The following is a 57671-nucleotide window of genomic DNA, read 5'->3' as shown; positions in this document are numbered from 1 at the left end:
CGTTCAGTGAATCCGATAAGCACACCGCCGCGCGCCTAGCTGGATATGTTCCACGCGCTCGACCTTGGCCCGTAGCACCTGCTCGAACACCTGCAATTCTGCGCGGCAAAACCCTTGGCACGCGGTCGCCGCTGCGCAGATGGGGCAATGGTTCTCCACCAGGATCAGCGCGCCGTCCGGCTGCTCGCTGCACTGGGCCATATAACCTTCACGCGTGCGCAGTGCCGCAAGCTTTTCGACCCGCGCTCTAAGGCCGCGAACGCCTTGCATCTCACGTTCATACAACGCCAGGGTCTGGCGCTCGCGCACATCGATCAGACGCTCAATAGCCTCTTCACCAAAGGTCTCGCGCACGGTCTGCAACAGTTGCACGGTGAGTTCGGAATGGGTGTCGGGAAAGCGCGCGTGCCCCGCCGCCGTGAGCTGCCAGACCTGGGTCGGGCGCCCGACCCCACGCACCTCGGAGCGGGCCTCCACCAACCCACTGGCGGCCAGCTTCACCAACTGCTGGCGTGCCGCTTCACCGGTGGTGCCGAGGAACTCACCGGCATCACTGGCCAATTGTGGCCCACGGGTCTTGAGCAGGTGCAGCAAACGATCCGCCGGGGACACCGGCGAATATTCCAAGTCATTTCTTGACAAAATAAACAGCCTCGCCGCAATATTCAAAGCAATTACTTGGCAAATTAACCCAAGCCTGCCAGCGGCACAAGGAATCGTCGATGCACACCCAAGACAGCAGCTGGAGCGAGTTGCTCCGGGGCAAGAATGCCCCCCGTTCCATCGCCCTCTCCGGCGGCATTGCGCTGTATGCCACCAACACCTATATCGCCACGACCATTCTGCCGTCGGTGGTCGCCGAAATCGGCGGTCTGGCCCTGTATGCGTGGAGCACCACCCTGTACGTGGTGGCCTCGATCATCGGCTCAGCCCTCACCTCCAAGCTGCTTCAACGTACCGGACCCAGGCTGGCGTATACCCTCGCCACGCTGATCTTTATGGTTGGCGTGCTGATCTGCGCCCTGGCGCCAAACATGCCGGTGATGCTGGTCGGGCGCTTGATTCAGGGGTTGGGCGGCGGCATGTTGCTGGCCCTGTGTTACTCGATGATCCAACTGGTGTTCGAAGAGCGCCTGTGGCCGCGGGCGATGGCGCTCGTATCCGGCATGTGGGGCGTGGCGACCTTGGTCGGCCCGGCGGTCGGTGGCGTATTCGCTGAGATGGATGCCTGGCGTTTCGCCTTCGGCGCCATGGTGCCGATAAGCCTTGCCTATATGGTGCTCACCCACCGCGCACTTCCGCCACGCGACGCCACGGCGAGCACGCCAACCCGCTTGCCGGTACCGCAACTGGTGCTGTTGGCCGCCGCCGTGCTGGCCGTGTGCGCAGGCAGCGTTTCGGCGCTGCCGAGCTGGAACCTGCTGGGCATCGCAGCGTGCGCCGTGCTGGTGTATGCGCTGATCCGCCACGAATCCACCGCGACCCTACGGCTGCTGCCCAGGGACGCACTGAAGTTCGACGCCCCGCTGTGCGCGCTGTATGCAACCACTTGCCTGCTGGTGATCGGCATGAGCAGCGAGATTTTCATGCCGTATTTCCTGCAACACCTGCATGGCCAATCACCGCTGGTTGCCGGTTACATGGCGGCGCTGATGGCGGCCGGCTGGACCGTGTCGGAAATCCTCAGCTCCGGCTGGAGCGGCCGCAGCGCACAGCGCGCGATCCTAGCGGGGCCGCTGTTTATCGTCGCCGGGCTGGTGCTTCTGGCCATCACCACGCCAGTAGAAAGCCTGGGTGAATGGGCGCGGCTGGCGCCGATCTGCCTGGGGCTGTTCCTGGTCGGCTTCGGCATCGGCCTGGGCTGGCCGCACCTGCTCACGCGCATCCTGCAAGTGGCGTCGGAGCAGGACAAGGACACGGCCGCCGCGTCGATCACCACCTTGCAGCTGTTCGCCATGGCCCTGGGCGCGGCACTGGCCGGGGTAATTTCCAACGTGGCGGGTATCAACGACGCAACCGGCAATGCCGGCATCGCCAACGCGGCACTCTGGTTGTTTGCCCTGTTTACCCTGGCGCCGGTGCTGGCCTGGGTAATGGCGCGGCGGGCGACGCGGGTGAAGGTTGCGGCGGCGCAAATGACCCCGTCCTGACCACCGTCTACGCGCTACGCTTGGCGATCCAGCGGCGATACTGCCGCGTGCGCAAAGCGTTGCCCTGTTGTTGCTCGATCAAGGCGCGTAACGGTGCTACGCCGGGATCAGGCAGCCAAGCGTGGCCGTCCATCGAGTGCCCGAGCGCTTCACGAAAGCTCGGTTGCTCGACCGTCGTAGTGGGAAGTGCCAGAGTAAATCCTGAACAGGGAGTGCAACTGATTACACCCCTTCCAATGTGGCTCAGCGCGCGGTTAGGAGCTCTCTTCGAACGATCTCTGCGCCAGCACTCAGCGCATTCAACTTGCCCCTTGCGACGTGGCGAGGCAGAGGTGCCATGCCGCAATTGGTGCACGGATAAAGCTTGTCGGCATCGACAAACTGAAGGGCCTTGCGCAGGGTATCGGCCACTTCCTCGGGCGTTTCAATGGCGTGGTTGGCCACATCAATGGCGCCGACCATCACTTTTTTACCGCGAATCAACTCAATCAGTTCCATGGGGACATGGGCGTTGTGACATTCCAGTGAAATGATATCGATACTGGACTTCTGTAGCTTGGGGAAGGCTTCTTCATACTGCCGCCACTCCGACCCCAGGGTCTTTTTCCAATCGGTGTTGGCCTTGATGCCATAGCCATAACAGATATGCACCGCCGTTTCGCATTTGAGGCCTTCAATGGCCCGTTCCAGGGTGGCGACACCCCAGTCATTCACCTCGTCGAAAAACACGTTAAAGGCCGGTTCATCAAACTGGATAATGTCGACGCCCGCCGCTTCCAATTCCCGCGCTTCTTCATTGAGGATCTTGGCGAATTCCCACGCGAGTTTTTCGCGGCTTTTATAGTGGTTGTCATACAGCGTATCGATCATGGTCATGGGGCCTGGCAGCGCCCATTTGATCGGCTGGTTGGTTTGCTGGCGCAGGAACCTGGCATCTTCGACAAACACCGGCTTTTGGCGCGCAACGGCGCCCACCACCGTCGGCACGCTCGCGTCATAGCGATCACGAATCCTGACGGTTTCACGTTTCTCGAAATCCACACCACTGAGGTGTTCAATAAACGTCGTCACGAAGTGTTGGCGAGTCTGCTCACCATCACTGACGATATCAATCCCGGCGTGTTGCTGTTCCTGCAATGCCAGGCGCAAGGCATCTTGCTTGCCTTCAATTAATTCGTCACCTTGCAACTTCCAGGGTGACCACAGCGTCTCGGGCTCGGCAAGCCAGGCGGGTTTGGGCAGGCTGCCGGCGGTTGAAGTGGGCAGTAATGTTTTCATGGTAAACAACCTTGTGCTTTAAATGAGTCAAACCGCGTAGTGGGCGGACCACTGTTCAAGAACAGCGTGATAGGGCTTGATGAAGTTCTCCTCAACAAACCGGCCCTGCTCTATCGCCAGCTGATTGCGCTCTTCTCGATCATAGACAATCAGGGTTAATGAATAATCCTGATGCTTCAAACTGGGTTGATAAGCTTTACCGGCAACCGAGTTCGCATTGTAAATCTCAGGCCGGTAAATTTTTTGAAAGGTGTCCATCGTGCTGATGGTGCTGATAAGTTCCAGGTTGGTGTAATCGCTGAGTAAGTCGCCAAAGAAATAAAACGCCAACGGCGCAGCACTGTTTGCCGGCATGAAATAGCGAACGCTCAAGCCCATCTTCTTGAAGTATTCATCGGTTAACGAATGCTCATCCTGCCGGTATTCAACACCCAACACAGGGTGCAGGTTCTCAGTGCGATGATAGGTCTTGGTATTCGAAACACTCAGGCAGATAACCGGTAGCTTCTTAAAATTCTGCGTGTACGCACTCGAGCTCACGAAACATTTGAACAGCTTGCCATGCAAGTCGCCAAAATTATCGGGCGTGCTGAATTCGGCTTGGCCCTTATTATGGCCGAGCAATACCACGCTAAAGTCATAGTCGCGTACATACGAAGAAAAATTATTGCCGACGATGCCGTCAAGGCGCTCATTGGTTTTACGGTCCACAATCGTCGTTTTCAACACTTCAATCAGCGGAATGGCCTGCCCATTGCCTTCAACACCGATCTGCATTTCAGCCGAAACGATCTCGAGCTCGAGCGCATACCGATCACCCTTGGCATTGTCCCAATGCGCTAAGGCATTGAAGCGGTTATTGATCATCTTCAAGGTATTGCGCAAGTTTTCCTGGCGGCGCTCGCCCCTCGCCAAATTAGCGAAATTGGTGGTGACGCGCGTGTTTTCAGAAGGGCGATAGTGCTCATCAAAACAAGTACTTTTAATCGTAAACTCAAACGCGTTGTTCATGAGAACCTGACACCTCAAAAAGTTGAGACAGACTTGAATTCACGGGTTGCCTTATAGCGCTGACGCTCAGCTCAAGTCTTTACTGCATCTACAATGAGGTGCAGTTTATGCTGACCATAGAGGGAGAGATAATGAATTGATTTCACCAAACCTTTAGCCCTGCTCATGATGAGTGCAAGGCCTCAAACACCGCACGATCGCGCGCAAAGCCATCGTCGAAAATGTCGGGATTGCCCCTCGCACCTTTCGGCCTGCGCTTGGCCATCGAACCGGGCATTGCTGTGGTGCATCTGCTGAGTGTCGGGCCGGTACGCCCGCACAAAGATTAAGCTTTAAAGTCAATCCGGTTAAGCCTTAATTATAAAAACATGAAGTTTGTAATGCCGTATTGATTTTCGATCGTTAGCCACCTACGTTATCAATCCCGGTTTGCAGACTAATTAAGGAATGATTATGACCGCTCAATCGAAAACCGTTTCCCGCGCTAAGTTCTCTGCACTCGCTGCTAAAATCAACCGCGCTCAACCCGCTGACGCTGCTGACAGCGTCAAAGAAGTAAAAGCACTGCTGGCCACTAAAGAACTGTTCAAATCGGGCATGGTCGCCACGATGGACGGTGAACCCCGCTACATGTAATTCTCCACGCGAAAAAACCGTTACACACGACGCACAGTTTATTTGATACTTGCAAGCCGGGCCTTTCATCGCATGTTAAAAATCCACGGTGACACATTGAATATACAGCGCACAGGCAAATATCGCTGCGCACTGCCGTTTTCGCTCTATGCATTAGAGGCACAAATTCTTTTGCCCGCCGCCAACCACCCTATGACTGACAGCGGGTTACTTGAAGAGCGTCGACAACATGTACAGGCCTTTCTTGCCTGTCAGGGCGCAAGTGAATTTATTTCAAGGCTGCACGCGGTGTTCATTGGCGGCTCACTGGCAAAAGGCACGGCCGATACACTCTCCGATACCGATGTATGCCTGATCGCTTCCGAGCGCCACCTGATCGGCTGCCTGGAACACCTTGGTTTACCCTATGAACATAGGCAATACGAATATCGAATCGACACCGAGTTTCCACCTGACAACAAACTGGATGTTCGCCTGATCAGCCTGGAAAGCCTTGAGAACATGATAGAAAGCTTTCAGTCGATGACTGACCTTTCAGCCAGCCATCAGGACTGTCTTGCCAACCTGCAAGAGGGTATCTATCTTCATTCAACCCCTGAAGTAGACGAGTTGATACGGCGCATAGACCTCTCTTACGAACACGCGAGCCTCATTATTTCAGACAAACTCCGGTACCTGAAAAACTACAACCTCAGCAAATACCTTATCCGTAAAGACTTCTTTACTTACTATGAGATGCTCGGGATTTTATATGCGGCTTTTTGTCATATTTTCTTTGCTGTAAACGGGCAATTATTCAGAGGCTATCGCCACCTGCAACGTTTTTCCGTGCGCTATGAGATTTATCCAAGCGCCGTTATCTCAGCATTTTCCGAATGCTTCGAGTGCGCAACACCTGCTGCCACTGACAACCTGCTTATCCAGCTTTCAGGGTTTACCCAAGCGCTTGAAGAACACCTTTAAATGCCCTCAACGAGCCGAGAGATAACCGTGTTTGAAGAACTGTTTGGCATCAGCAAGCAGGTGTTGTTTCCCCACCGCTGGGAAACATCCCTCATCACCTCGAAAACCGCAGCCAAGCCCTTGGTCGGCAATCAAAGCGCTGACTACATTCTCTCCCTGCTGAGCAACCCTGTTGAGCATGAAGATTTGCTGATCATAAAGAATGGAACGTATTGCCAGCGTGACGCCTACACCTCAGGCGGCAGGTGCATCAAAGAAAATATCCGGGAGTTGATCACACAGGAAGGGTGCGCCGTTTACCTGCGCTGGTTGGAAAAATATGACAGTAACTTCACCACACTGGCCAATCGCTTGAATGCAGAATTGTCCCCGTTCACGTTCAGTTTCTGCCTATTTTACGCCCCCACCGCCAGCACTCTTTTTGACGAACATTTTGACGCCCATGATGCCTTCATCATCCAGCTGGAGGGGAGCAAGAAATGGCAGGTGTGGCCGGCAATCGTTGCAGACGTCGAAGCTGTTTCATCCCCGCACTTTTATACGCCTATGGTCAGAGCGCACGTGGCGGAACATGCACCGAGCTACGAAATAACCCTGCAGGCCGGTGACGTGATGTACCTGCCTCGCTGCACGATTCATCGTGCGCTGCCCACTGACGAGCACTCAAGCCACCTCAATGTGTGGATGACGCCGCGACCGCTGCACAAATTCATATGGGGTGACGTGAAGTGAAACATGCCTTACCCGAATGGCGGCCCGTACTGAAAACCGCTCTACCGTTGGTGCTGAGCAATTGCGTGAATGCCGCGCAGAACATGTTGAGTATTTTCCTGGCCGCTACTATCAGCTTGAGTGCAGCGGCGTCTGCCGGGTACATCAATAGAATCTATTTTATTTATGGCGCCATGATCATTGCCATGAACGGCGCCGGCAGCATACGGCTCAACCGATTGAATGGCGACCATCAGCGCGCGGCGTTCGACGCCATGCTCAAACGCATGGTGCGTTTTTCGGTGCTGGGCGCGGTGGCCTGCTTTGTCATATTTTTCCTCGGGGCCCACGCCATTACCCGACTGGTAGAGCCGAATGGCGACGTCGATGCGGTACCGACCTATTTGCGTTGGATGGCGATTTCTTATATTGCCGTCACCTTGGCAAGCCCCTATTACATGGCGTTGATTGCCAAGAAGCAGGGCCACGATATTTTCCGCGCCTTGCTTGTTTCACTGAGCCTTGGCGGCGCCTTTTCAGCCGTCAGTGTCCTGTATTTCAAACTTGACCTGGCGTATGTGGGCGCCGGCTGTGCAGTGGCGCAGCTCATCTATCTGGCGCTGATGATCCGCGCTTACAAACGCCTGGTTGCATGCGCCCCCGTGACAGCGCATCACGCGCCGGGCATCCAGCCCACCTTTCAAAACAGTTTTAGCGCAGATGCGTTCAACTTGTTCATGGCAATGAGTGTTTCAACGCTGGTGGACTTCCTGATTCTGTACGTGCTGGTTGAGGATGTTCAATTCGTGGCGTTAATGAGTTTTTACTTTTCAACGACGGCGATGCTTCAAGGTGTTTCGCTGGGTTTTGCAACCGCCGCCTCGGTGTTTATCGCGCAAGCCATTAATGAAAGCAGACGCACCTATAGCGTCACGGTGACTGGTTATCTGCTCTACAGCCTGCCGCTGGCACTGTTTTGCGCGGCCGTCTGTTATGTCTACCTCTACCACGCATTACAGCCAACCAGCCCGCCCTCCGGTGTCATTTTTCTAATTAGCCTGATCACACTGATCAGTTGCATCACCCTCTTCGCGCAACGGGCAGTCTTGCGTGCCAAAGGCGATACGACCTTTATCAAAAAACTGACATTTGTACTGTCCGCGCTGATCAAGCTCCCTTTAGTCTTTTACATTGCCTACGCCCAGCCGGCATCCGCTGAGCGAACCAGCCTTCTGTTCTCTGTCTTCCTGTTGTGCAGCGTGATTGGCCTTGTCGCTATCGGCTTGCGTATTTCAAAATCGTTTAAAAGTGACGAGTCTCTGCCCGCTGGCCCACCCGTGGGAAGCGCTTCCTGCGAGGGCAGCCTGAAATGATCGAGATGATTTTTGTCTGTGGTTGCCCGCGTTCGGGCAATACATTGATGGGGGAGTTGCTGGGGTCACTGGCTAACGTGAATTACTGCGGGGAGTTGGGCGTATCGTATTTCTCAACCCAAGTCAGCCAGGAGGCTTTCAGGAGAACGCCGGGGCCGTATGCCGAGGCTTATCGCGCCAACCTGATGGGCAACGCGCTGGACTTCCTTGACGACATCAGGGCAGCCAACCCGCAAAAACCGATCCTGTGCGACTCCACACCGTGGAATGCACGAATACTCACGCAACTGCAGGCGTTGCACCCCACTGCACTGTTTATTTATATGTTTCGCCACTATTCAGGGGTTATCCAGAGCCTGAGGCGCTCCTGGGATCAAGGTTACGAGTGGGCGGGGCCAAGCGACGACAACCGCGCGCAGCTCTGGAGCGACCTGAATAACCGCATCCTGCAATGCCAACACCCCGCTTCGATCGGCATCAGTTATGACGCGCTGTGTGCCGCCCCCTTGGCGACACTGGACCACTTGAACACCCAGCTTAACCACTACGGTGTGTCCGGCTCGTTTGACAGGGCAGTTCTATCCAAAAGCCATGCTAGCAGCGTCGCGCGCCCCACACTGGCTACCGTCAATGCGCAGGCGGAACTGGTCATCAACCCCTTGCGAACACGCTGTGACGCGCCCCGCCCGGACGCGCAAGCCACGCCACTGGACCGCGCCCTTAACGCCACCTACCAACAATTATTGCGCAAGTTCCCGGCGCAAACCGGATAGCGGGCGTCTGCCCTATGGCTCGAAGGCCCCCAGCAGTTTCCGTATTCAACGGCCTTGCGTAATACTGGACCGGCCCCACCACAGGGGATTCGAACGGTTCGAGTGAGCATGAATAGCACCCAAAACAGCGCTTTCGCCTATCAGACGGTCTACCGCTACCTCGTCGAGTTGATCGACGCCAGCCCGTCGCCAAGCGAGCGCAAACTGCCGTCCCTGCGCCAATTGGCCGAGCGCCTTGGCGTGTCGGTATCGACCACCAAATACGCCTATGCCTTGCTTGAGGATGAAGGGCGGATCTACGCCCGGCCCAAACAGGGCTATTTCATAAGAGCCATGATTTGCACTGCAACCTCCCCTGACACCAACTTGCTCGACCAGGTGTTCGCCAATGCCCGTCAGCCGGGAATGCTGGCCTTGAGCAGCGATGCACCGGCGGTGCTGTTGTCGCTGGAAAACCCGCTGCTGATGCTCGAACGTGAACTGACCCGCCAGCACCCACGCTCTCTCGCGCCGCTTTATTTACCCTTCGGTGAGCCCGAGTTGCGCGCCGCATTGGCCGAGCGCTACACCCAATCCGCCGACCGCTACTGGCAGGCCGACCAGGTGTATATCGGCGCGGACTTGCACAGCGTGCTGGATGCGGCACTCAATGCCCTGGACCTGTGCGGCACGGTGGCGCTGGTAGAGTCACCGTGTTCGTGGGCGATCCTGCGCCAGTTGCAGGCGGCGAAGATTCGCGTGATCGAAATGCCCCTCGACGCCCACGGGCGTTTCGACCTGGCGGCGCTGGAAGGCGTGCTGATGCGTGAACCGATTCGCCTGGCGGTGCTGTCGTCGACGGTGAATATCCCCCAGGGCGGCGTGATGCCGGCACAGGACAAGCAGCAGATCTGCGGCTGGCTGGCGGCGCGGGCTATCTGGCTGTTTGAAAACGACACCTACGGCGAGTTGTATTTCCAAGCGCAGCCGCCGCGTTATCGCGACTTCGCCGCCCCGCAGAGGCTGCTGGTGTTTTCGACCTTCGATAAAGTCATCGGCTCGGAAGCGCCGTATGGCTATGTGATGTGTCGCGGGCAGGGGCCGCAATTGCACCGGGTGTTTCTGGAGCGTGGGTTTCGCCTGTCACCGATCCGGCAAAAGGCGATCGCCAAGCTGCTCACCTCCAAGCGACTCGACGCGCATTTGAAAACGCTGCGGGCGCTGCTGCTGGAGCGCATGACCGGCATGAAAGCCTTGCTGGAGGAACATTGGCAGGTAATTGCGCCCCACGGCGGCGCCAGCTTCTGGCTGCAAGCGCCGCATGCGGTGGATATGCGCCAGGTGTTTGAGCGCCTGCTGGCCCAGCGCATCGTCATCGCCCCTGGCGAGCTGTTCAGCCAGCACGGCGCCTGGCCGCAGCACCTGCGCCTGAGCTACACCCTCGACTGGAGCAAGGATATCGCCCAGGCCGTAAAGCGATTGGCAGAGGCGATTGATCAAAGCCCGTAGCAATGCCGCGCTTCGGGGAAACGGCCATGGCGCACGTCATCGGCAAACCGCTCGCAGGCATCGCGAATCACCACCCCTACATCCGCGTACTGCTTGACGAAGCGCGGCAGGTGCTCGCCGCCCAACCCCAACAAGTCTTCGGTCACCAACACCTGGCCATCGCACGCAGGTGAGGCGCCAATGCCGATGGTGGGCATCTTCGAATCCAGGGTGATCTGCCGCGCAACACCTTCGGCCACACCTTCGAGCAACAGGCTGAAGGCGCCCGCCTCCAGATTGGCACGGGCATCCGCGGCAATCACAGCAGCAGTTTCGGCGGTAAGCCCTTGTGCCTTGAAGCCGCCCATCACGTTGACGAACTGCGGCATCAACCCCACATGGGCCATCACCGGAATGCCGCGCGCCACCAGAAACTCAACGGTGCCCGCCAGTGCCACGTTGGCCTCCAGCTTCACCGCATCGCAACCAGTGCGCGCCAGCACTTGGGCGCAGTTGCGAAACGCTTGCTCATTGGATTCCTGATAGCTGCCAAACGGCATGTCGGCAATCACGCAGGCCAGGCGCGTGCTGTCGACCACGGCGCGGGTGTGGCCGATGATTTCTTCCAGTTGCATGCTCAAGGTCGACGCCCGACCATAGCCGACCATCGCCGTGGAATCACCCACCAGAATGAAGTCGACCAGCGGGTCGATCAGCTTGGCGATGGCGCTGGAGTACGCGGTGAGGGAGACGATTTTCTGCTGGCCCTTCATGGCGACCAGTTGCGGGACGGTCAAGCGTTTGCTGCGGGTGTGGAGGCTCATCGGTGTTTTCCGTTTGTGCTGAATTCACGGCCCGATTATTGGTAAAACCCCAGGGCGTTCAATGCACAGATTGACGCTAAAAAGCGACCCAGGTTTTTAACCTGATATCATCCCGGCCCTCACCCAAAAGGCACCGAGACATGAACCGCCAGAAAAAACTCAAGCAGCTCTTCAAGGCCAAAGCCAAGAAGGCCAGCGCCAAACTGGCGCCCAAAAGCAAAGATAAATACATCAGCAAAGCCGACCGCGCCAAACTCGAGGCCGAGGCCGATCAGGCCTCAACCAGCGCTGCCGACACGCCCGCTTGAGGGCGTGCCCACCTCATACTTGTTCCAGATTCGTCGCAGGTGCCGGGCTGACCCAAAGCCTGCACGTTCGGCAACGGTTTCCATGTCCAGGCTCGACGCCATGAGCAGTTCACGGGCCACGGTGATACGCAGCGTGTGCAGGTAATCCAGCGGGCTGATGCCCACGTGTTCGTGAAACAGCCGCGCCAGGTGTCGGCTGCTGGTGCAGGCCAGTTCGGCCATGCGTGTGACGGTCCAGGCTTTACAAGGCGCCGCGGTGATGGCGTCCTGCACACGGTGCACGGCCGGGTGCAGGTGGTTGCGACCGCTGATCCAGGCTGAGAGCTGCGGGTCGGCGCCGCTGCGGCGCATGTACACCACCATGTCGCGCGCCACGCTGCAGGCCAGGCGAGGCCCGGCCAACTCGGCGAGCAGGTGCAGCATCAGGTCGATGCCCGCCGTGACACCGGCGCTGCAACTGACCGGGCCGTCCGTGACATACAGCCGGTTTTCCAGGACCCGGGCCTTGGGTGCCAGGGCCTGCAATGCCGCGCACAGCGCGTGGTGGGTGGTGCACTGGCGGCCATCGAGCAACCCGGCGCGGGCGGCACTCAATGCCCCGGCGCACACGCAGACCAACCGCTGGCCCGACGGCGCAAACACGCTTTGCAGCCATTGGGTCAGCGTGTCGCTGGCCGACTCAAACGCTTGGCGCTGCGCCTTGCTCACCTTCGACGTGGAGCCGACCAACACCACCAGCGTGCCGGGCGCCAGGCTTGGCGGCAATGGCGCCAAGCCGGCCAGCGGCAAGCCGATGGAGGTTTGCAGCGCGGGCACCGGGCTGACGTACTGCAAGTCGAAGTCAATGGCTGCCGGGTCCTCGCTTTGCGCGGCCAGGCGCAGCACCTCGGCGGGGCCGGCCAGGTCCAGCATCAGCACATTGGGCAACAGCACGAACAGCACCGGCACGCTCACGGGTTCAACTCTCCAAGGCCTGGGCGACGGTGACGATGCGCGCAAAGCGCTCTTCCAGCACCAGTTCGGTACGCTCACGAATCTCGGCGGCGCTGTACTCGCGGCCACTGCGTGCGTGGGTCATCGGGAAGGTCAGCGTTGCCTCGCTGACAAAATCCACCGCAAAACCGCTGTCCGACGCCTGCCGGGTGGTGGTTTCGCAACACTGTTCGGTGCGGATGCCACTGATGATCAGCGCGCTCACACCCATCTCCGTAAGCCGTGCAGCCAAAGGCGTGCCGGCGAAAGCACTGTGAAAGCGTTTGTGAATGATCAGGTCGGGGTTGATCGACAACTCGCTCAAGGTTTTGACATTGCCCGATGCCATCGAAAAGTGCCCTTGGTCTTCAACATGGAAGACTTGTATCACCGAGATGCCCTGTTGAACACACCCATCGATCAGCGCCTGCTGTTTTTTCAGGAACTGTGGCAGGTCATTTTCGGACCAGTAATCAGAGTGACGGAATGACTGCTGCACATCGATAACGATAAGGGCTTTGCGGCTCATGATAGGTCCTTTTGGCTTGCATCACAGTGGTTGATGCAAGCCATGGTAAGCACACCTGTCGATGAGCGACAGGCAGGTGGCGGACCACTTCAGGACCGATTCGGACATACCCGATCAGCCGCGCAAATCACCCTGAGAAGTTTGCCGCACGGTGAGCAATTACTTGGCGAACAGCTGGCTCATGTCCTTGAACGCCTTGAACTCCAGGGCGTTGCCGCACGGGTCGAACAGGAACATGGTGGCCTGCTCGCCCACCTCACCCTTGAAGCGGATGTAGGGTTCGATCACAAACCGGGTCTCACGCGCGCGCAGCCGGTCAGCCAGGGCCTCCCACTGGTCCCACTGCAGGATGATGCCGAAATGCGGCACCGGCACATCGTGGCCGTCCACGGGGTTGGAGTGCACCGATTCCTGGGATGCAGTCTTGGGGTGCTCGTGAATCACCAGTTGGTGGCCGTAGAAGTCGAAGTCGACCCATTGCGCACTGGAGCGCCCTTCCGAAAGGCCAAACACATCGCCGTAGAAGTGACGCGCGGCGGCCAGGTCGTAGACGGGAATCGCTAGATGAAAGGGAGAAAGGCTCACGGTGGCTACCTGCAGGTTCTGTTGGGTTAGAACCCGATTCTTCACCACAAAGCCCCACGGATAAAGCGGATATCCTTCGCCCTGAGCCTCAATAATTTTGATGCTCGCGCCCTACTTCGGCGCACCCAGTACTTCGATGACGCACGCCCTGAATAATTCGAAGAGTGGCAATTGGCGCTGGGTGTACTTGGTCAGCAGCACGATTTCACGGTAGAACGTGAGCGTGTCCAATCGCAAAACCCGCACGTCGCTGCCATGTTCCAGCCACAGGCCGGCCAGCGGTACCAGCGACACGCCGAGGCCACTGCGCACCATCTTGACGATGGCGTCCAGTTCGTCGAGTTCCAGCGCCTGCCGGGTCTGGAGCTTGTGTTCCTTGAGAAACTGCGTGACCTGGCGCCCGCCGAAGGAGCCACGGTCATACCGCACGAAGGGGTGTTCACGCAGAATCTGCAGCGGGTCGTCGCCCTGCACGTCCTTGGCGGTAATCAGCACAAAGGGTTCGCGGGCGATCACTTCGATATTCAGGTCTTTGGGCAGGTTGAAGGGCGGGTGAATCATGATCGCCAGGTCCAGCTCACCGGCATCCACCTGGCTGAGCAGGTTGAGCGATACGCCGGGCACCAGGCTGACCTCGATAAACGGCGCGCGGCGTTTAAGCGCGACCAGCGCCTGGGGCAGGAGGCCGGTTTGCACACTGCCGATGGCGCCGATGCGCAGCGAACCGTGAAAGTTGTTGGCGCTGTCGGGCGCGCCCATGCGCGAGAAAATATCGAGGATCTCCTCCGCCAGCGGCACCGCGCGCTGCCCGGCCGCATTGAGCGTGGCGGAGCGACCGGTGCGGTCGAACAGCTTGACGCCCAGGGCGTCCTCGAGGTGTTTGATCTGCGCACTCACAGCCGATTGCGTCAGCCCCACCTGCTGCCCGGCGGCGGCAAAGGTGCCACGGCGGGCGGCGCTTACAAAGGTTCTCAACTCTCTGATCATGGGCCTGCCCTATCGCTCGTTGGGGTTCAGCATCCGCTCAAGGCCACCTGCGGTCGTTCGCCTGCGAAGAAGAACGGCCGCAGGCGCACACCCACGCTGTTACCGATAAACGCTGCCACCAACCACACCCAGCCATGCAGGCTGCCGGAGGCGATGCCGCTGAAGTACGCGCCGATGTTGCAGCCGTAGGCCAGGCGCGAACCATAGCCCAGCATCAAACCACCGATCACGGCGGCCACCAGCGAGCGCGCCGGGATTTTCAGGCTTGGGGCAAAACGCCCGGCCAGGCCCGCAGCCAACAGCGCGCCGAGGACGATGCCGATGTCCATCACGCTGGTGATGTCTTGCCACACGGGGGCTGCCAGGGCTTTGGCGTTGCCCGGCATTTGCCAGAACGCCCAACTGGCCACGTCCACACCCAAGCCGCCGGCCACTTTGGCACCCCACAACGCGAACGCCGAGGTAATGCCCCAGGGCCGCCCGGCCAGCGCCAGGGTCGCATAGTTAAGCAGTGCCAGGCCGATTGCCCCCCACACCAACGGCCAAGGCCCGCGCAGGAAACGGCGCAGACCGATGTGCTCGCTGGTCACGCCTGGTTCAAGCTGGCCGTGACGGCCCTTCTCCAAGCGCACGGAAACCAGCGCAATGAGTGCAAACACGGCCAGGCTCAGAACCATGGCCGGCAACACGCCGAAGCTCTTTACGATGGACACCGCCGGGAACGCCGGCAACGCGAACCACCAATCCACATGGTGCGTGGCAATCAGCGAGCCACAGATAAAGAACAACAGCGTCACCAGCATGCGCGCATTGCCGCCGCCCACGGTGAACAGCGTGCCGGATGCACAACCGCCGCCCAACTGCATGCCGATACCAAAAATAAACGCCCCGAACACTACCGACACGCCAGCCGGTGCTACCAGCCCGACCACCGGCTGGCCGAACAACGTGCCCGCTCCCAGCGCCGGGAAGAACAGCAACACCGCCACTGCCAGCATGACCATCTGTGCGCGCAAGCCGGCGCCGCGCCGATCATTGATAAATACGCGCCAGGCCGACGTGAACCCGAAAGCGGCGTGGTACAGGGTCAAGCCCAACGCCGCGCCGACCACCAGTAACAGCACCTGGCGCGAGCCGACGCTGTTTTGCAGGAATACGGCGCCGGCCACCAGGATGATAAAAGCCACCAAAGGCGCGATGGGCTTGCGCGCGGGGCTCAGGGAAAGGGAGGTGCTCATGGGCTTTCTCGGATCTGATCGGGGGGGAGATTGGCGGTGAGTATAAACCCTGACAGGGTCGGCCTTTGCAGGAATTCAGACGGCGAGGCAAGGCCGCGAAGGTGGCAAAGTTTAGTTTAGCCGGGTGTATTGCTTGAACAAAAAACCTACAGTAACCTGCGCCAAGGCAGCCACCAACAGGTGGCAGGAATGGATTCTGGCCCGCTGTCCGGTGGGCTCTGACAAGGAAGTTAAAGCATGCACACGGCTATCAGTCCGACTATCTATACCCTCGGCCCCGAGGGTACCAATTGCGCCACCGCCGCGCAGTGGTGGCTTGACTCTCGTGAAGAGCGCAATGGCACGCAGCGAATTGTTCTGCATGAGACGCTTGAGCAAGCCTTTGATGAGTTGTCCGGAAAACAGGACGGTTATCTTTTAAGCTGCGCCGCCTATCCCGATTTGCATACACTGATTTTTACCCGCCTGGGCGATATGGAGTTGTGCGACAGCTTCATCATGCCGACCCACTCCATGGTGCTTGCCAGTCGTACCAGCGCCGACCAGATAAAGAGTGTGGCAACCCATCCCGCGCCCCAATCCCTGGTGGCCAGCCATTACCGCAAGGTGTTTGCCAACAGCAATGCCGATGCCGCCGTGCTGTGCAGCACCGGCAAGGCAGATGCGTGCGTGACCACCGTGGTCGCGGCAGACCTGCATGAGCTGAACATCATTGAGGATTTCGGCCAGGTGCCGATGGCCTTTCTGGTCCATTCGCTGAAGCGAGCCGACCATGCAAAAGCCTGAACCGCTGTCGACCCTGGTCAATATCGTCAATGAAGTGCGTGCCCGCCAGGAACTGGATGGCAGCATCAAGGCCCCGGACCTGGCCGACCAGGCCCGCATCAACCGCTTGATCGCCGAGCTTGACCGGCACGCCGCAATGATCGACGGGCTGTCTGCGCCGCTGCTGACGGCGACGCTGGCAGACCTGGGCAACTGGCTGAAGAATGGCCTGGATCAACGGCCTTTGTTCGATAAGACACTCGCCAGTTTCAACACCCCTGCACCCGGCGACGCCTTGTTTCTTCTGGCCCCCATGCGCGCGACCAACGGCCCAGACCCCGAAGGCTTTCGGCTGGAGTTGGTCACCGGCTACCGCAGTGAAACCCCTTACCTGGCAAAGGCCGCGCAGTACACCGAGCACTACGTGGCACCGTTTCAATGCATCAAGCTGGGAGCGGCCTCGAAGGGGTTCCTGCAAGGCAATTGCATTGTGCTGTTTCCAGAGTCCGTGGCGACGGCAGCCAAGGTCGATAAACAGACCTTCGCGTTGTTCTTCTTCAGCAAGTTTCTGCGTATCTACAACGAGCAGACACTCGTCGAGGCAGACCGCTTGTTCGGGCGCCAGAGCCCGTTCCTGTTCGGCCAACTGAGCAGCCGCCAGATGTCTGAGTCAGATATGTACGACGCGCGTTGCCTGTGGGGTTATTACCACGACTATGCGCACCACACCGGGCCACGCCCGTTGGACAAAAACCTCTACATAAAGCTGAATTGGTTTACCGGCCTGCTGGAAGAAACCAAGTGTGACCTGATTACGGTGCGCCTGGTGCTGGAACACCGTCCGGACTTTTGGCGTGAAATCGCCGAGTTCATCCTGCTCGAACGCATGTTCCGCTACCCCAAAGGCTCGGACCAGCACATGACGTTCGATGCCGGCACCGGGATTTTGCTGTTCGAGATGCTGATCAATGCCAAGGCATTGATCGAAACCGAGCACGGTCACCTCACCTTCGACAGCGAACGTCTTGGCCAAAAGCTGGTGTCGATGATCGCCGATATCGAGGCCCTCGAAGCACTCGACGACGAGGCCTATCTGGCGGGTGCCAAAGCTTATGTGCAGCAGCATCTAGGCGCACCGCAAACCCCACTGGCACGCTTCAATTTCCCGGCCACGCACTACGCACGCCGCGTGCTGGCCGAGTGCCCCCAATGAATGCATTGAAGGTCCGCCTGCTGCTGTTCACCGTGGCCATTCTCGCGTTGTTCTCGATCAGTTGGCTGCTGTCGAAAAGCCTGCTCGGTAGCCTTGCGGTGATGCATGCCGTTGGGCTCAGGCTGTGGGCCACAACGGCCGCCTTATGGCTGATCGTGGCGTTCAGCACACGGCCGCCGCAGGCTTCCAAGCCCTTGTTCGCCAGGATGCCGGGGTTTTTCATCCTGTCGATCCTGGGGTTCTCGCTCTACTTTGTCTGCAGCTTCGGCGCCTTGAAAACGCTGAAAGCCAGCGACCTGACCATGGTCCTGGCGACGATTCCGGGCATTACCTACCTGCTGGGTCTGCTGACCCGCAGCCTGGGGTTTTCCTGGCTCAAGCTGGCGGGAGTGGTGATCGTCAGTGTCGCGGCGCTGGCGTTCAATACCCACACCGGCGACGTTGGCGCAGTCAGCGCCTCAGGCATTGCGCTGGCCTTGGTCGCGGCGCTTTCCTACGCCGTTTATGGCCTGCTGTCCAAGCGTTACCTCAAGGATCTGCCACTGATCAACTCGCTGGCCTGGGTCACGCTGATCGCCGCGGCGTGCTTTGTGCCGCTGTTCATTCTCGACCCCGCGCCCTTGTTGCTCCTGAACCTTGAGGACGCGCTCAAAGTGCTGATTTTGGGGGCTGCCTGCTCGGCGCCGGTGTATGTGTTGTACCAGAAGGTTTTGGCCGAGGGCGGCGTGCTGTATGCCAATGCGATTGGCTTGCTGGCGCCGTTCGCCGTGGTCACCGGTGAGTGGTTGATCGGCTCCGGCACGACCTTGGGTGCAGTAAAAATCGTCGCGATGATTGCGGTCATGGTGGGGATCACCCTGTTATTCATGGATGCATCAGGCGCCTCGGGCTGGACGTTCAAGCGTCGCGCCCCAAACCCACCGGTTAGTGAGGAAATACAATGAAAAAGCTGGCGTTGGTTTGCCACCGCAGTGCCAAGTTGTCCTTTGTATTTGAGGCCGCAGAAGCGGCAGGTATTGAGCTGGTACTGATTTACGACACGACCGAAAGCGCCCCCGCTCAATTGCCGGCGGTCACGTCGACCTGGCAGCTGCCGGTGTTCGACGAGCCGCAGGTGGCGCTGGAAGCGTTCGCGGCCGGCGCGCAAGAGAGAGGGATTGGCGGGGTCATGACGGTTCGCGAAGAAGCGATCATCTGGACGGCGCTGGCGGCGCAAAAAATCGGTACACCTGGCATCGATCCCCATGTGGCGGCGCTGGCCCGCAACAAGTACCTGATGCGTCAGGCCTTTGCCGAGGCAGGCTTGAGGTCGCCGGGCTTTTGCTACATTGATAACCCCCACGACCTCTCCCAAACCCGCGCCCTGGGCTTGCCCCTGGTGATCAAGCCGCTCTCCGGCTGGTCGAGCACCGGTGTGATGCTGGCCAAAACGGCCGAAGAGCTTCCCGCCCTGGTCAACGCGGTCTGGGAGGTCCAGAGCAAGGACCTGGCACGTTTCTATGACCAGGACAAAGCCGCAGGCCTGATTGTTGAACAGTATTTGCCGGGTAAAGAATTCGTCGTGGAGTGCTTTGTCGACATCGAAGGGGTGCATGTCCTGGCCGTGGGCGACAAGGGCCAACCCGAAGGGCCCTGGTTTGAAGAAACGATCTACCGCCAGCGTCGAGATATCGACGACCCCTTGATCATGGCGCTGTGCGAAACCGCGCGCGCCGGGGTCAAGGCGTTGGGCATTACCATGGGCGCCGCCCATGTGGAGCTGCGCCTGGATGCCAAGCAGCAAGCCTACGTGATTGAAATCGGCGCACGCATAGGGGGCTCGGGGGTCTCGCACTTTGTGGTGGAACAGAGCACCGGCGTGTCGTTCGCCGCACTGTGCATGAAGGCTGCCCTGGGTCTGCCGACCCCGGCACTGCCCGATGTACTGCCGGCCGCCAGAGTGGCTGCAAACTACATCATTCCTCTGCGCGGCGATGGCCGTTTCAACGGTTTCAGCGGGCTGGAAAAGGTCGAGCAACACCCAGAAACCGCACGGATCGTGACCTTTTTCGAGGCCGGACACCTTTCACCACCCCCTCCCGCGTTTGGCGGCTACCCAGGGTTCATCTTCTCGGTACATGCCTCGGATGAGGCGGCGAACGCGTACCACCAATGGCTTGATGCGTCATTGAGCATCAACTGGAACCAATAAATACCACCCGTAGCCGGGTTCGGGAGTCGTGATATGGAACATCCGCAACTGGATTGGAATAACCTGGGCTTCAGCTACAGGAAAACCGACCTTCGTTACATTGCACACTGGCGTGACGGTCAGTGGCAGGAAGGTGCGCTGACCGAAGATAACCAACTGCATATCAGCGAAGGCTCAACCGCGCTGCATTATGGCCAGCAGTGTTTTGAGGGGATGAAGGCCTACCGTTGCAAGGATGGTTCGATCAACCTGTTTCGCCCCGATCAGAATGCTGCCCGTATGCAGCGCAGTTGCTCACGGCTGCTGATGCCGCCCGTCTCGACCGCGCAATTCATTGATGCGTGCAAGCAGGTGATCAAGGCCAACGAACGCTTCCTGCCGCCCTACGGAACAGGCAGCTCGCTGTATCTACGGCCTTTTGTAATCGGTGTGGGCGATAACATCGGTGTGCGTACCGCGCCGGAGTTTATCTTCTGCGTGTTTTGCATCCCGGTCGGCGCGTTGTTCAAAGGCGTGTTGCAACCGAGCAACTTCATCATTTCGGACTATGACCGCGCCGCCCCCAATGGCACGGGCGCCGCCAAGGTCGGCGGCAACTACGCGGCCAGCCTGCTACCCGGTACCGAGGCACGGCAGGCGGGTTTTGCCGACTGCATTTACCTCGACCCGCTGACCCATAAAAAAATCGAAGAAGTCGGCTCGGCCAATTTCTTTGCCATCACCCATGACAACACCTTTGTGACGCCGCGTTCACCTTCAGTATTGCCTGGCATCACCCGCGCCTCGCTGATCGAGCTTGCGCAAAGCCGTCTGGGGCTCAAGGCGGTGGAAGAAGACGTGTATATCGACAACCTCGCGGCTTACAAGGAAGCCGGTGCGTGCGGCACCGCAGCGGTGATCACACCGATCGGCGGTATCCGCTACAACGATCACCTGCATGTATTCCACAGCGAACATGAGGCCGGCCCGCTGACCCAACGTCTGTTCAATGAGCTGACCGGCATCCAGAACGGCGACGTTGAAGCGCCGGCAGGCTGGATCGAAAAAGTCTAAAGCCGTGAGACGCCCGCTGTGCCGACATCCCGTGGGCGTCAGTACAGCGGGCCCATCCAGAAAAGTGGTTATGTCCGACCCACTGACCCCGTAACCGGCAAGTTGCCGAGCAACTTGAGCCCGGTGCTTTTCACAAAGGTGTCGTAGTCCATCGGCTTCTGGATACGGGTTTCGGCGTTGGGCAGCACATAGGCCCAGGCGCGTTGGGACGAGGCGTCGTACACCAGCTTGAACAGGCGCGTCGGCACCCACACCTTGTTGTCGCCGACGGTGCTGTAGCCGGCATCAAACAACGGGCCGGTGAACACAAACACATTGCCGCCGGCGCGCACGGCGAACTTGCGCACGTCGGCCTCGACCTTGCTCCAGATCTTGCGGTTGTTGGTGGGGTCTTGCGGCACCATGTTCGACAAGGCGAAGGACTGCGCCATGGCATTTGCGCTTGGCGCATCGGCGGCCGGGGATTGATGGCCGCGGTCCACCGCCGGGTGCTGGCTGCGATAGTCGCTCAATTCCGCGCGCGCGCCTTTGGGAATGCGCGGGTCGGGATAAAACTGGTTGGTGCGCTCTTCACCCTTGGCGTCTTTCAGCTGTGCGGCATTCAAACGCTCAACCACCACCAAAGGCGTCTTGCTGGTTTGCGAGTAGAGCACCGCAAAGTGATCCGAACACAGCGCCATGGGTTTCATCGAGGCGGGTACGGTGGCCGTGTTGATCGGCTTGGCGCCGGGAAACAGGTCCGCGCAGCCGTCGAAGGAGAGCTGTTTTTCTTGACTGGAATAGAGACCGAGGGCCGCGCTTTGGCTGATGGAGCTTGAGCGCGAAGTGTGTTCATGGGCGGGTGGTTTGATCAGGTCCAGCAGGCTGCGGGCCTGTGCGCCGGGCGAGAGCAGAACAAACGCCGACAGGCCAACTGCAATAATGCGTAAGTGCATGTTTTATATCTTAAAGTGAGGAGCCTAATGGACCCTCACTTTAACCTTTAGTGCGACGCCTGACGGATCGAATTCCAGGCCGCCCGCGCCAGGATCCCCACCTCGTTAAGGCACGCCAGCGCTTCACGCAGGATGCTGCGCCTGCGGGGGAAGCCACTTGCCGAACGGGCAGGCGGCACCATGAACGTGGAGCTCGCTTAGCGCCTAGTGCCCCGCCACCGCTGGCCCATCGGCTGACCGCCGTCCCGGTTTGAAGCCATGGGCACGCGCCGTGCAGGCAATCACCAACGCCACCAGCAGCAACAGCGCCATTGCCCATGGAAAGGAGGCGGCGCCCCACGTTTTCAGCAGCACGCCACCGACTACACCGCTGGCCGCAATGGCGCTGTTCCACGCCACCACGTTCAGCGACAGCGCCACATCGGCGCCCTCTCCGGCGGCATCGGCCAATGCGGTTTGCAGCAGTGTCGCGGCGCCACCAAAACTCAGGCCCCACACGGCCACGCCAAGGTAGATCACCTGCGGCACGCTGCCGACAAAGCCGAACACCAGGGTTACCGCTGCAAACGTCACCAGGCTTGCCAGCACGGTCTTGCGCAACAGCGGTTCGACCAGTTTGGCCGTCAACCAGATCCCCAGCAGCGCGGCAATGCCGAACACCAGCAAGACTAAATCCACACGTTCAGCCAAGCCTGCACGCGCCACAAACGGGGCAATGTAGGTGTACAGAATGTTGTGTGCCAGCATCCAACTGATCACCACCGCCAGCACCGGCCGCACGCCGGGCGTGGTCAGCACTTGGCCCAGGGACAGACGCTGGTGCGCAGGCTGCGGCGGATAGTCCGGAACTTTCGCCAGCACCCACACGACCAGCAGCAGCGTCAGCGCCGACATCAGACCAAAGGTGGTACGCCAGCCCACCAGGCCGCCCAGCCACGTGCCCAGCGGCACACCCAGCGACAACGCAATCGGCGTACCCACCATGGCCAGTGCCAGCGCCCGGCCCTGTTGGTGCGGCGCAACCATGCGCCGGGCATAACCGGCCAGCAGGCTCCAGGCCAGCCCCGCCGCCACGCCGGCAAAGAACCGCGCCACCAGGGTTACGCCGTAATGGGACGACAACGCGGTGATGGAGTTAAACAGCAGAAAGCCGACGATGGTCAGCAGCAACACATTGCGCCGCCGCCAGCCACGGGTGGCAATGGTCATGGGAATCACCGCCAGCACCGAACCCAGCGCGTACGCCGTGACCATCTGCCCGGCCATCGACGGCGAAATCGCTAGGCCATCGCTGATCAACGGCAACAGCCCGGCGGGCAAGGTTTCGGTAACGATGCAGATAAAGCCGGTCATGGCCAGGGCAAGCAAAGCGCCAATGGGCAGGCGGTCGGAGGACGCGGATAAGCTGAGTGAGGGTGTCACGGGAGACTCCTTGGGACGACTTAGATACTGATCGATATAAATGTTGCGTGCGCACACCGTGCGTTGTCAACGACTTATGTATCGACTAGTATTTATCTCGCTTACCCAGAGGATTCCCCACATGGCACAAATGGGCCGCCCGCGTAATTTCGACCGAGACCAGGCCGTTGAACAGGCCATGCACCTGTTCTGGCAGCATGGTTATGACGCCACCTCCCTCGCCCAGCTCAAGGCCGGCTTGGGTGGCGGTATCTCCGCGCCAAGTTTTTACGCGGCATTCGGCTCCAAAGAAGCGCTGTTCGATGAGTGCGTGCAGCGTTATCTGGCCACCTATGCCCAGGTCACCGAATGCCTGTGGGACGAGGCTTTGCCACCTCGCACGGCTATCGAAACCGCGTTGCGCCAGTCGGCGCGCATGCAGTGTGAAGACGGGCACCCCAAGGGCTGCATGGTGGCGCTGGGCGTGATGAGCGCACCCAGCCCGGAGAATGCGCGGGTCGCGGATGCGCTGACGCAATCGCGGGTGCGTACCCGGGCGGGCATTGTGGCCTGCGTTGAGCGCGGGATACGTCTTGGGCAATTGCCAGGCACCACGCAAGCGGCGTCGATGGCGACGGTATTTGACAGTTTCCTGCAGGGCGTTTCGATCCTGGCGCGCGATAACGTGCGGTTTAAGGATATCGACGCGGCGATCAGCCAACTCCTGCTGACATGGGACATTACGGCCGCTACCGCGTCGCCCATTCGTCCCGACACGCCAGCAAAAAATCCACAAACGCCCGCACCCGATGCGGCACATGGCGCCCATGGGGATACAGCAAGGTGAAGGGCCGTGAACGCCCGCCAAACGGCTTCAGCACTTCAACCAGGCTGCCGTCGGCCAATTCACGCTCAACGATAAACTTGTAGGTCTGAAACAACCCCGCGCCGTGTTTGGCCAGGGTGACGCCGCCCAGCACGTCATGGGCAATGCTGTAACCGGCCTGCCCGGCAAACTCCTGCTCCTGGCCTTGCACCTGGAACAGCCAGGGGATGCGTCGACCGTTGCTGGGCAATTCAAATTGAATGCACTCATGCGCAGGCAAGTCGTCCAGCACCTGCGGCGTACCGGCGCGTTTCAGGTAGGCCGGTGCGGCAACGACCACCAGCTCGGCATCTTCCAGCAGCCGCGCGATCAACGACGAATCCGGCTGGGCGCGCACGCGAATGGCCAGGTCATAGCCTTCGGCAACGAAGTCGATATTACGGTTGCTGATATGGATGTCCACGGTCACTTGCGGGTACTGCGCACGGAACCTGGGCAGCAGCGGCAGCAAGCGGTGATGTGCGTAAGTGGTCGGCACACTGATGCGCAAGCGCCCGGACGGCACCGCCTGCGCGCCCATCACCTGTTGCTGGGCCTCCACCAGTTGCGTCAGCGCCTGGCGGCATTGCTCGAAAAATGTGCGGCCGCTGTCGGTAAGGCGAATGCTGCGGGTGGTGCGCACAAACAAGCGCGCGCCCAGGCGTTCTTCCAGGCGCGAGATACTGCGGCTCACGGCGGCCGGGGTAACGCCTGCGGCCTGCGCAGCTGCAGTAAAGCTGCCGGCTTCGGCAGCCAGGCAGAACAGCTCGATGCTGCCCAGCTGCAAATCTTCGAAATGGCGTTTCATGATTGATTACATCGGCTCACTATCCGACGCCATACTTACCAGCCTCTTGCCCTTTAATACAGCGCGCCGGGCGAGAAACGCCAAAGATCACTCGCCCTCAGGGCACGGTGACAAATTTGATCGTTCCCACGCTCCGCGTGGGAATGCCGCCCCGGACGCTCTGCGTCCAGCGCTTGAAGGTGTGACGCGGAGCGTCACCGGATGCATTCCCACGCAGAGCGTGGGAACGATCATGATCACAGCAGTAACCGCGAAAAATCGCAGCATTGTTGCGCCATCTGCGCCACGTCCTGGTTCAAGCCGAACTGCCGGTCCGCCCGGTGCAACGCCACGTACTGGATGCGCGGCAATTCGGGTTCGGTGACCAGCGCCCGCAGCGCGCCTTGCTCGATCAAGTGCGACAAGCACGCCCTGGGCAGGTAACTTACGCCAATCCCCGACAACGCCAACCCCACCTGCACCAACAAGTTGTGGCTCGACAGCCTACGCGGCATCTGCACGTTGTGCGCGGCCAGCCAACGCTCATAGATTAACCCGGTGCCCGACTGCGCGCCCTGGGTGAGCACGGTGTAGTTGGCCAGGGTCTCGAGGCTCACCGGGTCGGCGTCGGGGATCAGGCTGGGCGCGCAGATCCAGGCGTTTTCCACGCATTGCAGCGCGGTGCTGTGAAAGCGTGGGTCGCTGAACACGTCGGGCACGATCACCAGATCCAGTTGGTCGCTTTCGAGCTTGCGGAACAGCTCGCTGCTGAGTTCCACCGAAGGCTCGATCTGCACCTTGGGGTAAGCCTGGCGCAAGGTTTCGACGAGTGCCGGTAACCACGTCAGCGCGGTCAACTCGGTGACGCCCAGGCGAAACCTGCGCACCAGCACTTCACGGGCGCTGACCCGTTCGAGCAACTGGTCGCGGCCTTTGAGCAGGTCGCGGGCATAGTCGAGTAGCTCGCCGCCCTTTTCGGTCAGCCGCGCGTTGCGTTTGCTGCGGTCGAAAATCTCTACATCAAAGGTGTCTTCCAGCTCCTGGATGCGCTTGGAGATGGCCGACTGTGACATGTTCAACTTGTTGGCCGCCGCTTCAAAACTGCCCAGTTCAGCGATCCAGTACAGCGCGTCGATTTGCTTGAAGGTGATCACGGCAACCAACTCATTAGAAAAATCGATGCTATCACATCATAAAATATCGCTAAAACTGTCGGTTTATCACTCCTAAGATCCGGCCATAGCCCTTCGCTATCTGACGACTCTGGAGATTTGCCATGTCCTTGCCCGGTTCACGCATCCTTCCCAACGCCCCGATGGCTCCGGCCGAGCTGGTCGAAGCCTTTGCCCATGTGGTCACCCCGCATATCAGCGACAACCTCGGCCGCCATATCGGCGCCCGTGGGCTGACGCGTTATAACCGCAGCGGCAAGCTGGTGGGCACGGCGATCACGGTCAAAACCCGGCCCGGCGACAACCTGCTGATCTACAAGGCCATGAGCATGATGCAGCCCGGCCATGTGCTGGTGGTGGACGGCCAGGGCGATACCAATAACGCGGTGATCGGCGAGTTGGTCAAGCTCTACGCCCAGCAACGCGGCTGCGTGGGATTTGTGATCGACGGCGCGATTCGTGATGTCGCAAGCTTTGAGGACACGCCCTGCTACGCTCGCGCCGTCGTACACACCGGGCCTTACAAAACCGGGCCTGGCGAGGTGAATGTGCCGGTGTCCATCGGCGGCATGCTGATCAACCCCGGCGACTTGCTGGTGGGTGATGAAGACGGGCTGGTGGCTTTTTCCCAGGCTGACGCGGCTCAAGTGCTGCGCCGTGCCGGGCAACATGCCGAGCACGAAGAAGCGTTGAAGGCCGAAATCGCCACGGGCGCGGTGCGCCAAGGCTGGATCGACAAAGTGCTGGTAAACGCCGGCTTGGCGGAGTGAACATGAGCACAGCCTTTCTTTCCGAGCGTGTGCTCGGCATCGCGCCGTCGCCGAGTGTGGCCGCCAATGCCCTGGTAACTGAACTGCGCGCCCAGGGCCGCGATATCGTCAATTTCACCGTGGGCGAGCCGGACTTCGATACCCCGACGCATATTCTCCACGCCGCCCGCCTGGCGATGGAGAGCGGCGACACCCATTACACCGCCACCACCGGCACCCTCGCGCTGCGCCAGGCCATTTGCCTGAAGCTTTCCCGCGACAATGATCTGGTCTACGGCCTGGACGAAGTGGTCGCCGGCTGCGGCGGCAAGCACATCATTTATCACGCGCTGGCCGCCACGCTTAACCGCGGCGATGAGGTCATCGTGCATACGCCGTACTGGGTGTCCTACCCGGACATGACACGGCTCAATGACGCCACACCGGTGATCATCCCCGGCGATGAACACCAGGGCTTCAAATTGTCGCCCGAGGCGCTGGAACAGGCGATCACCCCGCGCACCAAATGGGTGATTCTCAACAGCCCCAACAACCCCAGCGGCGCGGTGTACAGCGAAGCCGAACTGCTGGCCCTGGCCTTGGTATTGCGTGCACATCCCCACGTGCTGGTGATGGCCGATGAGATCTACGAGCACTTTGTATATGGCAATGCCCGCCACGTGCCGCTGACGCGCCTGGCGCCGGACCTGAAACCGCGCACCCTGATCATCAACGGCGCTTCCAAGGGCTACGCGATGACCGGCTGGCGTTTGGGTTTTGGCGCGGGGCCGGCGTGGCTGATCGCGGCCATCGGCAAGTTGCTGTCGCAAACCACCACCTGCCCCAGCTCGTTGAGCCAGGCCGCTGCGGTGGCGGCCTTTGCCGGTGAGCAGGCGCCCATCACCGCCATGCGCGATGAATACGTGCGCCGCCGTGCGCTGATGTTGGAACGCTTGGCGGGCATTCCCGGCGTGAGCGTGACCCCACCGGACGGCGCGTTCTATGTGTTCGCCAATGTCAGCGGGCTGATGGGCAAGCTCACGCCACAAGGGGACCCCCTGGAGAGCGACACGCAGTTGGTGGAGTACTTGCTGCGCGAATACGGCCTGGCCACCGTCAGCGGCGCGGCGTACGGCATGTCGCCGTATGTACGCCTGTCCTTCGCAAGCGCGCCAGACGTGATCGAAGAAGGTTGCCGCCGCCTCCGGGACGCGTGCCACGACCTGCGCTGAACCCGGCGCAACACCCGGCGGCCAAGGGATGGCCGCTGTTTTGACTGCCTAGAACAACAACTTAAAAATCATTGATCGCAAATGAGGCATTCCCATGCACACGCCCCGCATCGCGCTGGTCTGGCAAATCATGATCGGCTTGCTCGCCGGTATCGCCATTGGTGCCCTGTTGCACCGTTTTCCCGAATCCCGGCCGTGGCTGGTGGACAATATTCTGCAACCGGCAGGCGACATTTTTATCAAGCTGATGAAGATGATCGTCGTGCCTATCGTGTTCTCTTGCATGGTGGTGGGCATTGCCGGGCACGGTGACGGCAAGGCCCTGGGCCGAATCGGGGTCAAAACCCTGAGCTATTTTTTCTGCATCACCACCCTGGCGATCATTGTCGGGCTGGTGTTGGGCAACCTGCTTAAACCGGGCGCCGGCACTGAACTGGCCAGCCTGCATGCGGCAACTGTCACCCTGCCTGCCAGCGGTGGCGGCGGCCACAGCCTGGGGCAGATCATCGTCGGCATCATCCCCGACAACGTGATCAGCGCCATGGCCCAGGGCAGCCTGTTGTCGGTGCTGTTTTTTGCGGTGATGTTCGGCCTTGCTGTGTCGCGCTTGCCCGCCGAACGCAAAGACCCGGTGATCGCGCTGATGCGTGGCCTCTCGGATGCGATGTTCAAACTGACCTCGATGATCATGGCCTACGCGCCCATCGGCGTGTTCGGCATGATCGCCGTCACCGTGGCCAACTTTGGTTTCAGCGCGCTGCTGCCATTGGCCAAACTGATCATGGTCAGCTATGTGTCCATCGTGTTTTTCGTGCTGGTGGTGCTCAACCTGGTTGCGCGTTTGTGCGGGATCAACCTGTTTGCCTTGATGCGGCATATCAAGGATGAACTGGTATTGGCCTTCTCCACCGCCAGCTCCGCGGCGGTGATGCCGCAATTGATGAAAAAGCTCGAAACCTATGGCGTACCGCCGTCGCTGGTGAGCTTTGTGGTGCCGGTGGGTTACTCGTTCAACCTCGACGGCGCCTCGCTGTTCCTCGGCATCGGCACGTTGTTTGTAGCGCAGTTGTATGGCATCGACCTGAGCCTGGGCGATCAGGCCTTGCTGGTGGTGACCATGGTGCTCACCTCCAAAGGTGCTGCGGGTGTGCCGGGGTTTATGTTTGTGATTCTCTCCGCCACCTTGGGCAGTGCCGGCTTGCCGCTGGAAGGCGTGGCGATTATCGCGGGGGTTTATCGCTTGATGGAGATGCCGACCACCGCGTTGAATGTGTTGGGCAATGCGTTGGCGCCGATGGTGATTGCCAAGTGGGAGCAGCGTGAGGCCAAACCGGCTTTACCGGCCGATGCCAAGGGCTTTCGCACACGTGCCTGAGCACACTCCGTTCATGTGGTGATCAGGATTGTCCTGCTCGCCACAGTGCAGGTATTCGTCCTTGACGGGTGCCCCGGCGCCGGCAAGACGCTTTGCGCCAGCGGGTCCAGGTGTTAGAGGCCGGATTGTATAAGCCTGCCACAACCGACACTTACCGCTGACGCACATCCCGCAACACCGGCTCTTTTTCACGGGCACTTCGCCAAAATTCAACGTCACGCTCTATGCCGAGCGTAGCGACACCGCGTCGCAGCGCCTCCTCCAAGCCAGCGATGCTCATCAGGGCGAGCTCGATAGCCCGACAAGCCGCGTCAGGATCAGCGAACGACGTCAAATCGCAATTGACGCTCAAGTGGTCTGTGCCTGCATCCCCTGTGGACAGGGTCAACTGCAAGGCAAATGACTGGCCACACCGGCGCCATAGGGTCTGGCAGACAGTTGAGAGGCTGAGTAAATTGCCGCAAAAATTAAAGCTCGTATCACTGCGCCCCTGCAGGATCAAAGTGCCGACCCGCTGTTGCGAGGTGGGCAGCAGCGTAGCGATGTCCCCCGTGTCATAACGGATAACCGGAACAATAGGCGCCTTCAAATCACTGAGATACAACTTGCCCTGGGCGTCGACCTCGGCCAGTACCCATTTACTCAGGAAATCATAATGACCCGGCGGGTGTGCAGGGGTTGAAACGCCCACCAGGCCCATCTCGGTATTCCCATAAAGGCCATAAAACTCGGCCTTCGGCCAAACCGTTCTTATGTAATCTTGCTTAGCGCCGGAGAACGCTTCGCCGATATAAATCACTTTTCTGATATCCAGCACTACATTGGCTTTCAACGCCATGTGAGCGGCCTGAATAATACCGCCCGGTGTCGCCAGCAAGGCGCTGACTCCCACTTCGCGGCAGATATCCAGGCACCCTTCGGGGCAGTCCTGCGCGTCCAGACGCCCGACAGGCAAAACGGTGCAGCCAATCGGCTCCAATAATCGCGAAAGCCCCTCGTACAAGCAGCCAAATCCGCCAGGCACCAGTAAGTTGGCCACGACGTCCTGACTGGAAAACACCCGCTGCCCTAAAAAGCGACGCAGCTCCACTGCGTAGGCGTCTCGCGAGACACTGGGCCAAAAATCATTGGCCACAACCAGCGCAGAGGCGGTTGTACCCGACGAACTGACCAAATAACAATGACGCAAACGGCCCTCATCACGCAGCTTCTCCACCACACCCTGAAGTGTGGTCTTTGAAGATACAGGGTACAGACGGTCAAACTGTTCATAGCTCAGCGCCCGTGGGTAACCCGAGTAACCCGCCTCACGATAGTGCTCAACCATACGGTCAAAAGACTGCGCATCAAAAAAAGAGTGATTTAGCATGCAAGCCGCCTTCCCTGCAGAACCTGGCTTAAAAATAGGCGAGGTACTCATCCTTAAGAAACCGCCAGTTCTCGGGACTCAACTGCGCCCCGTTCAGCGCTGACGCGGTCAATTGCTCAAACACCTGCACGTCTGCCCACAGAGCAGCATCGTCAGCATGGGAAAAAGCTGCATTCATCGAAGACGAAAACAGGTCACTGGTTTTCTTGAAGGGCTGCCCTTCTTCGACATTCAACTGAACCCCTATCACGCTGCTGAGCTGGCTGACCGCTGCCGGCAACCCCTCAGGCGTCCCCCCGAAAACACCGGGTGAGGTGCTGATAACGTCACTGATAATGCCAGGCTTGATCAGCCGCGCATCAGACAGCTCAGCGGCCGGCGCGAAACTGGAAAAGTACAGTTGTTCCAGTAAGTGAGGGGCGTAGCAGTGCGCGAACAGCACCGGGGTGATGGTGCCGTGCAATCGCGCGCCCACTTCGATCATCACAGGGCCATTGGGGCTGTCCAGCAACTCCATATGGATTGCTCCGTTTTCAATCCCCATGGCTGAAGCCGCGTTTTTGGCATAGTCGACCAGGGCCCGCACCGCGTCGGAGCTCGGGTCCAGCAGGAAGGTAAATTTCTTCACGAACGGGCAGCCTTCGATACCCAGTTCATCACAGCGGATATAGCGACAGACGGACGCAACAACATAGGTGCCCTGCCGCGCGACCATATCGACAACGTACTCTTTGCCGGTGACAAAGGGTTGCAGCACAAAACAGTCATTGTCCGACCATGTTGAAGAAAAGCCGCCCCAATCCGCGGCAAGAATCGCGCTCTGCAACTCAGCGCGGTTTCTGCAAAAAACCACGCCTTCACCGCCTGCCGAAGACTGCGGTTTGAGCACACAGGGGTACGCATCCCAGTGTTCCATAACCGACTGCGCAGCTGCCTTCCCTTCCAGCACGTGTGTCGATATACACGCCAGACCCGCCTCTGCCAGTGCGCGCTGCATCGCATCTTTATGGCGACGTAACCGAGAGTAAGCGGGGTCATTGCCAGGTAAGCCATGACGCTCGCTCAAGATATCGGCGATGAATACACCGTTCTCGCTGCCAGCGAGGATGATGTCGAAAGGCAGTTCATCAGGCCCCGGTACCTGTTCGGCAGAGATAAAAATCCCTTGATAGAGTTCGGCATTGAATTCGCCTTTCTTTTTCTCGCTCAAGGTCGGCATTTTGCTGACTTTATCCATCTCCATGACGGCGTAGCAGTCAACACCCTGCTCCTTCAGGTACCCCACTAATAGATTTGCATTGGAGACGGGGTTGGTGATCAGACAGCGCTTAGTCATCGTATTAATCCCTGCTGATGCCTGGCGGTAGTTGACGAAATCGTTGCGCACAAAGAACGATGTTGAAATGCGACTTCACCAGGCGAACCAGTTCGTCAATCGTTCGAACGTTGTAGCTGGAGCGACGCTTGCCCTGGACACACACCAGCGTGCCGTTTTGCAGGATGTCGCCCCCTTCTGAATGAGGGCGGGCACAAATGAAATGGCTGGCAAACAGGGAGGTGGGGGCATGGGTGTTGTAAAAGTGAGTCACGCGAAACTCTTCATAGTTGTAGTCTGCATCACGGACAACCAGCAGGCCCTGCCAACACTCGCCGCGCAGGTACTCCACCAACCAGTCACGATTGCCCAGCCGCGTGACGCGGTAGCGGTGGCACCCCTGCACTTGCGTCAGCTGATCATCACGCTCATCAAGCGAAAGCGGCCTTATGGGGCCGCGCAGACCAAACCCGACATCGCATAGCCAGCGTTTTCCCTGCGCACTGACCACCAGCGCCATGTGCGTAGACAACTCACGGCATACGCCGTGCGCGAATGTCTTGGCCAAGGTGCGCTGCACCGAGAACCCAAGGCTTTCCAGGGCCTGCGCAAAAATGCCATTCATGTGCGTACAACCACCGCCCCGTTGCCCGTACACGATTTTTTGAGCGACGAGGTTCAATGCAAACGGCACCTCTACGTCCAGAAATCCATCTGCCATATCAAATGGAATATGGGTGACGTGCGCTTCGTGCAGACGGGCCAGGCTGGCAAGATCCGGTTGGCTTGCGTCAGGGTTGCCCACGCGCTGAAGATACGCGCCCAACCATGGCGGGCTGTTCAGTTGCGCCGTGGGGCAAACCTCCAAGGGTTCATCCAACATTTTCGCCATTCCCCACACGCAGCAAACTGCCAGTGGTTGAAAGGCGCCGGGTTGCCAGCAGACACACGGCCTCGGCGACTTCTTCAGCCGTCATTACCCGCCTTGCGGGAATCGACTTGAGAATCTCCCTGACCTGATCACCGGCGAAAGCCTGAAACATGTCCGTATCCACAAAGCCCGGAGAAACGCAGTTCACTCGCACATCAAAGCGCGCCAGTTCGATCGACAGGCCCATGCTCAGGCGTTCAATCGCGGCTTTGGCGCAGCCATAGGCTGTATTACCCAACTTTATTTTTTGCGCGGCAACTGAACCGATATTAATAATATTGCCGTGGCGTGCCTTTGCCATCAGCGGGGCAAACACCTCACAAAAATTCAGCGTGCCGCCAAAATTGTTTGCCATCACTTGTTCAAACGTGGACGGCTCTTGACTCAAGAACAACCCATCGCGCGCGATGCCAGCATTGTTGACCAACACTGAAGGCAGAGGATGGTCCTGAAGTTGCGTGCAGAACTGTTCAACCTGACGCCTGTCGCTACCGTCAACGCGCGCCGTGATTGCACTCGGGCCGAACTCGCACGTGAGGCGATCTGCAGCGGCTTCATCCTTGAAATAGGTCGCGAAAACGGTAAATCCCTCCGCGATTAACTTGCCTGCAATCGCGCGGCCTATTCCACGCGTTCCTCCCGTTACAATAGCGGTCTTAGTCATACATGACGCTCCCTCGACAATGTACAGAACGTGAAGTCTTCAGGACAAAGCCGACCTCCTTGGCGCCCGGCCGGTCGAACCCTGAAAACTGTAAATCCAGACACTCCCCTGGTGTGATCGGCGCCATAAAGACCACTCGTTTTACACGCAGGGACGCACCCGGCAGCAGGTGCCGGCAACAACTCAGCACAAAACCCACCGTAAACGCACCTGGAACAATCGGATGCCCTGGAAAATGCTCATCAAAGATCGAAGCGACCGCGTCCACCTGGACCAACACCGAGTGGTTTTCGTCTATTGACTCCAGTGACGTGGTAAACACTTCATACCGCACGGTTTCTTTCTCCCTGAGCCAAATAGTAATCCGGGTATTTTTGAGTAAACACCACGGCGCACAAGATCGTGAAGTAAGACATCAATAAGTAAATCGGCCAATAGTCGTTAAACATCAGACTCAATACAGCAAGCCCAAAATTAAGGCTGAACACCGCATTCCACATCAAGGTGATATGTTTATTGATGAAAAAGAACGCCGGCGTGTGCCAGACCTCCTCCGGAGCTTCCAACTTTGCATACTGCAGCGTGAAGGGTTTGCCAATACAATAAGAGCCCCACCCGGCCACTGCCAACAAGGCGTAGATCAGCGGTTTAGTGTATGACAAGCTGAAAAATCCGGGTTCAGCATACGAAATACAAGCGACCAGAACAAAGCCGCACGCGACACTCCAATCAATAACAAACTTGTGCCTCAAGCCCTTGTAGCACAGCACAATCAAGACCACTAATGACAACAATGCCGCCTCGGTATAACTCCCCGATCGCCAAGTCAGAAAGTAAGGAAACAACAACGGAGGAATAATAAGATTGATCATGACATGCACACCCCTGGGGAGCAGAACGCAAAAGGCATCCCGGCCGATTTAATTCATGGCTGCGTGGCCATGACCGTCACCAAACAAAACACGTCATCGTATTGAGTGGGGTCGCTCGACGAGAAAACCTGCACCGTGCCGCCACGGGGCTCATGGGAGACCTGGCCAAATAAATAGCGCGCCTGGCGCAGGTCTCCCGCACTCAGATTACGCAACGACACCGGCAAAAACCGCTCGGCCACTGACACCGCACCGGCGCTCGCCCTCACACACCTCACCGCGAACTGGTGACACAGCTCAACGGTGACCAGACTGGCGTCGTAGCGAGCAATAAACATCTCCAGCACATCACGATCCAGCCGAACACGGAACAGCTCACCATGCCTTTCCAACTCAGGACACAGTTCCAGATAATTCATGAAGCCTCCCACGGCGTCTTGTCAGCCCGCTGACCGTCCCGGCACCCGGCGCCCCTCATGTCTTGTTGACACACGTGGCATCGGCAATGCCGTCTCGCGCATACCGATTCAGAATCGACAGCATCTTCCACGCGCGTCCGCACAACAGCCCGATCGTCAAACCCGACGCCACGCCGATCAAGACCACCATCGGCAATGAACTGGCGAACACTCGATCTGTCGCCTGCTCATAACCGATGTAATATTTAATGCCGAAAAAAAACATCGAGAGTATCAACAGCTTTAATGAGCCCGGCACTGAAATGGAGTGCCGGGCCTCCCCTTGGGTAATACCCTGATAGTCAAACCACAACGCTGCGATTGCCCAGCCGACTAATAACCCTGCCACCCAGGTGCCCATTGAAAGCAGTGGATGCGTGGCATAGTCCATTGCCGCCAATGACCACACCACAAAGATGACCGGGCTGAGCAAGAGGGAACGACGTGTTTCAGTACTTCTAAAACAGGCCATCACGCCGTAATAGAGAAGCATGAAAAAAACGGCATACACCCACAGTGGCGTTTCACGCAATATAACAAGCATGGGTATCCCTCAATGATGAGATCGTACGGAATAAACAGCACTGCTAATCGGGCAGCCAACATGGTGAGCCACTAACTCCAAAGCATCCTGACCCGGCAGCCCGACGGGGCGATAGATAAACTGCTTCCAGCCTTCGGTGTCACGCAACACGATCCGAAGTTGTGGCTGCCGACAGGTATCCAGAATACGTTGCACCACGCGAGACCGCGGGGACACGGTCATGGACACCACCACCACGTCATAACTGCCGTAATCAAAATCTACGCCGTCCGCCTCGACCAGGTTCAAACGTTCAGCCGGGATATCCAGGGCGCTCAGCGCGCCGTGGAGCCCTTGTCGGGCTTTCACAATCGCGCTGTGATCACTATCAATACCCGTCACCACAAAGGATGTTTTCTGCAGGTACAGTAAAATACTCAGCGGCATCGCCCCCACACCGACCTGGCACATCCGCCCCTGGCTACCGTCAAGACTCTTGAGTTCAGCGCTGACCATGCGTTGATAAATCCGGTAGAAAAAACGGCTGAGCGGGCTGCCCTCACTCAACAGGTTTGCCCACTGCTCGCTCAACGTCGACTCGAACAACTGCTCTATCTCAAGCACTTTTCGCTGGCAGTCAGCCATCCGACTGCGCTCGCTACTGTGCGCGGTCTCATCCGAAAAGTTCAGCGGGTAGTTGTTCAATACAATCAATAAATCCGAATACGCTTGAAAGAGTTCACCCTGCCAACGCTGCTCTGCGGGAATGGCCAGCAATCTGTCGATACGCATTGATAGCTCTGCGCCCATTCACGCAACTCCCACACGCTGGCGCTCATCTCGCAGGGACGGTAGCTTTTGCCGGGCGTTGAACTGAAAGTGCTCGCGGCCCACAACCGACAACTCGGCGACACCACGCCGCAAGGCTTCACTCAGTTTGGGGATCTGGCTGAGTACTGACGCAACGTGCGCCTGCAGACTTTGGCCCACCTCGCTATCGGGTAGATCCAACGCCACTTCCACGCGGTCCCGCCCCAACTCGACCGACTTGAGTGTGACCTGGCAATAGGTTGCATCCACGCCCGCGGCGGTCAGTTGCTTGCGCACAAGGTCCAATCGAATCTTGTGCCCTCCCAGGCTGAATTCTTCTTCTACTCTGTCGCCGATGCTCAAGTAATAGGCCGCGTCACCCGAGACTGAAAAGAGCTCGCCGTAGTCGCCAATGCGATAACGAATAAGCGGCACCACAGGCGCTTTGAGATCGGTGACCAATAGTTCACCTTGCTCGCTGACCTCCACGAAAAACCAGTCGGAAAGCACCAAGTGGTGGCCCGCACTCATCTGGGGAGTATTGATCGCGGCAAAGCCCAATTCCGTCGCACCGTAAATGCTATAGAAAGACGCCTGCGGCCACTGTTCACTCACGAACTTGCGCTTGGACAGGTGGAAGGCTTCGCCGACAAAAACAATCTTGCGTATGGGCAACGACACACCGGCACTCAGTGCGGCCTGAGCAACTTGCACAATCCCACTGGGTGACCCCACCAAGACGTCAGCAGAAAAACGTTCCAGCAAATCGAGCAAGAGTGCGTTATTGGACAGGGTATCCGGCCGGCCCACAGGCAGGATGGTCACCCCAATATTCTCAAGCAACCGGCACATGCCCTCGTAGCTGTTACCCAGGCCGCCAGCCGTGAGCAGGTTTGCCACAACGTCATTGGCACTGAATACGTGCTCGGCCATGGCCTGGCGTACTTGGTAGGGGTAGCTGTTTTCGGTTACTCCCTGCAGGAACTTATTCGCCAGAATCACAGGGCCGCGGGTAGTGCCCGAGGTCGAAACGACATAACAGCCCTGCATTTTGCCGGCCGCCAGCAGTTGCCGACCCGACGCTGCCAGGGCGCTTTTATCCATGACGGGGTAGGCGTCGATAAACTCCTGATAGTCCGTTACCGTTTGCAGCGAACCAGGGTAATCCTCACTGATATACCCCATCACCATTTGATTAAACTTATCGACTGGAAAAGCGGTGCGGCGCTGGATTGTTTTCATTGTGCAATCCTTATAATCAAGCATCGACTCGGCGAAAAATCATGGATGCGGCAAGCCCGCCCATGCCAAAAGAGTTCTTGAGGCAATATTCAATATGAGCGCTGCGCGTTTCGCCTATGACATTGGCTGAACACTGCGGGTCTTTCACATCAAGATTACGCGTGCCGGGAATAAAGCCTTCTCTCAACGCAATCAAGGTATTAAGCGTTTCCATGGCCCCGGCGGCAGCGATCATATGCCCATGCAGCGACTTGTTCGCGGTGACCGGCACAGCCTCGGACAACACCGAACAAATCGCGGCGGACTCATGCAAGTCGTTCAACACCGTCGACGTGCCGTGCGCATTCACCAAGCCTATTTGGCTTGCATTCAACTGGGCACTTGCCAGTGCGCGCGTCATTGAAAGTTTCATTTCCCGGCTGTCAGGGTCGGGTTTCACAATATGACTCGCATTCATGCTCGCGCCATACCCCACGACTTCCAGCAACGGCACGGCCCCTCTCTTGAGCGCGCTGGTGTATGTTTCCAACAAGAACAGTACCGCCCCTTCCGCCGGCACATAGCCTGAGCGGCGCGTATCAAAGGGGCGCGACAATCCGTCAGGCGGTAAAGCGGCATCGGTACAGATCACATCAACCGATTCCAGGCCTACATAATGTTCAGGCGTGACCTTGGCACTGGCGCCCCCCACTATTGCCGCGTCGACTCGCCCGCTCGCCACCTGTTCAAAGCCGGTGCCAATCGCTTGTAACGATGCAGAGCAAAGACCGACGTGCACCATGGTCGGGCCGTGGAACGGAACGTGCGCATGGACCTGACGTAACAACTGAGTCGGGTCCATACGGGAAAAGTCACTGATTCGATAGTGCTTTTCCATTACCGCGGCCATGTTTGTAAAGGCGTTATCCGCGTTTCGTTCCAAGTCGTAAACGAAGTCCACGGTCTGATGAATATCAGGAACAGGCTCATCCACCCCGAGAAAACAACCAATACGCTCTGGCGCGAGATGACTTAAATCCGTGCCCGGCCAGGCCAACAAACCCTTGATAGCGTTACTGACATACAGCTCATCCCATGAGCGGCTGCGCCTGGAGGCCGACGCGGGTGTATTGCCTACTTGTGGAATACCCGCGAAATGGCTCTTGAATGTCCCCGTGTCAAACTTGTGGATTTCGCGAATCCCCGACGTTCCTTCGCTGAGTGCCGCTCTTACTGAATCGTAAGTATCACCCAAGGGCGTGCAACAGCCGAGAGCGGTGATCACTACACGTTCTCTCATGATAGTTCTCCCGACAATGCTTGATCAGGAGTTAAATGCCTTAGCTTTTTGACTACCGCACAGGCACAACCAATCCCGATTCCCATCCCGTTCACCAATAGTGTGCGCCCGACCTCGATGCTTTCATCGGCCAAGGAGCACCCCAGATCCACCAGGCCGCTGGTGCTACCGGCGTAGCCTGTGTAAGGCTTGTAACGGCGAACGTCGGCCTCAGGCATGATCTTGAAGACCGCAGCGTCCTCTACCTGGCGCAAGTTGGGTGCGCCATTGTCATACATGATGACCACAGGATGCGTGTCAATAACCGCAGCCGGCAGGCATTGCAGCAAGGCCTCCCAATCCGCTTGTTTTGAATATATCTGTGCGTCAAATCGGCTATAAACCGCAACGATTTCGGCCAGTGCAACATGACCGGAATGTTGCAACAGGGTGGTATTTTCAAGCATCAACGCCACCGCCCCGTAAGTCACGCTGACTTTATCGGCAGTGGCGTCGGCGGGGTCTGTTTCGACCAGCCCCATCTTCCGAAAAGCCTCCAGGTTATCGGCTTTGGTCATATCGCCGACCGCACACAACAAGGCACCGCCCTGCTCGGCTTGTTGCAGCTTGAACAGCGCCTGTTCCAATAAAGACAGCCCGCCCAACGACATACTGCGTAAGGGATACCCGCCACCGGTAAAGCCAAAATATTTGGCAATGTGGTACAGGTTATTAGTCGGTAACTTGCGGAACAGCCTCAGTGGGTGGACAGCGCCTGCCACCCGGCCTAATTCAGCGTGTATGGATTCTGCAGACAGTTCCGGGTGTTTCATTCGGTAGTCGTAGAGAATCTCATAAAAGTCGCGGACGATTTCTGCAGTTGTATAGACATTGATCTCTGCCCGCGCCGCTTGATCAAACGCGCCACCTTGTTCTGCCATGGCGCAGGCGGCGCCTGAGACCAATAGACTGTGTATGGCCGCATCGGACAAGATCGCCCGGTCTTCGCGGGCAATATGTTTAGCTATCTGTGCAGAGAGCACCGCCGGCACCTTGGCCCGTTGCTTGGCGGCTATGGGGAGGATGTCTTGCCGCCCAATATCCGCCAGGTCGAACCCAGATTGTCGTACAGCGAGGCCGGTGATGAAGACACTAGCCATGGGCAAGCGCCTCTAGGCGCCGAGAGCAAAACTCCGGCGTCCAGAAACTACCGATCTTATCCGGCTGAATAACAGTACTGTCAGAAACCTGAAGTATTTCGCTGGCCACTTCCCAGCCCTTGGCTGTCCACTGGCGATCCACACAGAGTGCCGGATCAGCCTGCATTTTATGGAACGGCCATAAGTGTTCGGGCTCAACCTGGGGGTTGATCTGCGACTTAACTTCGAAACAGAAATCAATGAAGTCAATGGACGTAAATCCGATTTGGTCGAATGACTTATCGCTGGGTATTGCGTCGGGACCTTCGAGAAACAGAATATCTGCTGCAATTTGTTTTACTTTGATCAGATACATAGCGATCACACCCCTTCTTCCATGTTTTGTAAAAAACGAGAGCGGCATAAAAGTCAGTCGACTTTATTGTTCTTATAATTGGATCCAATAGATGCTAAACAAATAGCTATAAGCTTGTCAAAATATTTTTTACACATAAAAATCAGACACTGATGAACGGCTGGCACTATTTAATGAATGATAAAAATCGCAGCGCTTTAACCCGCACTGTACGGCCCCTCACTTGCTGTTTAGTTGAATCTACAGCCAATAAAACGGTTAGACGGGCGCCATGGCAACTTCACTTGTCACTTCCCTGTCACGTTTGGCCAGCAACGTGTAGACGCAGGGCAAAACAAATAAGGTGAATAAAGTTCCGATCGACATCCCGGTGGCAATCACCATGCCGATGTCATATCGACTCACTGCCCCAGCCCCCGTCGCAAAAATCAGCGGCACCATGCCAAATACCATGGCAGCCGTCGTCATCAACACCGGCCTCAGGCGAATCGCCGCCGCTTGCTCCACCGCCTCCCGCGGCGATAGCCCTTTGTCTCTGCGCAGCTGGTTGGCAAACTCGACGATCAGAATCCCATGCTTGCTGATCAACCCGATCAGCGTCACCAACCCTACCTGGGTATAAATGTTAAGACTCGACCACCCAAGGAACAGCGGAATCAACGCCCCGCAAATGGATAACGGCACTGTCACCAGAATCACCAGCGGATCGCGGAAGCTCTCAAACTGCGCCGCCAGTACCAGGAAAATAATCGCCAGCGCCAAGCCGAATGTCACCCATAGCGCCTTGCCTTCCTGCACGAACTGGCGCGATTCCCCGCTGTAGTCGAACGCATACCCCGGCGGCGCCTCTTCAATGGCAATCTGCTTCACCGTCTCAATGGCCTCCTCCATGCTGACCAATGGAAAACCCGAGATCAATGCAGAATTGAGCTGCTGGAACTGGTTCAACTGCCGTGGCCGCGCGCGGTCTGTAATGCTGATCAAGGTCGACAGCGGCAATAATTCACCCTGGGTATTTCTGACGTAGTAGCTGTTCAGCCATTCGGGGTTGTCACGGTAGGCACGCTCAACCTGTGCAATGACCTTATAGCTGCGCCCTTCGAGGGTGAACCGGTTTATTTCCGCCTCACCCAACAACGTCGCCAGCGTGCTGCCGAGGTCCTGCATCGACACGCCCATCTGCGATGCCTTGGCGCGATCGATCTCCACCACCACTTCCGGCTTATCAAACGCCAGGTCGATATCGACAAAACCGAACTTGCCCGATTGCATCGCGCGATTTTTTACGCGCTCGGCCACTTTCAGCAGCGACTCATAGTCCTGGGCAGTATTGATGACGAAACCAAAGGGCAGGCCTTCGCCAGTACCGGGCAGAGAAGGCAGGTTGATACCAAATATTTGCAAACCTGGGATCTGCGCCAAGTGCGCCTGCAATTCAGGCAGGATCTCCATCTGAGTGCGACTGCGCTCATTCCACGGCTTGAGCAGAAAACCGCCTATGCCTGACTGCACCCCGTTGTAGCCGTTGATCTGGAACGACGAGTAGTACTCTGGGAATGTCTTGAAGATCTTGATGAATTCATCAGTGTAGGTATTCATGTAATTCAGGTTGGTCGGCTGAGGTGCGCTGGCCATCATGAAAATGATGCCCTGGTCTTCGGAAGGCGCCAATTCCGCCTTGGTGAAGGTGAGAAACACCGGAATCAGGCACAGCACGATCAGCGCGAAGACCACCACCACCGGCCGCGTGTTCAACGTACCGTGAAGCATGCGTTGATAACGTCGTTTGAGCCGGTCAAATACCCGGTCCAACCGGCTCGCCAGCCCGGAAGCGTTTTTGTCATGGCGCAGCAGCAGGACACACATCATTGGCGAAAGTGTCAGCGCGACAACGCCGGAAATCACCACGGCACCGGCCAAGGTCAAAGCAAACTCTTTGAACAGGGCCCCGGTCAGCCCGTCGAGAAAACCAATCGGGGCATAGACCGCCGCCAAGGTGATGGTCATTGAGACAACCGGCAGGGCAATTTCCCGCGCGCCCTCCAATGCTGCGTCCAATGGGCGCTTGCCGTCCTCGATATGCCGGTGAATATTTTCGACCACCACGATCGCATCATCCACGACCAGGCCGATGGCTAGCACCATCGCCAGCAGCGTCAGCAAATTGATGGAGTAACCCATCATCTGCATGAAAAACAGCACGCCGATCATCGACAGCGGAATGGTGATCACCGGTATCACCACCGAACGAAGCGCCCCCAGAAACAAGAACACCACCACGATGACAATCAGCACGGCTTCAAACAGCGTTTTCACCACCTCGTTGATGGACGCCTGGATGAACAAGGTGGCGTCGTAGGCAATATCAACCTTGAGGCTGGGCGGCAACTGGGCCTCCAGCTCAGGCATGATTTTGCGCACTTCCTTGATCACCTCCAGTGGGTTGGCGCTCGGCGCGGCCTTGATTGCGATGTACACAGAGGGCGTGCCACCAAAGGAACTGATCGCGTTGTAGTTTTCCGCACCCATCTCCACCCGTGCTACATCGCGCAGCAGCACCCGGCTGTCACCGTCGGTTTTGAGCGTGATAGCCGCGAAGTTTTCGGCGGACTTCAGTTCGGTAGTGGCGTTGATACTGGTAACCACATACTCGCCCTTTACCTCGCCTGCGGCCGACAGATAGTTGTATCGGCGCACCGCTGCCGTGACGTCATTGGCAGTCAGGCCGAAGCCGGCAAGCTTCACCGGGTCCAGCCAGATACGCATGGCAAATACCTGACTGCCGAGGATTTCGGCTTCGGCCATGCCGGGCAGTGTGGCGAGCTTGGGTTGAATGACCCGCGAGAGGTAGTCGGTAATCTGCGAGTTATTCAATTGCTCGCTGGAGAAGCTGATATACATCAGCGCGGAGGCTTCGGCGGACTCCTTGCTCAGCACAGGGTCTTCAGCATCCGCAGGTAACTTGTTCTTGACCTCGTTGGCCTTGGCCAACAACTCGGTAAACAAACGGTCGCTGTTGGCACCAATGCGCGCGTAGATCGAAATCACCGAAAAATTCTGGCGACTGACCGACGTCATGTAGTCAATCCCCTCGGCACTTGCCAGGCTTTGCTGCAAAGGCTGAGTGATGTAGCCCTGAATCGTCTCGGCATTGGCGCCAGGGTAGGCAGTGGTGACGGTGATCAGGGCGTTTTCCATTTTCGGAAACTGGCGCAGCGCCAACTTGCTGTAGGCCTGAAACCCCAGCAGCACGATGAGCAGGCTGACCACCAGGGCCAGCACCGGCCGACGGATGAAGATGTCGGTGAACTTCATAGCGCACCTTCAACGCGAGCCTGTCGATCGGCCGGCTGGTTCTTGTCAGGGCTGATGGTGATAGGCGTTCCCGTATCCAGCTTCAGCTGGCCAGCGCTGACGACTTGCTCGCCCTGTTGCAACCCGCGGGTCACCAACACCAGGCCACCCCGCCGCTCTCCGGTTTCAACAAAGCGCCGCTCGGCAATCAGCAGCGGCTGGCCGTCTGCATCTTTCTCCACGCTGCCGTCCTCGGCCTTCTTTTGCGCGACCGCGTACACCGAATTACCGTAAAGGGTGTAGGTAATCGCGCTTTCCGGTACCACGATATGAACCGTCGGATTGGGCAGCAGCACCTGCAGATTGGCGAACATGCCCGGGAGCAGTTTGTTATCCGGGTTCGCCAGGGTAGCGCGCACCAACACATTCCGTGTGGTGGTCTCGACCTTGGGGTTGATCGCGCTGACGGTGCCAGGAAACATCTGTTTCGGATAGGCCGAGACTTCTACCTGCACGCCTTGGCCGATCGCAATCTTTGGCACCGATTGCTCAGGGATATAGAAGTCGACGTAAAGACTGCTGAGGTCCTGCAACGTGGCAATCACTGTCCCGCTGGCCAGATAATCCCCAACATCCACCTGGCGAATACCAATGACCCCGCTGAAGGGCGCAAGAATGTGCTTCTTGGCGAGGGTGGCCTTGAGCTGGTTCACCGTGGCTTTGTTTTTTTGCAACTGGGCTGAAAGGCGGTCGAACTCACCCTTGGAGATGGCGTGATCACCAACGAGTTGGCTGCCGCGCCCATAATCCAACTGTGCCAGTCCAAGATCTGACTGGGCGGTTTCCAATTGCGCCTGCTCTACCGCACTGTCCAGCCGGACCAGGGGTTGCCCGACCTGAACCTTTTGCCCCGACTCGAACTGCACGTCCTTGACCGTCCCGGCGGTCTCCAGGCTCAGGCTCACACCGCGCAACGCCTTGAACGCCCCCACGGCCGGCAAGCGCTGCTGCCAGGGCTGCTCAACCGCAGTCACCACTGCCACGCTGACGGGCGGTTGAGGCTTGGTAAAACCCTGAATCTGTTGATAGATGGCAAACGCTTTATAGGCCGCCAACATCAACACCACAACCAGAGAAACACCCAACATGATCAGCATGCGACGGCGCAACATATTCCTAATCCTTGGAAAAATTTGAACACGCGAAGATGAATCAGCGAGCACATTACTCCGAGTATCAAGATGTTTCCAAGAGAGATTTTTGACAGTTTTTCGGTCGAGGAAGGCAAATCATTGTGCTAGAGCCCTGCGCGTCATTCGAGGGCCTGGCGTTCGACGGTTTCTGTCGCGGATCGGTAAGAAAATGCCGTGGGTGGCTGGAAAAGCACCTGCGTAGGTGCCGATTGCGCACCAAATCCAAGGCAAAAAAAAGCCTGCATCGCTGCAGGCTTTTCTCTATCTGGCTCCACGACCTGGACTCGAACCAGGGACCCAATGATTAACAGTCATTTGCTCTACCAACTGAGCTATCGCGGAATGCGCCGTATGTTACTGATTAAAAAGAAGAAGTCAAGCATTGAGGTGCATTTGGACGAAATCCTGCAAATTCCGCTTGCAGCCCGCTATACCGGACTGGCCATTTCCTTGGCCAGATCCAGCCACGCGCGCGCCGCCGGTGGCAGGTGTGCGCTGGCGCGCCAGGCCAGGGCGATGTGCCAGTCGGTGTGGGGTTCGTCCAACGCAATCAAGGCGATGCCCGCGTGCTGATGTTTGACCGCGAGCATGCGTGGCAGGAAGGCGACGCCCAGCCCGGCCGCCACCAGGTCAACGATAAAATCGATCTGCCCGCTGCGTGCGGTCACTCGGGGCGTGACGCCTTTGCGTTCACAAGCGGCGAGGATCTTGGCGTTCAGGGCGAAGCCGGCTTCGAACAAAATGAACGGTGAATCGGCCAGGTCGGTGAAGTCGATGCGTGTGCGCTTGGCCAGTGGGTGGTTGATGGGCAGTACCGCCATCAGTGGTTCATTGCGCACTGGCTGGTAGTCGAAAGCCTGGTCCACCGGCAACAGCAGCGCGGCGAGGTCGACCTCCCCGGCTTCCAGGCATTCGCGCAGTTTTTTGCTGCCGTATTCGGTGAGCTCGATTTCGATCTCCGGGTAGCGGCTGCGGTACGCTGCGAACATCGCCGCGAACAGCACGCCGCAGCCTACCGGTGGCAGGCCGATGCGCAGTACGCCGCGTTTGAGGCCGCGCAGGTCGTTTATCTCGGCCACCAGGTCGTTGTGTTCGGCGAGTAACACCAGGGCGCGGCGGTAGGCGATTTCGCCGGCCGCCGTCAGCTCGTTACGGTGGCCCAGGCGGTTGAGCAGCGGCGTGCCAAGCTCGTCTTCGAGGGTCTTGACCGCCTTGCTCACCGTGGATTGGGTCAGGGCCACCACTTCAGCCGCCTGGGAGAAACCGCCCTGGCGCACCACTTCGACAAACGCCCGCACGGTTCTCAGGTTCATCGGTATTCCTATAGCGACTGGATGCTAGTAATAAAAGTTGTTTTTATCATGCCAGCTTTTTGCTTATGGTGGTGCGACCCAGCTCTGTGGAGAACCCGTTCATGATCATCTCGTCCGCCTCCGACTACCGTGCAGCCGCCAAACGCAAGCTGCCGCGCTTTCTGTTCGATTACATCGACGGCGGCGCCTACGCCGAGCACACCCTGCGCGCCAACAGTTCGGACCTGGCCGAGATCAGCCTGCGCCAGCGCATCCTGCGCAATGTCGACAACCTGAGCCTCAAGACCCGCTTGTTCGGCCAGGAACTGGCCATGCCGGTGATTCTCAGCCCCGTGGGCCTGACCGGCATGTATGCGCGACGTGGCGAAGTGCAGGCGGCCAAGGCGGCAGCCAACACGGGCATCCCGTTTTGCCTGTCCACAGTGTCGGTATGCCCGATTGAAGAAGTGGCGTCGCAAAGCCCGCAGTCGATCTGGTTCCAGCTCTATGTGCTCAAGGACCGCGGCTTTATGCGCAACGCGCTGGAGCGCGCCCAGGCGGCGGGCGTGACCACGCTGGTGTTCACCGTCGATATGCCCACACCCGGCGCGCGTTACCGTGATGCGCATTCGGGCATGTCCGGGCCCTATGCGGCGCAGCGCCGGATGCTGCAGGCCGTGTGCAAGCCGCAATGGGCCTTCGATGTGGGCTTGATGGGCCGCCCACACGACCTGGGCAATATTTCCAAATACCTTGGCAAGCCCACCCACCTGGAAGACTACATTGGCTGGCTGGCGAATAATTTCGACCCGTCGATCAGCTGGAAAGACCTGGAGTGGATCCGTGAGTTCTGGAAAGGCCCGATGATCATCAAGGGCATCCTCGACCCCCAGGACGCCAAGGACGCAGTGAGTTTCGGCGCCGACGGCATCGTGGTCTCCAACCACGGCGGACGCCAGCTCGATGGCGTATTGTCGACCGCCAAAGCCCTGCCGCCGATTGCCGAAGCCGTGGGCAATGACCTTACGGTGCTGGTGGACTCCGGCATTCGTTCCGGGCTTGACGTGGTGCGCATGCTCGCCCTGGGCGCCAAAGGCTGCCTGCTGGGGCGCTCGACGGTGTATGCGCTGGCCGCCGCCGGCCAGTCCGGGGTGGAAAACCTGCTGGATATCTTCGCCAAGGAGATGCGCGTGGCCATGACCTTGACCGGCGTGACCTCGATTGATCAGATTGACCACACCACTTTGGTTCAAAAAGCCAAATAACTGACGTCAGGGCGCAACGACTGGGGTGAGTTTTTTAAACAGTCGTTGATTTATAAGGCGTTTTTTTAAGTTAAACAAACTGGCATGAATCTCGCTCTAACCCCTTTCAAGCAGGTTAAGCGATGACAAGACGTGTGGCAGGGCCCATGGGTTATAACCCATGGCAAAGCGGTTTAAACTGTTTCCAATGTTTTACGGAACTGAAGGAACAGTAAGGCGCCTGGCATTTGCCACTCTCGTGCAGCCTGTAAGACAGTTAAGTGCTTAGAGGCCGTCAGCTTATGAAATCACCTACCCAGACCAACGCAATTGACTTCGACAGTGCCAAATTGCAACGCCTGGGGTTTGGTCAGCCGTCCCTGCTTCCACGTCGCCCCACCACACTTGCGCAACTTCGTCAGCAACTGAGCCAGCAATTGCAAACCAGCCTTGAGCCGGAACGCATTTTGGCGCTGTTCTTTCGCGAGGTTCAGCGGCTGGTGCCGTTGGACGCGCTGCAATATCGCCATGAGGCCAGCGACTTGCGCCTGGAGTTTGGCCATCGTGGGCACCACTCGGTGAGCTACACCTTGAGCCATGAAGGCGAGCACCTGGGCGAGTTGATATTCCGGCGCAACCAGCGTTTGCTGGACGACGAATTGGCGCAGCTTGAGTCGTTGCTGTCGACCCTGCTGTACCCGATGCGCAACGCCCTGCTCTACCGCGCCGCCACCCGCAGCGCCCTGCGTGACCCGCTGACCGAAACCGGCAACCGCATTGCGATGGACCAGACGCTGCAACGGGAAATCGACATGGCCCGGCGGCACCTGAGCCCACTGTCCTTGCTGATGCTGGACATTGACCATTTCAAGAAAATCAACGACACCCACGGCCATGCGGCGGGCGACATCGTATTGCGCGCGGTCGCCGACTCGATCAAAAGCCAGTTGCGCAATGTGGACATGGTGTTTCGGTTTGGCGGGGAAGAGTTTTTGATTTTGCTGTCGAACACCGGCCGGGATGCGGCAGGTTTGGTCGGCGAACGCCTGCGTCGGGCGGCAGAGGCCAAGGACTATTGGGCCGATGGCAAGCGGATTGAACTGACGGTGAGCCTGGGTTGCTCGACACTGTTGGCGGCCGAGTCGGCAGAAAGCCTGTTGCGGCGGGCCGATAACGCCCTGTACGTGGCCAAGCGCGAAGGTCGCAACCGCTTGGCAATGGCGGGGTAAACCCCCGCCATCACGCTTACATCACGCCTCGCTGGCGACGCGAACCTGACGCTCGCGAACGGCTGCTGGCGCCTTTGCTTTTTCGTTCTCCAACCGCATGCAACTTTCCAAAAACAGGTACATGTAGTCGTAGCTCTTGCACACCGCCTGGCGCAGTTCTACCTGCAAGGCTTTGCTCGGGTTCATCCCCGCCAATGTGCAGATGATTTCCAGCGCTTCCCAAGGGTGGGCGTCGTCGTATTGCGCGTGCATCTTCAACCACTTCATGGCGCGCTTGCGGTCTTCTTCAGGGAAGGCGGCCGCATACACACCGGTCGAGCACACCACGGCAGACCACTCCCCGGTCGCCCCCTCGATCGCGTAGTTGGTCGCTGCAATCGCCACGATCAATGAATCAGCCGAACTGGTGTGCCAGCACCAGTGACTCAGTGCATGCAACTCCGGGGGTACGTTCTGCGCTTGCAACTCTTCCAGGCTTACACCGTGGGCGCGCGCCCAGTGCACCCAATAGTCGGCGTGGTTGAGTTCCACGCGAATATTGCGCATCAGCCACCGGCGCGCCATATCCTCTCCAGGATGACGGGCAAACTTGGTCTTGGTGAGGTTCTGTGCCATGTACAAGGCAAACTGTTCAACCACTGGCCAGCCACCGATCAGGTAGTGGCGCATGGTTTTGGCGCTGAGCGTGTTGTCACGCATGCGCTGGTACAGTTCGTGTTCGACAACCCGGCGCTTGCTCTCACTACAGTCCTGGATCAGTTGTTGCGCCCAGGCCGGGTAACTCGAGGCTTCCATAAGCGGGCCGGTTCGGTTGAAGGTGTCGATCACTGTAGGGCTCCTTTTCTAGTGTGATTGTACAGACCGTCGAATGCTTCAGCGGAATGTGCCGGGCGCCTTTAGCAACAGTGGCTGCGGCCGCACAGGTCGGCATTGCAGACTATCAAAGGTAAACAATTGCGGACGTTCGATCAGGTAGCCCTGAGCATAATCCACACCGATCTCAAGTAAAGCCTGTTCGATCAGCGGTGTTTCAACAAATTCGGCAATTGTGCGCTTACCCATGACGTGGCCGATGTGGTTGATCACTTCGACCATGGCACGGTTAATCGGGTCGTCCAGCATATCCTTTACGAAACTCCCGTCGATCTTCAGGAAGTCTACAGGCAAATGTTTAAGATAGGCGAATGAAGACATTCCGGCACAAAAGTCATCGAGTGAAAAATGGCAACCTAAGGCCTTGAGTTCATTAATAAAGCGGATCGCACTACCCAAATTGGCAATAGCACTGGTCTCGGTTATTTCAAAACAAATCATTTCCGGCGGAATGCTGTAAGCCTCGAATTTCTCACGTAAAAATCCGAGAAAATCATCATCTCCAATAGTTATGCCTGACAGATTAATCGCACACATAGCCATAGGACGGCCCGCACGCTCTTGCATACAACGGGCGATAATCTTAAATACGTTCTCCACCACCCAACGGTCCAGCGAAGTCATCAAACCGTAACGTTCGGCAGCCGGAATAAAACTGTCCGGCAGGATGATCCGACCCGCCTCGTCATGCAGACGCAGGAGGATCTCAATATGACCATTGCCGCCATCGGTGTGACCCAGCGGCGAGATTTCCTGGGAATAGAGGCAAAAACGATCTTCTTCCAGGGCCATGTGCAGGCGCTGCACCCAGGCCATTTCGCCAAAGCGCAGGGACAATTCCGAGTCATCGGCATGGTAGACCTGCACCCGGTTTCGGCCCTTTTCCTTGGCCATATAACAGGCCATATCAGCCGCGCGCAACGACGTTTCCAGGGTGGTCGGCGATTGCGAGATATGCACCAGGCCAATGCTCACGGTGGTCATGAACGGCCGGCCTTTCCACACAAAGTGCAGGCTTTGCACGGTGTGGCGCAGGCTTTCGGCGATCTTTTCCGCCACCGCTGCCGGGCAGTTCTCCAACAGAATGCCGAACTCGTCGCCGCCCAGGCGCGCCAGGGTGTCGCCTTCGCGCAGGTCCGATTGCAGCAACGCACAGATATGCCGCAACAGCTCATCACCCGCTGCATGCCCGCAGGTGTCGTTGACCAACTTGAACTGGTCGAGGTCGAGGAACATCAGGGCATGCCGCCCGCTCTGCTGGCGCGACACCTGTTGCAACACCTGCTCCAGGCGGAACTCGAATTCGCGGCGGTTGGCCAGGCCCGTCAAGGCATCGTGGGTCGCCTGCCACGACAGGTTAGCGATGTACTGGCGCTCTTGAGTCATGTCGTGCAGCACCAGCACCGCGCCGCTGACCTTGCCGGCACTGCGGATCGGCGCACCAACCAGGGTGACTGACACCGTGCTGCCGTCCATGCGCTGGATCAGCTTGGAATGCCCGCTGCCACCACTGAGTTCGCCCTTGATAATGTGTTCGATCAGGGCAAAACCATCGGGCTCGGCATTCTCGTCGAGCAGGTTGAATAACGCAGCCAACGGCAAACCTTGGGCCTGCGCGTTTTTCCAATGGGTCAGCGCCTCGGCGGCCGGGTTCATGTAGGCAATCGCGCCGTCGACATCCGTGGTGATCACGCCGTCACCAATCGACTCCAGGGTGATCTGCGCCCGCTCCTTCTCGGCTTGCAGCGCGGTGGCAAAGGCGTGGCGTTGAGTCAGCAGCTTATGGGTACGCAGCAGCGCCAGCACGATCAAACCCAGGGCAGTGGCCAGGTTGGTGATCAGCAGCAGGCGCAGGATCATCCGCGAACCTTCGCCCAAGGCATCGCTGAAGGCCTTGGCCGCCGGCGTCACGCCTTCGTTGATGGCGATGATGTGCTTCTTCCAGTCGGCAACGTCGCCAGAGTTGACTTGATCGCTGTGGAACGCCCGGTGCATCGCCTGGGCCAGGTCATCGAGTTGCATCAGGTAACCATCGCCGACGGTCCACAGTTCGATGGCTTTTTCCAGGTAACTGAAATGACGAAAATTGAGGTACAGCCAGATCAGGCTGGACACGTCATCGGGGTGGTTGCCGCCCTTGAGGATGCCCAGGCGCGCGGCCGCAAGATCGGGCGTGGGCTGGTCCAGCGCCACCCGCAACTCATGGCCGCCCTGGGGCACGGCGATGGCCTGCTGGTATTTGAGGAAGGTCGCTTCGTCGCGGTTATCGGCGTAAAGGGTCAGGTAGTAGATGGCATCTTTCTGGCCCTTGGACCACAAGCTCTCGCCTGCCACATAGCCGCGCACTGCTGACAGCACGTAGAGGCTGACGCAGCCCAGCAATGCCTGGAACAGCACGACGGCAATAAAGGGCCAGACAATGCCCAGCAACCGAGGCCTGCTTAACGTCGCTCCGAGAGTACGCTTTTGCTTCATGAGGTCCCTTGCACATGCACTGCTTGATACGCACGCGAAAATCCGCTCTCGATAGCTCAGCTAAATCAACGCACTTGTTGCAGATGCCCATAGAGCTTGGCGTACAGCCCTCCATCGGCAATCAACTGCTGATGGTCGCCATCTTCGGCGATATGCCCGCCATCAAACACCATTACCCGGTCCGCCTGCTTCACCGCAGAAAGCCTGTGGGCGATGATCAGTGTAGTACGCCCACTGAGAAACCGCGCCAGCGCCTGGTGCAGGTTGTATTCGGTAGCGGCGTCCAGGGCCGAGGTGGCCTCGTCCAGTATTACCACTTTCGGCTCGGCCAGCACCATACGCGCGATCGCCAGGCGTTGGCGCTGCCCGCCGGAAAAACGCACACCCGAGCGCCCCACCACGCTGTCCAGGCCCAAGGGCAGTGCCTTGACGGTAGCATCCAACTGGGCGATTTCCAGTGCCTGCCAGCAGGCTTGGTCGCTGCGGGCGCGGCCCATGGTCAGGTTGGCGCGCACGGTGTCATTGAACAGCGCCGGGTGTTGCAGCACCACTGCGACGTTCTCGCGGATGGTCGCCAGGCCGATTTCCTGCTGGGTGGCACCGCCGAAACGGATACTGCCGGCCTGGGGCGTATAGAGGCCCAACAGCAGTTGCACCAGAGTACTTTTGCCACCGCCGCTGGCGCCGACAATCGCGACCTTCTCGCCGGGTGCGATGGCCAGGTTCAACTGGTTGAGTACCAACTCTTCGCCATAGCCGAAGTTGAGGCCGCGCACCTCGATGCCGACGGTCTCACGCCCGGTGAACGGGTCTTCGCCGCCGGCATATTGCGGCTCGTCAGCCCGAGCCAGCAGCTCGTTGATACGCGTCAGCGCACCCCCTGCGGCGTAATAGGCATATTGCAGGTTCAGCAGTTGCTCCACGGGGCCGATCATGAACCACAGGTAGCTGAACACCGCGAGCATCTGGCCGATGGACAGGTCGGAAAACAACACGGTGAGCATCGCCGCTGCGCGAAAGATGTCGATACCGAACTGGAACAACAAGCCACTGGCGCGGCTGGAGGCGTCGGTTTTCCATTGCGAGTGGATCGCGTAGTCGCGTACTTCCTGGGCGCGCTGGCCCAGGCGCCCAAGGAAAAACCCCTGGCGATTGCCGGCACGCACTTCCTGGATGGCGTCGAGGGTTTCGGTCAGCGCCTGGGTAAAACGCGACGTGCTGTCGTTCTCCAGCTTCTTCAGGTGTTTGACGCGTTTGCCCAACTGCACCGTGGCGTAGATCACCAAGGGGTTGAACAGCAGAATCAACAGCGCCAGTTGCCAGTGCATCCACACCAGAATCGCCGAGGTGCCGACCAGCGTGAGCATGGCCACCAGAAAGCGGCTGAGGGTTTCACCGACAAACTTGTCCAGCGTGTCCAGGTCGGTGACCAGGTGCGTGGTCACCGTACCACTGCCCAGGCTTTCGTATTCGCCCAGGGAAATCCGCTTGAGCCGTTCGATCAGGCGCACGCGGATGCGGTACACAATATCCTTGGCCAGCCGCGCAAACAGCCGCGCCTGCACCACGTTGAACACCAGCGCGCCGCAGCGCAGGCATAGGGTCACCAACAGCATCAGGCCGATATACCCAGCGGCCTTTTGCCAGCCCAGTGGCAACGCGTGGTTCATCACCTTGAGCGCGGCATCGCCGTGGCCCAGCAGCACTTCGTCCACCAGCAGCGGCAACAGCAAAGGAATAGGCACGCTGCACAGGGTCGCCAGCACGGCAACGCCATTGGCGATCCACAGGGATTTCTTGTGACGCAGCGCCAGGCGGCGAATTTCCGCCCAGGTCAGTCGGTCGGTGCGTTTGGGCTCATCCTGCACAGGTGGCACGCTCCAGCCATCGGGCGAGCAAGGGCGACAGCTCGGACAACGGCTGATAGCCGTTGGTCAGCAACGCCAACTGGCCATTACGCTCGGCCAGCAACGTCGGGAAACCGGCAATGCCCAGGTCCTGCACCCAGGTAAAATCAGCCGCCGTCGCCGCATGTTGCTCGGCGCGGTCGAAGGCGCCGGCAAACTCGATGCGCGGAATACCGGCCTGCTCGGCCAGTTCCACCAGCACGCTGGCGAGGGTCACATCCCGGCCTTCGACATAAAACGCCCGCTGGATCAGCCCCAACAGTGTCCAGGCGCAATCCGGCGCCAGGCTGCGCGCGGTGACGATGGCGCGGCACGCAGGCTCGGTGTCATAGACAAAGCCGTCGGGCAACGCGCCTTCACGCTTGAACGGCTGGCCGGTGGCGTCGGTGACGGCCTGCCAGTGCTCAAGGATATAGCGCCGCGTAGTCGGCTCCAGCGCCGCGCCGCTGCCGGTGCGCAAACCGCCCACCACCAGGTGCACGTCCACGCCGGCCGCCTGGGCCTGCTCAACCAGCGCCTGCGCCACCGGAGCAAAGCCCCAGCACCAGGAACACATCGGGTCCATCACATAGAGCAGGCGCGCGGGCATGGGTCAGGCCTCGGAAGGGGTTTGCTTGTAGTTGAAGCCAATCGGGTGCGGCATGTTGCGGGCCTTGGCCAGCTCGATCTGCTTTTGCCGATCGATGGCGCTGCGACGGGTCTTCTCCGGCAGCTTATCCCAGCAATGCGGGCAACTGATGCCCGCCACATAATGCTCGGACGCGCGGTCTTCTACGCTGACAGGTGTGCGACAGGCATGACATTGATCGTAGTCGCCTTCGCTGAGGTCGTGGCGCACGGTGACGCGATTGTCGAAGACAAAACAGTCGCCCTGCCATTTGGTTTCTGCCTGCGGCACCTCTTCGAGGTACTTCAGGATCCCGCCTTTAAGGTGGTAAACCTCGTCGAAACCTTCGCTCAGCATGTAGCTGGAGGCTTTTTCGCAGCGAATGCCACCGGTGCAGAACATCGCGACTTTCTTGTGCTTGGCCGGGTCGAAATTGGCTTTGATATAGTCGGGAAATTCGCGAAAACTGGTGGTTTTCGGGTCGATTGCGCCTTCAAAGGTGCCGATCGACACTTCGTAGTCGTTGCGCGTGTCGATCAACAGCACTTCAGGGTCGCTGATCAGCGCGTTCCAGTCCTGCGGGTCGACGTAGGTGCCGACCTTTTTGTTCGGGTCAACGCCTTCGACGCCCAGGGTCACGATCTCTTTCTTGAGCTTGACCTTGGTGCGGTAGAACGGCTGATCGTCGCAGTACGACTCTTTGTGGTCGATGTCGTCCATGCGCGGGTCGTTCTTGAGCCAGGCCATCAGGCCGTCAATGCCTTCGCGGCTGCCGGAAACGGTGCCGTTGATGCCTTCTTCAGCGATCAGCAAGGTGCCTTTGATGCCGTTATCGACCATTGCCTGCAGCAGTGGCTCGCGCAGGGCGACGTAATCTTCGAGGGTGACGAACTTATACAGTGCCGCCACGACGATCGGTTGAGTCATGGGTGTTCTCTCCAGGTGGCTACCCTCGTAAGGGGTGAACCGGATGCAAAAAAAACGCGCCGGCTAAGCGGCGCGTTGCGGATTCTAACAAATGCCGGGTGTCAGAGACACCTGATCATTAGTCATGCCCGCCGGCGCAGGTCGGCGAGGCCGGGGCTGCGTCGATTTTCGCCCATTCTTCAGGCGTATAGGTATGCAGCGCCAACGCATGAAATTCGCTCATCAGGTCACCCAGGGTGGCGTAGACCGTCTGGTGGCGCTTGACGCGGTTGAGCCCCTCGAACTGCTGGCAGACCAGCACGGCCTTGAAGTGGGTCTGCAACCCACGGCTGTGCATGTGGCTTTCATCCAGCACGCTCACGTGGTGCGGGCTCAGGGCGGCGAGCGCCGTTTCGATACGCTGTTGCATGGTCATTCCTGCTTACTTCTTCTTGGCCGGTGCGGCGGCTTTTGGCGCCAGCTCGTTGGTCATGTCTTCGAGCAGCTTGTTCACCACCGGCACGGCGCTTTCCAGCTTGGCCTGGGTCATCTGGGCCGATTGCTGGGTCAGTTGCGGCATTTTTTCCAGGACTTTCTTGCCCAGTGGCGACTGGTAGAACGCTACCAGGTCCTTGAGCTCGGATTCGCTGAAGTTGGTGGTGTAAAGCTTGACCATGTCCGGCTTCAGCTTCGGCCAGCCGATGGCCTGGTCCAGCGCGGCGTTGGCCTTGGCCTGGTAGCTGTCCAGTACGGACTGCTTGGCGGCAGGTGCCTTGGTCTGTTCGAAACGCTGGGCGAACATTTGCTGCACTTGCATGTACACCGGGGTACCCAGCTTGTCAGCGTGGGCCAGGGTCAGGAAGGCTTCGGCACTGGCGTTATGGCTGGCGGTATCGGCAAAAACCTGGCCGCTGGCGCAAACCAGAGCAACCGCGGTACAGATGGCACGAAGACGAGTCATCGAGTTTCCTTTCTAGCAGGCGAGGTAAGACCCCAAGGGCGACCATTCTGCGCCTAAAAAACCTCGCGGCTCAACCCCAGGCCTTGTTCGGCCTGGTTTTGCCGGGGCATGGGCGCGCAATCCACCTTTCGGTGGGAGCGGCATGCAGCCTGAACCTCATGGGAATACCCTCGATGAAACGTCTTTTATGGAACCCCCACCCCCAAGCACAGCCTAAACTGCGCAAACGAACCTGAAGGAGTGTGCCCGATGAGCCGTATCGAAACCGACAGCCTGGGAGACGTCCAAGTCCCGGATGACGCTTACTGGGGCGCCCAGACGCAACGCTCGCTGGTGAACTTCGCCATCGGCGAGCAACGCATGCCGCTGGCGGTGTTGCACGCGCTGGCCCTGATCAAGAAAGCCGCAGCACGGGTCAACGACCGCAATGGCGACTTGCCCGCCGACATCGCCCGCCTGATCGAACAGGCCGCCGATGAAGTGCTCGATGGCCAGCACGACGACCAGTTCCCGCTGGTGGTATGGCAGACCGGCAGCGGCACCCAGAGCAATATGAACGCCAATGAAGTGATCGCCGGCCGTGCCAACGAGCTGTCGGGCAAAGTCCGTGGTGGCAAAAGCCCGGTGCACCCCAATGACCATGTGAACCGCTCGCAAAGCTCCAACGACTGCTTTCCCACGGCCATGAGCATTGCGGCGGTGCAGGCGGTTCATCAACGCCTGTTACCGGCGCTCGCCACGCTTTCTGGCGGTTTGGCCGAGTTGGCCGCCCGCCATATGAAACTGGTGAAGACCGGCCGCACCCATATGATGGATGCCACGCCGATCACTTTTGGCCAGGAAGTCTCAGCCTTTATCGCCCAACTCGACTACGCCGAGCGCGCCATCCGCAGCGCCCTGCCCGCTGTGTGCGAGCTGGCTCAGGGCGGCACCGCCGTGGGCACCGGGCTCAATTCGCCCCATGGCTTTGGCGAGGCGATTGCCGCCGAGCTGGCGGCGCTGTCCGGCTTGCCATTCGTGACCGCGCCGAACAAGTTCGCCGCGCTCTCGGGCCACGAGCCACTGGTGACCCTGCACGGCGCACTGAAAACCCTGGCGGTGGCGCTGATGAAACTCGCCAACGACCTGCGCCTGCTGGGTTCCGGCCCACGCGCCGGGCTGGCCGAGGTCAAGCTGCCGGCCAATGAGCC

56 protein-coding genes and 1 tRNA gene (1 of these 57 cut by a window edge) are annotated in these 57671 nt (G+C 58.8%); 20 read left to right on the top strand and 37 right to left on the bottom strand.

The window, feature by feature from the left end; all coding sequences use genetic code 11:
* Positions 1-3: 3 nt before the first annotated feature.
* A complete protein-coding gene (locus AOA59_RS11275; RefSeq protein ID WP_204839903.1) occupies positions 4-627 on the bottom strand; it encodes a metalloregulator ArsR/SmtB family transcription factor in 624 nt (207 codons plus the stop codon).
* A gap of 95 nt (positions 628-722) precedes the next feature.
* On the opposite strand from AOA59_RS11275, the gene AOA59_RS11270 reads away from it, so the two are divergent.
* Positions 723-2150 carry an MFS transporter gene (locus AOA59_RS11270; protein WP_099487354.1) on the top strand — a complete coding sequence of 476 codons (1428 nt, stop codon included), beginning with the start codon at positions 723-725 and terminating at the stop codon, positions 2148-2150.
* Positions 2151-2393: 243 nt separating this feature from the next.
* Here AOA59_RS11270 and AOA59_RS11265 read toward each other — a convergent pair whose 3' ends face one another.
* Positions 2394-3428, bottom strand: a complete 1035-nt coding sequence (locus AOA59_RS11265; RefSeq protein WP_099487352.1) for a methionine synthase — start codon at positions 3426-3428, stop codon at positions 2394-2396.
* 27 nt (positions 3429-3455) lie between these two features.
* Positions 3456-4439 carry a DUF1852 domain-containing protein gene (locus tag AOA59_RS11260; RefSeq protein ID WP_099487350.1) on the bottom strand — a complete coding sequence of 328 codons (984 nt, stop codon included), beginning with the start codon at positions 4437-4439 and terminating at the stop codon, positions 3456-3458.
* A gap of 453 nt (positions 4440-4892) precedes the next feature.
* Here AOA59_RS11260 and AOA59_RS11255 point away from each other — a divergent pair, with 453 nt between their 5' ends.
* The 6 genes from AOA59_RS11255 (at position 4893) to AOA59_RS11230 (ending at position 10383) form a co-directional block, all read left to right on the top strand.
* Positions 4893-5075, top strand: coding sequence for a hypothetical protein (locus tag AOA59_RS11255; protein ID WP_099487348.1), 183 nt, complete (start codon positions 4893-4895; stop codon positions 5073-5075).
* 72 nt (positions 5076-5147) lie between these two features.
* Positions 5148-6038, top strand: a complete 891-nt coding sequence (locus tag AOA59_RS11250) for a nucleotidyltransferase domain-containing protein (RefSeq protein ID WP_099487346.1) — start codon at positions 5148-5150, stop codon at positions 6036-6038.
* A 27-nt stretch (positions 6039-6065) separates the two neighbouring features.
* Positions 6066-6770, top strand: a complete 705-nt coding sequence (locus AOA59_RS11245; RefSeq protein WP_065931397.1) for a JmjC domain-containing protein — start codon at positions 6066-6068, stop codon at positions 6768-6770.
* The gene (locus AOA59_RS11240; RefSeq protein WP_143522779.1) at positions 6767-8122 is read left to right on the top strand and encodes an MATE family efflux transporter; all 1356 of its coding nucleotides are present in this window, start codon (positions 6767-6769) and stop codon (positions 8120-8122) included. Before AOA59_RS11245 ends, AOA59_RS11240 begins: the two co-directional genes overlap by 4 nt.
* Positions 8119-8895: a sulfotransferase gene (locus tag AOA59_RS11235; RefSeq protein WP_099487341.1), complete on the top strand. Its 777-nt coding sequence runs from the start codon at positions 8119-8121 to the stop codon at positions 8893-8895. Before AOA59_RS11240 ends, AOA59_RS11235 begins: the two co-directional genes overlap by 4 nt.
* Before the next feature lie 108 nt (positions 8896-9003).
* The gene (locus AOA59_RS11230; protein WP_099487340.1) at positions 9004-10383 is read left to right on the top strand and encodes a PLP-dependent aminotransferase family protein; all 1380 of its coding nucleotides are present in this window, start codon (positions 9004-9006) and stop codon (positions 10381-10383) included.
* Here the strand turns inward: AOA59_RS11230 and panB are convergent.
* Complete coding sequence (gene panB, locus AOA59_RS11225; protein WP_099487338.1) at positions 10371-11186, bottom strand: 3-methyl-2-oxobutanoate hydroxymethyltransferase; 816 nt, start codon at positions 11184-11186, stop codon at positions 10371-10373. The genes AOA59_RS11230 and panB overlap by 13 nt on opposite strands.
* Before the next feature lie 140 nt (positions 11187-11326).
* Here panB and AOA59_RS11220 point away from each other — a divergent pair, with 140 nt between their 5' ends.
* Positions 11327-11494 (top strand): DUF2986 domain-containing protein, encoded by a 168-nt coding sequence (locus AOA59_RS11220; protein WP_065931392.1) that lies wholly within the window; start codon positions 11327-11329, stop codon positions 11492-11494.
* Here the strand turns inward: AOA59_RS11220 and AOA59_RS11215 are convergent.
* The 5 genes from AOA59_RS11215 to AOA59_RS11195 all read right to left on the bottom strand — a co-directional run bounded on the left by AOA59_RS11215 (position 11465) and on the right by AOA59_RS11195 (position 15805).
* Positions 11465-12448: a GlxA family transcriptional regulator gene (locus tag AOA59_RS11215; protein WP_099487336.1), complete on the bottom strand. Its 984-nt coding sequence runs from the start codon at positions 12446-12448 to the stop codon at positions 11465-11467. The two genes, AOA59_RS11220 and AOA59_RS11215, sit on opposite strands and share 30 nt — an antisense overlap.
* 4 nt (positions 12449-12452) lie before the next feature.
* Positions 12453-12995, bottom strand: coding sequence for a cysteine hydrolase family protein (locus AOA59_RS11210; RefSeq protein WP_099487334.1), 543 nt, complete (start codon positions 12993-12995; stop codon positions 12453-12455).
* 159 nt (positions 12996-13154) lie between these two features.
* Positions 13155-13580, bottom strand: a complete 426-nt coding sequence (locus AOA59_RS11205; RefSeq protein ID WP_056861174.1) for a VOC family protein — start codon at positions 13578-13580, stop codon at positions 13155-13157.
* Positions 13581-13691: 111 nt separating this feature from the next.
* On the bottom strand, positions 13692-14567 hold the full coding sequence (locus AOA59_RS11200; protein ID WP_099487333.1) for a LysR family transcriptional regulator: 876 nt from the start codon (positions 14565-14567) through the stop codon (positions 13692-13694).
* A 26-nt stretch (positions 14568-14593) separates the two neighbouring features.
* Complete coding sequence (locus AOA59_RS11195) at positions 14594-15805, bottom strand: YeeE/YedE family protein (RefSeq protein ID WP_099487331.1); 1212 nt, start codon at positions 15803-15805, stop codon at positions 14594-14596.
* A gap of 237 nt (positions 15806-16042) precedes the next feature.
* Between AOA59_RS11195 and AOA59_RS11190 the strand changes: the two genes are divergently transcribed.
* The 5 genes from AOA59_RS11190 to AOA59_RS11170 are packed head-to-tail and all read left to right on the top strand — an operon-like array spanning position 16043 to position 21027.
* The gene (locus AOA59_RS11190) at positions 16043-16591 is read left to right on the top strand and encodes a hypothetical protein (RefSeq protein WP_058420961.1); all 549 of its coding nucleotides are present in this window, start codon (positions 16043-16045) and stop codon (positions 16589-16591) included.
* A complete protein-coding gene (locus AOA59_RS11185; RefSeq protein ID WP_099487329.1) occupies positions 16578-17783 on the top strand; it encodes a DUF6421 family protein in 1206 nt (401 codons plus the stop codon). Before AOA59_RS11190 ends, AOA59_RS11185 begins: the two co-directional genes overlap by 14 nt.
* On the top strand, positions 17780-18727 hold the full coding sequence (locus AOA59_RS11180) for a DMT family transporter (protein ID WP_143522778.1): 948 nt from the start codon (positions 17780-17782) through the stop codon (positions 18725-18727). Before AOA59_RS11185 ends, AOA59_RS11180 begins: the two co-directional genes overlap by 4 nt.
* A complete protein-coding gene (locus AOA59_RS11175) occupies positions 18724-19974 on the top strand; it encodes an ATP-grasp domain-containing protein (protein ID WP_099487328.1) in 1251 nt (416 codons plus the stop codon). The genes AOA59_RS11180 and AOA59_RS11175 overlap by 4 nt, the downstream gene beginning before the upstream one ends.
* A gap of 33 nt (positions 19975-20007) precedes the next feature.
* On the top strand, positions 20008-21027 hold the full coding sequence (locus AOA59_RS11170; RefSeq protein ID WP_056861168.1) for a branched-chain amino acid aminotransferase: 1020 nt from the start codon (positions 20008-20010) through the stop codon (positions 21025-21027).
* Positions 21028-21095: 68 nt separating this feature from the next.
* Here AOA59_RS11170 and AOA59_RS11165 read toward each other — a convergent pair whose 3' ends face one another.
* On the bottom strand, positions 21096-21962 hold the full coding sequence (locus tag AOA59_RS11165; protein ID WP_099487326.1) for a DNA/RNA non-specific endonuclease: 867 nt from the start codon (positions 21960-21962) through the stop codon (positions 21096-21098).
* A gap of 204 nt (positions 21963-22166) precedes the next feature.
* Positions 22167-23384, bottom strand: a complete 1218-nt coding sequence (locus tag AOA59_RS11160) for an MFS transporter (protein WP_099487325.1) — start codon at positions 23382-23384, stop codon at positions 22167-22169.
* A gap of 121 nt (positions 23385-23505) precedes the next feature.
* On the opposite strand from AOA59_RS11160, the gene AOA59_RS11155 reads away from it, so the two are divergent.
* Entirely contained in the window at positions 23506-24210 is a 705-nt protein-coding gene (locus tag AOA59_RS11155; RefSeq protein ID WP_099487323.1) for a TetR/AcrR family transcriptional regulator, read from the top strand.
* Here AOA59_RS11155 and AOA59_RS11150 read toward each other — a convergent pair.
* Complete coding sequence (locus AOA59_RS11150) at positions 24113-25036, bottom strand: LysR family transcriptional regulator (protein WP_099487321.1); 924 nt, start codon at positions 25034-25036, stop codon at positions 24113-24115. The two genes, AOA59_RS11155 and AOA59_RS11150, sit on opposite strands and share 98 nt — an antisense overlap.
* 236 nt (positions 25037-25272) lie before the next feature.
* Entirely contained in the window at positions 25273-26169 is an 897-nt protein-coding gene (locus tag AOA59_RS11145; protein ID WP_099487319.1) for a LysR family transcriptional regulator, read from the bottom strand.
* Between the two features lie 122 nt (positions 26170-26291).
* Here AOA59_RS11145 and AOA59_RS11140 point away from each other — a divergent pair, with 122 nt between their 5' ends.
* The 3 genes from AOA59_RS11140 (at position 26292) to AOA59_RS11130 (ending at position 29543) form a co-directional block, all read left to right on the top strand.
* Positions 26292-26957, top strand: coding sequence for an RraA family protein (locus tag AOA59_RS11140; protein ID WP_099487317.1), 666 nt, complete (start codon positions 26292-26294; stop codon positions 26955-26957).
* A 2-nt stretch (positions 26958-26959) separates the two neighbouring features.
* The gene (locus AOA59_RS11135) at positions 26960-28168 is read left to right on the top strand and encodes a pyridoxal phosphate-dependent aminotransferase (protein ID WP_099487316.1); all 1209 of its coding nucleotides are present in this window, start codon (positions 26960-26962) and stop codon (positions 28166-28168) included.
* A gap of 94 nt (positions 28169-28262) precedes the next feature.
* A complete protein-coding gene (locus AOA59_RS11130; protein ID WP_099487314.1) occupies positions 28263-29543 on the top strand; it encodes a cation:dicarboxylate symporter family transporter in 1281 nt (426 codons plus the stop codon).
* Positions 29544-29694: 151 nt separating this feature from the next.
* Here the strand turns inward: AOA59_RS11130 and AOA59_RS11125 are convergent, their stop codons facing one another.
* The 17 genes from AOA59_RS11125 to AOA59_RS11050 form a co-directional block, all read right to left on the bottom strand.
* A complete protein-coding gene (locus tag AOA59_RS11125; RefSeq protein ID WP_099487313.1) occupies positions 29695-30912 on the bottom strand; it encodes a hypothetical protein in 1218 nt (405 codons plus the stop codon).
* 28 nt (positions 30913-30940) lie between these two features.
* Entirely contained in the window at positions 30941-32299 is a 1359-nt protein-coding gene (locus tag AOA59_RS11120; RefSeq protein ID WP_143522777.1) for an ATP-grasp domain-containing protein, read from the bottom strand.
* Positions 32253-33110, bottom strand: a complete 858-nt coding sequence (locus tag AOA59_RS11115; RefSeq protein WP_158235240.1) for an arylamine N-acetyltransferase — start codon at positions 33108-33110, stop codon at positions 32253-32255. Before AOA59_RS11115 ends, AOA59_RS11120 begins: the two co-directional genes overlap by 47 nt.
* Entirely contained in the window at positions 33100-33822 is a 723-nt protein-coding gene (locus tag AOA59_RS11110) for an SDR family NAD(P)-dependent oxidoreductase (protein WP_099487307.1), read from the bottom strand. The genes AOA59_RS11115 and AOA59_RS11110 overlap by 11 nt, the downstream gene beginning before the upstream one ends.
* Complete coding sequence (locus tag AOA59_RS31980) at positions 33815-34156, bottom strand: hypothetical protein (protein ID WP_139114109.1); 342 nt, start codon at positions 34154-34156, stop codon at positions 33815-33817. Before AOA59_RS31980 ends, AOA59_RS11110 begins: the two co-directional genes overlap by 8 nt.
* Complete coding sequence (locus AOA59_RS11105) at positions 34146-34694, bottom strand: hypothetical protein (protein WP_099487306.1); 549 nt, start codon at positions 34692-34694, stop codon at positions 34146-34148. The genes AOA59_RS31980 and AOA59_RS11105 overlap by 11 nt, the downstream gene beginning before the upstream one ends.
* A 53-nt stretch (positions 34695-34747) precedes the next feature.
* Entirely contained in the window at positions 34748-35113 is a 366-nt protein-coding gene (locus AOA59_RS11100; protein ID WP_099487304.1) for a hypothetical protein, read from the bottom strand.
* Positions 35114-35168: 55 nt separating this feature from the next.
* Positions 35169-35696: a DUF6622 family protein gene (locus tag AOA59_RS11095; protein ID WP_099487302.1), complete on the bottom strand. Its 528-nt coding sequence runs from the start codon at positions 35694-35696 to the stop codon at positions 35169-35171.
* A 9-nt stretch (positions 35697-35705) separates the two neighbouring features.
* Positions 35706-36467, bottom strand: a complete 762-nt coding sequence (locus AOA59_RS11090; RefSeq protein WP_158235238.1) for a hypothetical protein — start codon at positions 36465-36467, stop codon at positions 35706-35708.
* An 18-nt stretch (positions 36468-36485) separates the two neighbouring features.
* Positions 36486-37727 (bottom strand): AMP-binding protein, encoded by a 1242-nt coding sequence (locus tag AOA59_RS11085; protein WP_099487298.1) that lies wholly within the window; start codon positions 37725-37727, stop codon positions 36486-36488.
* Positions 37728-37743: 16 nt separating this feature from the next.
* Positions 37744-39006: a beta-ketoacyl-[acyl-carrier-protein] synthase family protein gene (locus AOA59_RS11080; RefSeq protein WP_065931367.1), complete on the bottom strand. Its 1263-nt coding sequence runs from the start codon at positions 39004-39006 to the stop codon at positions 37744-37746.
* On the bottom strand, positions 39003-40145 hold the full coding sequence (locus AOA59_RS11075; protein WP_099487296.1) for a hypothetical protein: 1143 nt from the start codon (positions 40143-40145) through the stop codon (positions 39003-39005). Before AOA59_RS11075 ends, AOA59_RS11080 begins: the two co-directional genes overlap by 4 nt.
* Positions 40138-40500, bottom strand: coding sequence for a phosphopantetheine-binding protein (locus AOA59_RS11070; RefSeq protein WP_143522775.1), 363 nt, complete (start codon positions 40498-40500; stop codon positions 40138-40140). Before AOA59_RS11070 ends, AOA59_RS11075 begins: the two co-directional genes overlap by 8 nt.
* 258 nt (positions 40501-40758) lie before the next feature.
* On the bottom strand, positions 40759-43815 hold the full coding sequence (locus tag AOA59_RS11065; protein WP_099487292.1) for a multidrug efflux RND transporter permease subunit: 3057 nt from the start codon (positions 43813-43815) through the stop codon (positions 40759-40761).
* Positions 43812-44966 (bottom strand): efflux RND transporter periplasmic adaptor subunit, encoded by a 1155-nt coding sequence (locus AOA59_RS11060; protein WP_065931363.1) that lies wholly within the window; start codon positions 44964-44966, stop codon positions 43812-43814. Before AOA59_RS11060 ends, AOA59_RS11065 begins: the two co-directional genes overlap by 4 nt.
* Positions 44967-45253: 287 nt before the next feature.
* A tRNA-Asn gene (locus AOA59_RS11055) sits at positions 45254-45329 on the bottom strand.
* 86 nt (positions 45330-45415) lie between these two features.
* The gene (locus AOA59_RS11050) at positions 45416-46300 is read right to left on the bottom strand and encodes a LysR family transcriptional regulator (protein ID WP_069786556.1); all 885 of its coding nucleotides are present in this window, start codon (positions 46298-46300) and stop codon (positions 45416-45418) included.
* A gap of 101 nt (positions 46301-46401) precedes the next feature.
* Here AOA59_RS11050 and lldD point away from each other — a divergent pair, with 101 nt between their 5' ends.
* Together lldD and AOA59_RS11040 are read left to right on the top strand one after the other, a co-directional pair.
* Positions 46402-47544 (top strand): FMN-dependent L-lactate dehydrogenase LldD, encoded by a 1143-nt coding sequence (lldD, locus tag AOA59_RS11045; protein ID WP_099487290.1) that lies wholly within the window; start codon positions 46402-46404, stop codon positions 47542-47544.
* 281 nt (positions 47545-47825) lie between these two features.
* Positions 47826-48752 (top strand): GGDEF domain-containing protein, encoded by a 927-nt coding sequence (locus AOA59_RS11040; RefSeq protein WP_065931360.1) that lies wholly within the window; start codon positions 47826-47828, stop codon positions 48750-48752.
* A gap of 21 nt (positions 48753-48773) precedes the next feature.
* On the opposite strand, the gene AOA59_RS11035 is transcribed toward AOA59_RS11040, so the two are convergent.
* The 7 genes from AOA59_RS11035 to AOA59_RS11005 form a co-directional block, all read right to left on the bottom strand.
* A complete protein-coding gene (locus AOA59_RS11035; RefSeq protein ID WP_218177998.1) occupies positions 48774-49547 on the bottom strand; it encodes a TenA family transcriptional regulator in 774 nt (257 codons plus the stop codon).
* Between the two features lie 78 nt (positions 49548-49625).
* Positions 49626-52100 (bottom strand): EAL domain-containing protein, encoded by a 2475-nt coding sequence (locus AOA59_RS11030; protein ID WP_099487289.1) that lies wholly within the window; start codon positions 52098-52100, stop codon positions 49626-49628.
* A 65-nt stretch (positions 52101-52165) separates the two neighbouring features.
* On the bottom strand, positions 52166-53968 hold the full coding sequence (locus tag AOA59_RS11025; RefSeq protein WP_099487287.1) for an ABC transporter ATP-binding protein: 1803 nt from the start codon (positions 53966-53968) through the stop codon (positions 52166-52168).
* Positions 53958-54563, bottom strand: a complete 606-nt coding sequence (locus AOA59_RS11020) for a DsbA family protein (RefSeq protein ID WP_177034541.1) — start codon at positions 54561-54563, stop codon at positions 53958-53960. Before AOA59_RS11020 ends, AOA59_RS11025 begins: the two co-directional genes overlap by 11 nt.
* A gap of 36 nt (positions 54564-54599) precedes the next feature.
* Positions 54600-55541: a rhodanese-related sulfurtransferase gene (locus AOA59_RS11015; protein ID WP_065931357.1), complete on the bottom strand. Its 942-nt coding sequence runs from the start codon at positions 55539-55541 to the stop codon at positions 54600-54602.
* Positions 55542-55659: 118 nt separating this feature from the next.
* The gene (locus tag AOA59_RS11010) at positions 55660-55956 is read right to left on the bottom strand and encodes a BolA family transcriptional regulator (protein WP_065931356.1); all 297 of its coding nucleotides are present in this window, start codon (positions 55954-55956) and stop codon (positions 55660-55662) included.
* Positions 55957-55962: 6 nt separating this feature from the next.
* Entirely contained in the window at positions 55963-56481 is a 519-nt protein-coding gene (locus AOA59_RS11005; RefSeq protein WP_003175221.1) for a DUF2059 domain-containing protein, read from the bottom strand.
* Between the two features lie 249 nt (positions 56482-56730).
* Between AOA59_RS11005 and AOA59_RS11000 the strand changes: the two genes are divergently transcribed.
* Positions 56731-57671: the 5' portion of a class II fumarate hydratase gene (locus AOA59_RS11000; RefSeq protein WP_065931355.1), read on the top strand. 448 nt of this gene lie beyond the right edge of the window; 941 of the gene's 1389 nt are visible here — the first part of the coding sequence; the start codon lies at positions 56731-56733; its stop codon lies off the right edge, out of view.

It is taken from the genome of Pseudomonas sp. 2822-15 (assembly GCF_002742515.1).
Classification (GTDB): domain Bacteria; phylum Pseudomonadota; class Gammaproteobacteria; order Pseudomonadales; family Pseudomonadaceae; genus Aquipseudomonas; species Aquipseudomonas salomonii.
The sequence above is the reverse complement of the archived record's forward strand: the minus strand, read 5'-3'. Positions and strand labels throughout refer to the sequence as shown.

Bases quoted from the DNA above. Each gene is read 5' to 3' on its own strand.
- AOA59_RS11270 (WP_099487354.1), top strand. From the start codon at position 723: ATGCACACCCAAGACAGCAGCTGGAGCGAGTTGCTCCGGGGCAAGAAT.
- AOA59_RS11265 (WP_099487352.1), bottom strand. From the start codon at position 3,428: ATGAAAACATTACTGCCCACTTCAACCGCCGGCAGCCTGCCCAAACCC.
- AOA59_RS11260 (WP_099487350.1), bottom strand. From the start codon at position 4,439: ATGAACAACGCGTTTGAGTTTACGATTAAAAGTACTTGTTTTGATGAG.
- AOA59_RS11255 (WP_099487348.1), top strand. From the start codon at position 4,893: ATGACCGCTCAATCGAAAACCGTTTCCCGCGCTAAGTTCTCTGCACTC.
- AOA59_RS11250 (WP_099487346.1), top strand. From the start codon at position 5,148: ATGTTAAAAATCCACGGTGACACATTGAATATACAGCGCACAGGCAAA.
- AOA59_RS11235 (WP_099487341.1), top strand. From the start codon at position 8,119: ATGATCGAGATGATTTTTGTCTGTGGTTGCCCGCGTTCGGGCAATACA.
- AOA59_RS11230 (WP_099487340.1), top strand. From the start codon at position 9,004: ATGAATAGCACCCAAAACAGCGCTTTCGCCTATCAGACGGTCTACCGC.
- panB (WP_099487338.1), bottom strand. From the start codon at position 11,186: ATGAGCCTCCACACCCGCAGCAAACGCTTGACCGTCCCGCAACTGGTC.
- AOA59_RS11220 (WP_065931392.1), top strand. From the start codon at position 11,327: ATGAACCGCCAGAAAAAACTCAAGCAGCTCTTCAAGGCCAAAGCCAAG.
- AOA59_RS11210 (WP_099487334.1), bottom strand. From the start codon at position 12,995: ATGAGCCGCAAAGCCCTTATCGTTATCGATGTGCAGCAGTCATTCCGT.
- AOA59_RS11200 (WP_099487333.1), bottom strand. From the start codon at position 14,567: ATGATCAGAGAGTTGAGAACCTTTGTAAGCGCCGCCCGCCGTGGCACC.
- AOA59_RS11195 (WP_099487331.1), bottom strand. From the start codon at position 15,805: ATGAGCACCTCCCTTTCCCTGAGCCCCGCGCGCAAGCCCATCGCGCCT.
- AOA59_RS11190 (WP_058420961.1), top strand. From the start codon at position 16,043: ATGCACACGGCTATCAGTCCGACTATCTATACCCTCGGCCCCGAGGGT.
- AOA59_RS11185 (WP_099487329.1), top strand. From the start codon at position 16,578: ATGCAAAAGCCTGAACCGCTGTCGACCCTGGTCAATATCGTCAATGAA.
- AOA59_RS11180 (WP_143522778.1), top strand. From the start codon at position 17,780: ATGAATGCATTGAAGGTCCGCCTGCTGCTGTTCACCGTGGCCATTCTC.
- AOA59_RS11175 (WP_099487328.1), top strand. From the start codon at position 18,724: ATGAAAAAGCTGGCGTTGGTTTGCCACCGCAGTGCCAAGTTGTCCTTT.
- AOA59_RS11170 (WP_056861168.1), top strand. From the start codon at position 20,008: ATGGAACATCCGCAACTGGATTGGAATAACCTGGGCTTCAGCTACAGG.
- AOA59_RS11165 (WP_099487326.1), bottom strand. From the start codon at position 21,962: ATGCACTTACGCATTATTGCAGTTGGCCTGTCGGCGTTTGTTCTGCTC.
- AOA59_RS11155 (WP_099487323.1), top strand. From the start codon at position 23,506: ATGGCACAAATGGGCCGCCCGCGTAATTTCGACCGAGACCAGGCCGTT.
- AOA59_RS11150 (WP_099487321.1), bottom strand. From the start codon at position 25,036: ATGAAACGCCATTTCGAAGATTTGCAGCTGGGCAGCATCGAGCTGTTC.
- AOA59_RS11140 (WP_099487317.1), top strand. From the start codon at position 26,292: ATGTCCTTGCCCGGTTCACGCATCCTTCCCAACGCCCCGATGGCTCCG.
- AOA59_RS11135 (WP_099487316.1), top strand. From the start codon at position 26,960: ATGAGCACAGCCTTTCTTTCCGAGCGTGTGCTCGGCATCGCGCCGTCG.
- AOA59_RS11130 (WP_099487314.1), top strand. From the start codon at position 28,263: ATGCACACGCCCCGCATCGCGCTGGTCTGGCAAATCATGATCGGCTTG.
- AOA59_RS11125 (WP_099487313.1), bottom strand. From the start codon at position 30,912: ATGCTAAATCACTCTTTTTTTGATGCGCAGTCTTTTGACCGTATGGTT.
- AOA59_RS11115 (WP_158235240.1), bottom strand. From the start codon at position 33,110: ATGTTGGATGAACCCTTGGAGGTTTGCCCCACGGCGCAACTGAACAGC.
- AOA59_RS11110 (WP_099487307.1), bottom strand. From the start codon at position 33,822: ATGACTAAGACCGCTATTGTAACGGGAGGAACGCGTGGAATAGGCCGC.
- AOA59_RS11105 (WP_099487306.1), bottom strand. From the start codon at position 34,694: ATGATCAATCTTATTATTCCTCCGTTGTTGTTTCCTTACTTTCTGACT.
- AOA59_RS11100 (WP_099487304.1), bottom strand. From the start codon at position 35,113: ATGAATTATCTGGAACTGTGTCCTGAGTTGGAAAGGCATGGTGAGCTG.
- AOA59_RS11095 (WP_099487302.1), bottom strand. From the start codon at position 35,696: ATGCTTGTTATATTGCGTGAAACGCCACTGTGGGTGTATGCCGTTTTT.
- AOA59_RS11090 (WP_158235238.1), bottom strand. From the start codon at position 36,467: ATGCGTATCGACAGATTGCTGGCCATTCCCGCAGAGCAGCGTTGGCAG.
- AOA59_RS11085 (WP_099487298.1), bottom strand. From the start codon at position 37,727: ATGAAAACAATCCAGCGCCGCACCGCTTTTCCAGTCGATAAGTTTAAT.
- AOA59_RS11080 (WP_065931367.1), bottom strand. From the start codon at position 39,006: ATGAGAGAACGTGTAGTGATCACCGCTCTCGGCTGTTGCACGCCCTTG.
- AOA59_RS11075 (WP_099487296.1), bottom strand. From the start codon at position 40,145: ATGGCTAGTGTCTTCATCACCGGCCTCGCTGTACGACAATCTGGGTTC.
- AOA59_RS11070 (WP_143522775.1), bottom strand. From the start codon at position 40,500: ATGTATCTGATCAAAGTAAAACAAATTGCAGCAGATATTCTGTTTCTC.
- AOA59_RS11065 (WP_099487292.1), bottom strand. From the start codon at position 43,815: ATGAAGTTCACCGACATCTTCATCCGTCGGCCGGTGCTGGCCCTGGTG.
- AOA59_RS11060 (WP_065931363.1), bottom strand. From the start codon at position 44,966: ATGTTGCGCCGTCGCATGCTGATCATGTTGGGTGTTTCTCTGGTTGTG.
- AOA59_RS11050 (WP_069786556.1), bottom strand. From the start codon at position 46,300: ATGAACCTGAGAACCGTGCGGGCGTTTGTCGAAGTGGTGCGCCAGGGC.
- lldD (WP_099487290.1), top strand. From the start codon at position 46,402: ATGATCATCTCGTCCGCCTCCGACTACCGTGCAGCCGCCAAACGCAAG.
- AOA59_RS11040 (WP_065931360.1), top strand. From the start codon at position 47,826: ATGAAATCACCTACCCAGACCAACGCAATTGACTTCGACAGTGCCAAA.
- AOA59_RS11035 (WP_218177998.1), bottom strand. From the start codon at position 49,547: ATGGAAGCCTCGAGTTACCCGGCCTGGGCGCAACAACTGATCCAGGAC.
- AOA59_RS11030 (WP_099487289.1), bottom strand. From the start codon at position 52,100: ATGAAGCAAAAGCGTACTCTCGGAGCGACGTTAAGCAGGCCTCGGTTG.
- AOA59_RS11020 (WP_177034541.1), bottom strand. From the start codon at position 54,563: ATGTGTTCCTGGTGCTGGGGCTTTGCTCCGGTGGCGCAGGCGCTGGTT.
- AOA59_RS11015 (WP_065931357.1), bottom strand. From the start codon at position 55,541: ATGACTCAACCGATCGTCGTGGCGGCACTGTATAAGTTCGTCACCCTC.
- AOA59_RS11010 (WP_065931356.1), bottom strand. From the start codon at position 55,956: ATGACCATGCAACAGCGTATCGAAACGGCGCTCGCCGCCCTGAGCCCG.
- AOA59_RS11005 (WP_003175221.1), bottom strand. From the start codon at position 56,481: ATGACTCGTCTTCGTGCCATCTGTACCGCGGTTGCTCTGGTTTGCGCC.